General features: G+C 65.5%; 54 protein-coding genes and 1 riboswitch (2 of these 55 only partly in view). Of the genes, 8 read left to right on the top strand and 46 right to left on the bottom strand.

The annotated features are described in order from the left end of the window. The 6 genes in view from QP996_RS00820 to lspA are tightly spaced (at most 51 nt apart) and all read right to left on the bottom strand, a layout consistent with a single transcriptional unit that may run on beyond the window. A protein-coding gene (locus tag QP996_RS00820) for an ABC transporter permease (RefSeq protein WP_284870717.1) crosses the window boundary here: on the bottom strand, positions 1–415 show its start. 854 nt of this gene lie to the left of the window's left edge; 415 of the gene's 1269 nt are visible here — the first part of the coding sequence; it begins with the start codon at positions 413–415; its stop codon lies beyond the left edge, outside the window. Then, positions 416–1153: an ABC transporter ATP-binding protein gene (locus tag QP996_RS00815; RefSeq protein WP_502870086.1), complete on the bottom strand. Its 738-nt coding sequence runs from the start codon at positions 1151–1153 to the stop codon at positions 416–418. Continuing rightward, on the bottom strand, positions 1154–2866 hold the full coding sequence (locus QP996_RS00810; RefSeq protein ID WP_284870715.1) for an efflux RND transporter periplasmic adaptor subunit: 1713 nt from the start codon (positions 2864–2866) through the stop codon (positions 1154–1156). Between the two features lie 51 nt (positions 2867–2917). Next, positions 2918–3412, bottom strand: coding sequence for a hypothetical protein (locus QP996_RS00805; protein ID WP_284870713.1), 495 nt, complete (start codon positions 3410–3412; stop codon positions 2918–2920). Further along, positions 3413–4342 (bottom strand): RluA family pseudouridine synthase, encoded by a 930-nt coding sequence (locus QP996_RS00800; protein WP_284870711.1) that lies wholly within the window; start codon positions 4340–4342, stop codon positions 3413–3415. After that, complete coding sequence (gene lspA, locus QP996_RS00795; protein WP_284870710.1) at positions 4332–4841, bottom strand: signal peptidase II; 510 nt, start codon at positions 4839–4841, stop codon at positions 4332–4334. The genes QP996_RS00800 and lspA overlap by 11 nt, the downstream gene beginning before the upstream one ends. Positions 4842–4913: 72 nt before the next feature. Here lspA and QP996_RS00790 point away from each other — a divergent pair, with 72 nt between their 5' ends. Further along, positions 4914–5852, top strand: coding sequence for a DUF6263 family protein (locus QP996_RS00790; protein ID WP_284870709.1), 939 nt, complete (start codon positions 4914–4916; stop codon positions 5850–5852). Here the strand turns inward: QP996_RS00790 and QP996_RS00785 are convergent. Next, positions 5849–6427 (bottom strand): WKL family lipoprotein, encoded by a 579-nt coding sequence (locus QP996_RS00785; RefSeq protein ID WP_284870708.1) that lies wholly within the window; start codon positions 6425–6427, stop codon positions 5849–5851. The genes QP996_RS00790 and QP996_RS00785 overlap by 4 nt on opposite strands. 74 nt (positions 6428–6501) lie before the next feature. On the opposite strand from QP996_RS00785, the gene QP996_RS00780 reads away from it, so the two are divergent. Further along, the gene (locus QP996_RS00780) at positions 6502–7392 is read left to right on the top strand and encodes an asparaginase (RefSeq protein ID WP_284870707.1); all 891 of its coding nucleotides are present in this window, start codon (positions 6502–6504) and stop codon (positions 7390–7392) included. On the opposite strand, the gene QP996_RS00775 is transcribed toward QP996_RS00780, so the two are convergent. The 23 genes from QP996_RS00775 to QP996_RS00665 form a co-directional block, all read right to left on the bottom strand. Then, positions 7381–8763, bottom strand: coding sequence for a DNA polymerase IV (locus QP996_RS00775; RefSeq protein WP_284870706.1), 1383 nt, complete (start codon positions 8761–8763; stop codon positions 7381–7383). The two genes, QP996_RS00780 and QP996_RS00775, sit on opposite strands and share 12 nt — an antisense overlap. A 43-nt stretch (positions 8764–8806) precedes the next feature. After that, positions 8807–10105 carry an HNH endonuclease signature motif containing protein gene (locus QP996_RS00770; RefSeq protein ID WP_284870705.1) on the bottom strand — a complete coding sequence of 433 codons (1299 nt, stop codon included), beginning with the start codon at positions 10103–10105 and terminating at the stop codon, positions 8807–8809. A 513-nt stretch (positions 10106–10618) separates the two neighbouring features. Then, a complete protein-coding gene (ileS, locus tag QP996_RS00765; protein WP_284870704.1) occupies positions 10619–13795 on the bottom strand; it encodes an isoleucine--tRNA ligase in 3177 nt (1058 codons plus the stop codon). 241 nt (positions 13796–14036) lie between these two features. Beyond that, complete coding sequence (locus QP996_RS00760; protein WP_284870703.1) at positions 14037–14993, bottom strand: DivIVA domain-containing protein; 957 nt, start codon at positions 14991–14993, stop codon at positions 14037–14039. 126 nt (positions 14994–15119) lie between these two features. Beyond that, complete coding sequence (locus QP996_RS00755; RefSeq protein ID WP_284870702.1) at positions 15120–15431, bottom strand: YggT family protein; 312 nt, start codon at positions 15429–15431, stop codon at positions 15120–15122. Positions 15432–15449: 18 nt separating this feature from the next. After that, positions 15450–15977 carry a cell division protein SepF gene (locus tag QP996_RS00750; protein ID WP_284870701.1) on the bottom strand — a complete coding sequence of 176 codons (528 nt, stop codon included), beginning with the start codon at positions 15975–15977 and terminating at the stop codon, positions 15450–15452. A 38-nt stretch (positions 15978–16015) separates the two neighbouring features. Continuing rightward, positions 16016–16714: a YggS family pyridoxal phosphate-dependent enzyme gene (locus QP996_RS00745; RefSeq protein WP_284870700.1), complete on the bottom strand. Its 699-nt coding sequence runs from the start codon at positions 16712–16714 to the stop codon at positions 16016–16018. Next, positions 16707–17432 (bottom strand): peptidoglycan editing factor PgeF, encoded by a 726-nt coding sequence (pgeF, locus tag QP996_RS00740; RefSeq protein ID WP_284870699.1) that lies wholly within the window; start codon positions 17430–17432, stop codon positions 16707–16709. The genes QP996_RS00745 and pgeF overlap by 8 nt, the downstream gene beginning before the upstream one ends. A gap of 14 nt (positions 17433–17446) precedes the next feature. After that, positions 17447–18610, bottom strand: coding sequence for a cell division protein FtsZ (gene ftsZ / locus QP996_RS00735; protein ID WP_284870698.1), 1164 nt, complete (start codon positions 18608–18610; stop codon positions 17447–17449). Positions 18611–18743: 133 nt separating this feature from the next. Continuing rightward, positions 18744–19391, bottom strand: a complete 648-nt coding sequence (locus QP996_RS00730; RefSeq protein ID WP_284870697.1) for a cell division protein FtsQ/DivIB — start codon at positions 19389–19391, stop codon at positions 18744–18746. Between the two features lies 1 nt (position 19392). After that, on the bottom strand, positions 19393–20814 hold the full coding sequence (murC, locus tag QP996_RS00725) for a UDP-N-acetylmuramate--L-alanine ligase (protein ID WP_284870696.1): 1422 nt from the start codon (positions 20812–20814) through the stop codon (positions 19393–19395). Continuing rightward, the gene (murG, locus tag QP996_RS00720; protein WP_284870695.1) at positions 20815–21894 is read right to left on the bottom strand and encodes an undecaprenyldiphospho-muramoylpentapeptide beta-N-acetylglucosaminyltransferase; all 1080 of its coding nucleotides are present in this window, start codon (positions 21892–21894) and stop codon (positions 20815–20817) included. It lies immediately after the preceding gene. Positions 21895–21901: 7 nt separating this feature from the next. Continuing rightward, entirely contained in the window at positions 21902–23302 is a 1401-nt protein-coding gene (locus tag QP996_RS00715; RefSeq protein WP_284870694.1) for an FtsW/RodA/SpoVE family cell cycle protein, read from the bottom strand. Positions 23303–23353: 51 nt separating this feature from the next. Next, a complete protein-coding gene (gene murD / locus QP996_RS00710; RefSeq protein WP_284870693.1) occupies positions 23354–24757 on the bottom strand; it encodes a UDP-N-acetylmuramoyl-L-alanine--D-glutamate ligase in 1404 nt (467 codons plus the stop codon). Beyond that, the gene (gene mraY / locus QP996_RS00705; protein ID WP_284870692.1) at positions 24754–25854 is read right to left on the bottom strand and encodes a phospho-N-acetylmuramoyl-pentapeptide-transferase; all 1101 of its coding nucleotides are present in this window, start codon (positions 25852–25854) and stop codon (positions 24754–24756) included. The genes murD and mraY overlap by 4 nt, the downstream gene beginning before the upstream one ends. Positions 25855–25891: 37 nt before the next feature. Continuing rightward, on the bottom strand, positions 25892–27412 hold the full coding sequence (locus tag QP996_RS00700) for a UDP-N-acetylmuramoyl-tripeptide--D-alanyl-D-alanine ligase (protein WP_284870691.1): 1521 nt from the start codon (positions 27410–27412) through the stop codon (positions 25892–25894). Continuing rightward, on the bottom strand, positions 27409–28893 hold the full coding sequence (locus QP996_RS00695; protein WP_284870690.1) for a UDP-N-acetylmuramoyl-L-alanyl-D-glutamate--2,6-diaminopimelate ligase: 1485 nt from the start codon (positions 28891–28893) through the stop codon (positions 27409–27411). Before QP996_RS00695 ends, QP996_RS00700 begins: the two co-directional genes overlap by 4 nt. Before the next feature lie 21 nt (positions 28894–28914). Continuing rightward, the gene (locus tag QP996_RS00690; protein ID WP_284870689.1) at positions 28915–30885 is read right to left on the bottom strand and encodes a peptidoglycan D,D-transpeptidase FtsI family protein; all 1971 of its coding nucleotides are present in this window, start codon (positions 30883–30885) and stop codon (positions 28915–28917) included. A 97-nt stretch (positions 30886–30982) separates the two neighbouring features. After that, positions 30983–31660 (bottom strand): cell division protein FtsL, encoded by a 678-nt coding sequence (ftsL, locus tag QP996_RS00685; protein ID WP_284870688.1) that lies wholly within the window; start codon positions 31658–31660, stop codon positions 30983–30985. 22 nt (positions 31661–31682) lie between these two features. Beyond that, on the bottom strand, positions 31683–32696 hold the full coding sequence (gene rsmH / locus QP996_RS00680; RefSeq protein WP_284870687.1) for a 16S rRNA (cytosine(1402)-N(4))-methyltransferase RsmH: 1014 nt from the start codon (positions 32694–32696) through the stop codon (positions 31683–31685). Between the two features lie 193 nt (positions 32697–32889). Beyond that, positions 32890–33324 (bottom strand): division/cell wall cluster transcriptional repressor MraZ, encoded by a 435-nt coding sequence (gene mraZ / locus QP996_RS00675; protein WP_171192781.1) that lies wholly within the window; start codon positions 33322–33324, stop codon positions 32890–32892. A gap of 415 nt (positions 33325–33739) precedes the next feature. After that, positions 33740–34132: a DUF3040 domain-containing protein gene (locus tag QP996_RS00670; protein ID WP_284870686.1), complete on the bottom strand. Its 393-nt coding sequence runs from the start codon at positions 34130–34132 to the stop codon at positions 33740–33742. Between the two features lie 90 nt (positions 34133–34222). Then, positions 34223–34582, bottom strand: a complete 360-nt coding sequence (locus QP996_RS00665) for an SAV_6107 family HEPN domain-containing protein (protein WP_284870685.1) — start codon at positions 34580–34582, stop codon at positions 34223–34225. 231 nt (positions 34583–34813) lie between these two features. Between QP996_RS00665 and QP996_RS00660 the strand changes: the two genes are divergently transcribed. From QP996_RS00660 to QP996_RS00650, 3 genes are read left to right on the top strand one after another with little or no spacing between them, the layout of a single operon-like run. After that, entirely contained in the window at positions 34814–35377 is a 564-nt protein-coding gene (locus QP996_RS00660; RefSeq protein WP_284870684.1) for a GNAT family N-acetyltransferase, read from the top strand. 43 nt (positions 35378–35420) lie between these two features. After that, positions 35421–36503, top strand: coding sequence for a polyprenyl synthetase family protein (locus QP996_RS00655; protein WP_284870683.1), 1083 nt, complete (start codon positions 35421–35423; stop codon positions 36501–36503). After that, positions 36503–38008, top strand: coding sequence for an alpha-(1->6)-mannopyranosyltransferase A (locus QP996_RS00650; RefSeq protein ID WP_284870682.1), 1506 nt, complete (start codon positions 36503–36505; stop codon positions 38006–38008). Before QP996_RS00655 ends, QP996_RS00650 begins: the two co-directional genes overlap by 1 nt. Here the strand turns inward: QP996_RS00650 and QP996_RS00645 are convergent. Beyond that, positions 37911–38300, bottom strand: coding sequence for an Rv2175c family DNA-binding protein (locus QP996_RS00645; protein ID WP_284870681.1), 390 nt, complete (start codon positions 38298–38300; stop codon positions 37911–37913). The two genes, QP996_RS00650 and QP996_RS00645, sit on opposite strands and share 98 nt — an antisense overlap. Here QP996_RS00645 and QP996_RS00640 point away from each other — a divergent pair. Further along, a complete protein-coding gene (locus tag QP996_RS00640) occupies positions 38299–39639 on the top strand; it encodes a protein kinase domain-containing protein (RefSeq protein ID WP_284870680.1) in 1341 nt (446 codons plus the stop codon). The genes QP996_RS00645 and QP996_RS00640 overlap by 2 nt on opposite strands. A 247-nt stretch (positions 39640–39886) precedes the next feature. Here the strand turns inward: QP996_RS00640 and QP996_RS00635 are convergent, their stop codons facing one another. The 15 genes from QP996_RS00635 to ctaC form a co-directional block, all read right to left on the bottom strand. Beyond that, positions 39887–40180, bottom strand: a complete 294-nt coding sequence (locus tag QP996_RS00635; RefSeq protein WP_284870679.1) for a hypothetical protein — start codon at positions 40178–40180, stop codon at positions 39887–39889. A 581-nt stretch (positions 40181–40761) separates the two neighbouring features. Beyond that, entirely contained in the window at positions 40762–42150 is a 1389-nt protein-coding gene (locus QP996_RS00630; protein ID WP_284870678.1) for a class II 3-deoxy-7-phosphoheptulonate synthase, read from the bottom strand. A gap of 80 nt (positions 42151–42230) precedes the next feature. Beyond that, complete coding sequence (locus QP996_RS00625) at positions 42231–42740, bottom strand: polyadenylate-specific 3'-exoribonuclease AS (RefSeq protein WP_284870677.1); 510 nt, start codon at positions 42738–42740, stop codon at positions 42231–42233. Further along, positions 42741–42956 carry a hypothetical protein gene (locus QP996_RS00620; RefSeq protein WP_034998511.1) on the bottom strand — a complete coding sequence of 72 codons (216 nt, stop codon included), beginning with the start codon at positions 42954–42956 and terminating at the stop codon, positions 42741–42743. Continuing rightward, positions 42953–43681, bottom strand: coding sequence for a lysophospholipid acyltransferase family protein (locus tag QP996_RS00615; protein WP_284870676.1), 729 nt, complete (start codon positions 43679–43681; stop codon positions 42953–42955). The genes QP996_RS00620 and QP996_RS00615 overlap by 4 nt, the downstream gene beginning before the upstream one ends. A gap of 14 nt (positions 43682–43695) precedes the next feature. Further along, positions 43696–44649: an ROK family protein gene (locus tag QP996_RS00610; protein WP_284870675.1), complete on the bottom strand. Its 954-nt coding sequence runs from the start codon at positions 44647–44649 to the stop codon at positions 43696–43698. Positions 44650–44660: 11 nt separating this feature from the next. Further along, positions 44661–45785, bottom strand: a complete 1125-nt coding sequence (locus tag QP996_RS00605) for a glycosyltransferase family 4 protein (protein ID WP_284870674.1) — start codon at positions 45783–45785, stop codon at positions 44661–44663. Positions 45786–45792: 7 nt separating this feature from the next. After that, on the bottom strand, positions 45793–46821 hold the full coding sequence (locus QP996_RS00600) for a C40 family peptidase (protein ID WP_284870673.1): 1029 nt from the start codon (positions 46819–46821) through the stop codon (positions 45793–45795). 158 nt (positions 46822–46979) lie between these two features. Then, positions 46980–47729, bottom strand: a complete 750-nt coding sequence (locus QP996_RS00595) for a C40 family peptidase (RefSeq protein WP_284870905.1) — start codon at positions 47727–47729, stop codon at positions 46980–46982. Between the two features lie 13 nt (positions 47730–47742). Beyond that, a riboswitch (cyclic di-AMP (ydaO/yuaA leader) is annotated at positions 47743–47871 on the bottom strand. Positions 47872–48268: 397 nt separating this feature from the next. Beyond that, positions 48269–49900: a cytochrome bc1 complex cytochrome b subunit gene (gene qcrB, locus QP996_RS00590; RefSeq protein ID WP_284870672.1), complete on the bottom strand. Its 1632-nt coding sequence runs from the start codon at positions 49898–49900 to the stop codon at positions 48269–48271. Continuing rightward, positions 49900–51120: a cytochrome bc1 complex Rieske iron-sulfur subunit gene (qcrA, locus tag QP996_RS00585; RefSeq protein ID WP_284870671.1), complete on the bottom strand. Its 1221-nt coding sequence runs from the start codon at positions 51118–51120 to the stop codon at positions 49900–49902. Before qcrA ends, qcrB begins: the two co-directional genes overlap by 1 nt. Beyond that, positions 51117–51965 carry a cytochrome bc1 complex diheme cytochrome c subunit gene (qcrC, locus tag QP996_RS00580; RefSeq protein WP_284870670.1) on the bottom strand — a complete coding sequence of 283 codons (849 nt, stop codon included), beginning with the start codon at positions 51963–51965 and terminating at the stop codon, positions 51117–51119. Before qcrC ends, qcrA begins: the two co-directional genes overlap by 4 nt. Positions 51966–52028: 63 nt before the next feature. Next, the gene (gene ctaE, locus QP996_RS00575; RefSeq protein ID WP_284870669.1) at positions 52029–52649 is read right to left on the bottom strand and encodes an aa3-type cytochrome oxidase subunit III; all 621 of its coding nucleotides are present in this window, start codon (positions 52647–52649) and stop codon (positions 52029–52031) included. Positions 52650–53055: 406 nt separating this feature from the next. Then, on the bottom strand, positions 53056–53487 hold the full coding sequence (ctaF, locus tag QP996_RS00570; RefSeq protein ID WP_284870668.1) for an aa3-type cytochrome oxidase subunit IV: 432 nt from the start codon (positions 53485–53487) through the stop codon (positions 53056–53058). Between the two features lie 18 nt (positions 53488–53505). Continuing rightward, positions 53506–54600: an aa3-type cytochrome oxidase subunit II gene (gene ctaC / locus QP996_RS00565; RefSeq protein ID WP_284870667.1), complete on the bottom strand. Its 1095-nt coding sequence runs from the start codon at positions 54598–54600 to the stop codon at positions 53506–53508. Between the two features lie 345 nt (positions 54601–54945). Between ctaC and asnB the strand changes: the two genes are divergently transcribed. Both asnB and QP996_RS11830 read left to right on the top strand, forming a co-directional pair. Beyond that, complete coding sequence (asnB, locus tag QP996_RS00560; protein ID WP_284870666.1) at positions 54946–56868, top strand: asparagine synthase (glutamine-hydrolyzing); 1923 nt, start codon at positions 54946–54948, stop codon at positions 56866–56868. A gap of 6 nt (positions 56869–56874) precedes the next feature. Next, on the top strand, positions 56875–56952 hold the 5' portion of the coding sequence (locus QP996_RS11830) for a S41 family peptidase (protein WP_350309498.1). It continues 873 nt past the right edge of the window; 78 of the gene's 951 nt are visible here — the first part of the coding sequence; it begins with the start codon at positions 56875–56877; the stop codon falls past the right edge of the window.

Here is a 56952-nt window from a genome sequence, read left to right as displayed (position 1 = left end):
TTAGTGCGGGGTTGATGCCGACGGAGACGGAGTTGTCCCCGGCACTAGCCTCGCCCTGCCCGGAGATGTCGATGTCCACGCCGCGGACACGGTCGCCGAATGTGGCGGTTAAGTCGTCGAGGTCGTCCAGGGTCATGCCGTCGCGCTCGTCCGACGGCGGGGCCATGCCGAAGCCCGCGAACGGGTCGTCGCTGCCCTCGCCCTCCTCGGGGCGCTCGTGCACCATGACCGGGTAGGTGGTGGTGCCGGCGTCTTCGAGGCCGCCCATCACGTCGTTTTCCAGGGCGCGGCCGAGCGTCATAATGATGATCACGGCCATGATGCCGATGATGATGCCCAACAACGTCAGCAGGGAGCGCAATTTGTTGGTGTTCAGGCTGGACACGGCCAGCCGCATGGATTCGCGGATGTTCATCTAGCTCGCCCCTCCCGGTTGGCGCATGCCGGCAATGCGGCCGTCCATCATTTCCACCACGCGCCCGGTCTCCTCGGCGAGTTCCGGGTTGTGGGTAATAAACACGATGGCCTTGCCCAGGTCCTGGTTCAGCTCGTGGAACAGATCCATGACCATACGTCCGGTCTTGGAATCCAGCGCGCCAGTGGGCTCATCCGCGAGCAGCAGATCCGGGTCGTTGGCCAGACTGCGCGCGATAGCCACGCGTTGCTTTTGGCCGCCGGAAAGCTCATTCGGGTTATGGTGCAGGCGGTCGCCCATGCCCATCCGGTCCAGCAGTTCGGCGGCGCGCTCGTCGCGCTCTTTGCGCTCCACACCCGCGTACATCATCGGCATGGCCACGTTCTGCAACGCGTCCATGCGGCCGATCAGGTTGAAGTTTTGGAAGATAAAGCCGATGTTTTTGCTGCGGTAGGAGGCGAGCTCTTTGTCTTCCTTGGCGTAGACCGGCTCACCGTTGAAGGCGTACGCGCCCTCGGTGGGCCTATCCAGCATGCCGATCAAGTTCATCAGCGTGGACTTGCCGCAACCGGACGGGCCTACGATGGAGACGAACTCGCCCTGGTCGGCGTAGAAGTCCACCCCGTGCAGCACCGTCAGCTCGCTGGGTTCGCCCTCGTTGTAGGTTTTGACCACATTGCGCATGTCGATGAGCAGGCCGGAATCGGCCATGCCGCCGTGCTTGGGAGCCTCCGTCATCTACTGCTGCCCCTCGGCGGCACGACGGGTGCTGGTGACCGTCACTGTGGCCGTGGTGCGTTCTTTCTTCTCCCGCGCCTGACGCACTTGGTCCGCGTCGAAGTTCGGGTCCGTGATCTCGACGGTCTCGCCGACGCGGCCCTCGTACTCCTCCGGCCAGTTAATCACGATGTCGCCCGGCTTGAGCTCGCCGCCGGTGACTGCGACGTCCACGTCGTTGGAGGCGCCGGTTGTCACCGAGCGCTCCTCGACGGTGCCGGACTTCGCCTCGTCGCCGTCCGTGGCGAGCACGAGCACCTTCTGGTCGTTGTCCTCGCCATAGACCGCGTCGAGCGGCACGTTGAGCGCATCCTTCGCCTCGGCGGTGATGATCTCCGCGCGGGCGGAACCGCCGAGCAGCAGGCCTTCCTTGTCACCGGTGACCTCGATCTCCACCGGGAAAGTCACCTCGTTGGATTTGTTGTTGCCCTGCTGCGGCATACCTTGCATCGGGTTCTGGTTGCCGCTGGCAACGGAATCCGACGCCGGGGCGATGCGGGTGACGCGGCCCTTGAACGTCTTCTTGCCGGTCGCGGTGGTGGTGAACTCCACCCGGTCGCCTTCCTTGACGTTGGGGACGTCCGATTCACGCACGTCGGTGCGGATGACCAAGCGGGAGTCGTCCGCGATGGTGAGTAGCTTGCCCTGCGGAATGTCGCCCTCGCGCACGTCCACGCTGGTGACCAGGCCCGCCATCGGGGCGTAGATGGTGGATTCGCGCACCTGGTACTCCAGGGTGCCGTCACCGTCGCCGAGCTGTGCGGTCTCCGCCTGGCGTATTGCGGAATCCAGCTGCGCCTGCAGCTGGTTGCCCTCCTGCGCCGCCGCCGACCGCGCCGCAGCCAGCCCCGCTTGCGCATCCTGCAGCGCGGCCCTGGCCTCTTCGACGCTCATACCCGAGCCCACGGCAGCGGCGCCGCCGCCAGCACCACCGCCAACGTTCTCTCCCGTCAGCTGCGCGAGCTGCTCGGGGCTCAGCCCGCCCGGCTGGCCCGGCTGCTCCGGCGCAACAGGAGCCGGCGCGGCCGGCGCTGCCGGTGGTTGCGGCGCGGCCGGGGGCGCTGTCCTAATGCCCAGGTTCGAAGAGATGTCGCCGGCGGCACGCTCAACAGCCGCGATGCCGCGGTTGATCATGCGGGGCCCGCCGTTGGCGGCCACGGCTGCGTCGTACGCCGCCTGCGCCTGGTTGACCTGCGCCTGGGCTGCGCGGATGGCCTCGTTAGTGCCGTTGTTCACGCTTTCCTGGTGGGCGTTGAGCGCCGCGCGTGCCTGATCCACCTGCGCCTGGGCGTCCGCTTGCGCGTTCGCCTGCTGCTTCTGCTGGATCTCCAGCTGGCGCTCCAGCTGCTCGGAGTTCATGGAGGCCAAGAATTGCTGCGACTGCACGCGGTCGCCCGCCTTGACGGCCACCTTTTCCACCTCGGACTGCACCGGGGTGGAGATGTTCACGGAGCGGATCGGCTCGATCGTGCCGTTGACCACCACACTGTCGGACACGCCCTCGTTGGTGGCGACGGTGTAGTCGCCGGGGTTCAGGCCCGCCCCCTCAGCACTGTCGTCCCCGCCGCCGCCGAAACCGCAGGCACCGAGGAAGAGCGCGGAGGTTGTCGCCAACGCAAGCCCCGCGCGGGTAAGACGCTTGTGTCCGGTTGAGTTTTCGGTAGAGGAAGTCAAGAGCTCTCCTTGCCTAACGGTGCAAAACGGGCCTGCGTACAACTCCGCAAACTATACACCCCCACGTGTCGCAGAAGGAGTGATGGAAAACGCTCCCCACACCGCGTCCGCTGGCAGCATTTCCACAGCAAGGACTGTGTCCGTGGCGTTAATCCGATCCAGTTGCGTGCGCGGGGCAAACACCACAGCTCCGGTCATGGGGGAGGTTGTGGCGGACCGGAGGACGTCGATACGCATTGTGCCTATCGACGCCTCCGGGACCACCACCGGAGCCACCCCCGGCACCACGAGCGCACTCACGCGCGGGGCGGGCTCGAGTGCCGCGGCAGCCTCGTCGGGTCCGAGCGGCCGGGCGAAGGTGACCAGGGCGAAGGACGCCTCCTCATGGTCGAGGGTCGCGGCGGCGCGCTGGGCGTACTGCTGAGCGGTCTCACCGTCCTCCGGGCCGAGCTGGTCGCCCTGCAGCACCGGCGGGGCGGGCGGGTTGGTCTCGCCGACGAGCCAGAACCCGGCCACCAGCGCGAGCACCACGGCGAGTTCGCGCATCTAGCCGTTCCGCACTTTATCCAGCGCGGCGCGCAGGTCCGCCGGGTACTCGGAGGCAACCTCCATGTACTCGCCGGTGCGCGGGTGGGTAAAGCCCAGCTTGGTGGCGTGCAGCCACTGGCGCTTCAGGCCCAGCTCCTTGGCCAGGTTCGGGTCCGAGCCGTACATGGGGTCGCCCACACACGGGTGCCCCATGGAGGACATGTGCACGCGGATCTGGTGGGTGCGCCCGGTTTCCAGGTGGATGTCCAGAAGGCTCGCGCGGCGGAACGCCTCGATGACGCTGTAATGGGTCACGCTCGGGCGGCCGTCCTGGGTGACGGCAAACTTCCAGCCTGCCGACGGGTGACGCGCGATCGGCGCATCGATGGTGCCCTCGATCGGATCCGGCAGGCCTTGAACCAGCGCATGGTAGGTCTTGTCCACCGTGCGCTCCTTGAAGGCGCGCTTGAGCACGGAGTAGGCGGGCACGCTCGCCGCCACGATCATCACCCCGGAGGTGCCCACGTCTAAGCGCTGCACGATGCCTTGGCGCTCCGGAGGCCCCGCATCCGGCAGGGTAAAGCCCATTGCCTGCAGCCCGCCGACCACGTCCGGGCCCTCCCAGCCCAGCGTCGGGTGCGCCGCCACGCCCACCGGCTTGTCCACGGCGATGACATCCGCGTCCTGGTAAAGGATCTCCAGGCCCTCCACCAGCTCGGTCACCGGCTGCGGCGCGCGCTTCGGCTCAGGCAGGGTGACTTCCAGCATCGCGCCGGTGGTGACGCGGTCGGATTTTTGGGCGGCAGCTCCGTCGACAAGCACATCGCCCTCCGCCGCCATCTCGGAGGCGACGGAGCGGGAGACGCCGAAGAGTTTGGCGATCGCCGCGTCCACCCGCATGCCCTCAAGCCCTTCGGGCACGGGCAGGGCCCTGAACTCACCGCCCATTGTCGCCTCCCTTCATCTCCACCGCGATCGTGCCCAGGATGAACACCACCACCCCGACGGTGATTGCTGCATCGGCCAAGTTGAACACCGCGAAATTCCCTACGGAGATGTAATCCACCACGTGGCCGAACCAGAATCCAGGGTCCCGGAATAGCCGGTCAATCAGGTTGCCCAGCGCGCCCCCGGCCACAAGCGCCAGGCCCAGCGCCTCCCACTTCGAGGTCATACGCGGCCCGAACCACAGCGCGCCCAGCACGAACGCCAGCTGAATCGCGGTGAACAACCAGGTCAGGTTCTCCCCCATGGAAAACGCCGCGCCGGAGTTGAACAGCAGGTAGAAGCGGAACCAATCCCCGATCACCGGCTGCGGCACGCCGGGCTCCAACCAATTCAGCATCAGCTGCTTGATCCCCTGGTCCGCCGCGCCAACCGCGAGCATGACTGCCACCACCAGTCCGAGGTAGCGCGGGGTGCGTTGTGCTGTCGTGTCCTGCTTCATCGCCGAACCACTCTAGCCGGTCGTACACGGCCTGCCTGTATTCCGCTGCGCGGGCCAGGTAGCTTTTGAAGAATGTTCCGCACCCTCCGCAGTATCACCGCCGCCGCCACGCTCACCCTCGCGCTCACCGCCTGCTCCTCCGCCGAGGACGATCCGGTGGCTGGGGTGCCGGCATTTCCTATCGACGCCCCGTCGGTCACCCTGGTGAACCCCGGCGAGAACCCGGAAGAAGTGCGCTACTCTCCTGATGCTGAGTGGGACACCGCTGTCGCCGTGTCCGCCGGCGTGGACCAGCACGTCGCCGCCCCGGGCGAAGCCGAGGTCGCGGATGCGCCCGCCGGCGGCAACGTGAACAAAACCACCCTGCCGCTGACAGTGACCGCTGATGAGGCCCCGGCCCCGGAGGGCGACGAGGAGGACGCCGATTCCCGCATCGACTTCGTGGTCGGCTCCGGCAAGCACTCCGACCTGGATATCGGCCAGGACGTCGCCGCTTCCGAGGGGTTCCGCATGAGCTGGCGCGCCGACGACACCGGCCGCATCTCCACCCTGAAACTGCTCGCCCCCGCCGACGCGCCGCAGCGCGGCCTCCAGCTTGTAGAGCCCACCCTCATCGCGCTTATCAACAACTCCGTCGTCTTCCCCGACGAACCCATCGGCCCCGGCGCGACCTGGACCGTGGAAAGCCGCGTCGCGGGCGATACCGCGATGACGCGCACCACCACATACACCCTGGTCTCCCGCGACGGCGACACGTTGACGCTGGACACGAAGGTTGAGGAGCGCCCGCAGAACAACAACGTCACGATCGACGGCCCCGGCGAGCTCGAGGGCGAAAGCGTGCAGGTGGATTCCTCCCGCACAACCTCCGAGGGGCAGATCGTGGTGGACTTGTCGCGCCCGCTGCCGGTGTCCGGCCAGACCGCCTGGACCACCCGCCTGATCTACGGCGGAGACGACAAAGCGCGGGTGGTCCAAGACATCACCCGCGCTGTGCAGTACGGCGCTTAGAGCGCCGGCGCTTCGGCCGGTGGCTCGGCCGGCGGCTGCTCTGCCGGCGCCTCAGGTGCAGCCGGCGCACCGGTGTTGCACATGTCCGGCACCTGCTCCGGGGCAAGGGTGTTGCTGACCAGGAAGCAGGCCCAGCTCTTGGAGATCTTCCAGTTGCCTTCCTCGTTGATGAACTCCACGTCCTCCGCCAGCTGGGACTCAGCGTCCGGGCGGGTGAAGTTCACGGTGGCGAGCACGGAGTTGGCGGTGTAGCCCGGAAGCACCGGGTTGACCACCTGGAAGTTCGCGCCGGATTCCTGCTGCGACTGCGTCATCAGGTCGAACAGCTCCGGCGTGGTTTCGCCGCCCTGCACGGTGTTCGCGCGTTCGGCGATGGGCAGGTTCGGGTCGGCGGCGCGCTGCAGCACAGCGTTGAGCTCTTCCGCCGTCGGCATTTCCGCCACCGGGGCAGCCTCGGAGGAGGCAGCCTGGGTTTCGGCGGTGGTTTCGGTCGTGTCCGAATCCTCGGAGCAGGCCGTCAGGCTCAGGGCCAGGCCCGCGACAGCTGCGGCTGCGACAAGTTTCGGTGCTTTCACGTGTTCTCCTTGCGTAGCGTAAATCTCTCGTTTCACGTTACTGCACACCCGCAACTTTCTGGCACTCTGTGTGCATGAACGTGTTAGTCATCTCAACCGGCGGCACGATCGCCTCCACCGCAAACGACCGTGGCGCGCTCGTGCCCACGCTCACCGGGGAGGAACTCGTCGCCCGCAGCGGCACCACCCGCCAAGTCCGCGCGATCGACGTGGCCAGCCTCGATTCCTCGTCCATGGGCTTGGCAGAGATCGACATGTTGCGCGAAACCGTGCGCACTTCGCTTCTCGACGACTCCGCCTCCCTCGTCATCACCCACGGCACCGACTCCATGGCCGAGACCGCCCTCGCGCTGGACCTCGTCCACGCCGACCCTCGCCCCGTAGTGCTCACCGGCGCGATGCGCCCCGCCGACCACGCGCACCCCGACGGCCCCGCCAACCTGCGCGGCGCGATCGAGGTGGCCGCCACCCGGCGCGACACCGGCGTCCTCGTCCACTTCGCGGGCGAGACCCTCCCTGCGCGCGGGCTGATGAAGACACAGACCACCGCCGAGCACGCTTTCACCCTGACCAGCGGCACGCCCCTGCCCCGCCCCATGGCGGTGCCGGCCGCGCCTCTGGACGGGTTGAACATCCCCATCATCCGCGCCTGGGCCGGTGCCGACGACGCCCTCATCCGCGCACTCGGGCCTATCGACGGGCTCGTCCTCGAAGCCCTCGGCTCCGGCAATGTGTCGGCGGGCATGGGCGGAGCCGTCGCAAAGCTGCTGCGCCGCGGGGTACCGGTAGTTGTTGCGACGTCGGTGCCCTACGGCGAGGTGTCGTTCGCGTACGGCGGCGCCGGCGGCGGCTCCACCCTCGGCGACCTGGGTGCGCTACCCGCCGGCTACCTCAGCGCCGGACAGGCCCGCATCGCGCTGGCCACCGCGCTGGCCACCGGCGTGGATCCGCGCTCACTGCTGTGAGAACCAGTCCTGCCACGCCAGCGAATCCAGCGGGTCCGCCTGCTGGAGCTGCGGGTCGTCCGCGCGCAGGCTTTTGATCCGGCCCGGACCCGTCGCCCGCGTTTCAAACCGCACCGTCACCCAGCCCTTACCGGCACCTTGGACCCAGCCGTGGCCGTACTCCGGGTGGTAGACGTCCTGCGTCGCGCGCCACGCCCCGCGCTCCGGTGCGGTCTCCTGGTGCACTTCCGTGTCGAACTGCGTTTCGTGATCGCTCACCCCGGTTTCATAATCCGCCGACACCGGCGCCGGCTTCACAATCGCCTGGTCCAACTCCGGAAACAGCACGTCCTGCAGCGTGTCCTCCAGCCCCGAGTACGACACTCCTACCAGCCGGATCGGGCCCACCTCGTCCGGGTAGCGCACGATCCTAAACGCGGTGGCCAGCAGCGTCTCCGCGTCATCGGTGGCGTACGGCAGCGTCGCCGAGCGCGACTCGATGCGGAAGTCCGCCATCCGCAGCTTCACCGTCACCGTTCGCGCCCCGCGACCGTCCTTGCGCAGCCTGCGGTGCGACTCCGCAGCCGCCCGCTCCAGCGCCGCGTCCACCTCCGCCGGGGTGGTCAAATCCTGCGGGTAGGTGTGCTCCGAAGAGATCTGCTTCGACTCCGCCCTCGGCGCCACCGGCCGCTCATCCACGCCTCGCGCCAGCCACCACAACTGCTTGCCCACCGCGCCACCGATGGCGATATCCAACTCCTTCTCGCTGAGATTAGCTAGGTCTCCAATCGTTTCGATCCCGGCGGCGAGCAACTTCGACTCAGTTACTGGTCCCACGCCCCACAACTCGCTGACCGGCATCGGGTGCAGGATCTCCAGCTGCCGGTCGTGCGGGATGACAAACACCCCGTCCGGCTTCGCCCGACCCGAGCCAATTTTGGCGTACTGCTTTCCCGGACCCGCCCCGATCGAGCTGGGCAAACCTGTCTCTTCCTTGATCGCCGCGCGCAGCTCGTTCGCCCATTGCTCCACGCCTTCCGGGCTCACCCCGACCAAGCCCTCCGGCTCCATGAACGCCTCGTCGATGGACAGCTGCTCCACCACGTCCACATACCTGCCGATGACCTCGAACACTCGCCGCGACGCCGCCGCGTAGACCGGCCTGCGCGGGGCCACCAATACCGCTTTCGATCCCACCAGGCGCGCCGCCCGGTGCGTCGGCATCGCCGAGTGCGCCCCATACTTGCGCGCCTCGTAGCTCGCGCCGGCGACCACTCCTCGGCCGGACACTCCTGCCACCAACACTGGGCGCCCCTTGAGCGTGGGCCGGGTCAGCTGCTCGCAGGACGCGTAGAACGCATCCATGTCGATGTGCAGCACCCAGCGGTTCATGTCCACCACTGTGCACCACCGGGACCACCTTGTTCCAATCCCCTCACCCGGCGAACGAATCTCCGGCGACGTACTCCATTCGCCTCGGCTGCTTTCGGTTGCGCGAGACGAACCGGGCACCGTTTTTGAACGTGAAGAACAGATCACTCCCCTGGCGCTCTATGGTGATCACCCCGTGACTCACCTGGGAGTGGCAACTCGAGCACAGCGGGATCAGGTTGTCCAAATCCGTCATACCTCCGTGTTCCCACTCTTTTATGTGGTGCATCTCTATGAAGCGCCTATGCGAACATCCAGGCATGGCGCATTGATACCCCCAGATCGCCAGCAGAGCCTGCACTTGGCCGTCTGTCGCGAACCGCCGCGAACGGCCGACGTGGATAGTCAGTCCCGTCTCATCCAGCAAGTGCAAACGCACCATCGCGTTGGCGAGGTAACTGCGCACATCCTCAGAAGAGGCCGAGCGGTTTTCCGGCATCCAGCACTGACCTTGCTGATTCACCATGAGGTTAACCTGCACACCAGGGCTACGAAGCGGACTCTTCGGGTTTGCACGGACCATGTCGATCATGGACAACAAGGCCCCGTACACATCCTGTTTTTCTGGGGGCCCGTAACGCGACACCGAACGCACGATGTCGTCCATCGTGATCTTCGTGCGTTTGCGCGGGGCGCGGTCCTGCTCTGACGGGACGGCGTCTTCGGCGGCAGCTGCGTCGTCGATAAGCTTCTGCACCTTCTCCGGATCCTGCAGATCATCCGGGTCCACATCCTCGAGACCGAAACTGGCCAACTGCGCCACCTTCAGCGCAGTCAGGAGTTTTTGGCCAGCTACCGCCGGAAGCCTCGCCTCGAAGGCGAGCATGCCGTCCTCGCACTCGCGGGCGCGAGCGAAAGGTTCAGTCGGGTCCTCTTCTTTGGGTCTTGCCCCGGCGAGCAAAAGCTGGAGATCAGCAAACGACATACTCAGCGCAAGCTCGACATATTGCTCCTCGTTGCGCTCATCCACATACTGGAGTAGGTAGCGAACCGTCGAGTACGGCATCACGCCAGATTCGAAGGCGTCGTACAAACTCCTGAACTTCCTCAGCCCCCGCGCCACACGCACATACTCGAACGCCGTGGCCTGCGGAAGGTTGAGCTCGCTGCGCAACCACGTTGCCGTCGACTTCTCCCCGTATTGCTCCGCGAGCCCCTGCTCGTCGAACTGCCCCACAGCATCGAGCATTAGCGCCCGGTGATAGTTCGCCGACAATTGATTGCATTTGATCTGGTCCTCGAGCACCTCTGCCGGCAGGCCACCCGTTCGACCGTCTGTCCGTTCTTCCACCGCAACTGTCATGGTTAATCCCCTTACTCATGAACATTGACACCTTTATAGAACGCTCATGTGTTCGGGTCAAGGGTTTTACGTAAAATGTCCACTGAAGTGGACAATGCATGTCGTTTTACTAAGCAAAGAAGTCGAACATAAAAGCCGTTCACTATGCAGCTGCATAGTGAATACCCCGCCCCACACACCCCGAGAAACTATGCCGCTGCATAGTGGGTGGCCCCCCAAAGTTGGAAGGAAAAACTATGCAGCTGCATAGTCAGCGCCCCGCCCCAAGCGCCCCGCACACCCCGAAAAACTATGCCGCTGCATAGTGGGTGACTTCCCAAAGTTGAAAGGAGAAACTATGCAGCTGCGTAGTCGCCTCCCCCTCGGGCGTCCCACACGACCACCCCCAAGACCACGCCAGAGACTATGCAGCTGCATAGTGCCCACAAACGAACGCCGGTGCGCCGCCCCCGCCCAGCGTGAAGAAAGGGGCCCACCCTGCACGGGTGAGGCCCCAGCTTCTCCCAGCAGAACTTAGCCGTTCTTCCGCACGGAGGCGGTCACACCGTCGAGCACGTCGTGGCCCTCGACCGGCTCGGTGACCACGTCGAAGGATGTCGCCAGGGTCTCGGCGGCGATGTGGTCGGCGTGGGTGCGGGCCCACGCCTCCTTCTCTGCGGGCACGGCCAGCACCACGGCGATGCGGTCGGAGACCTCGAAGCCCTCGCGCTTGCGGGCGTCCTGCAGGCCGCGGATCACGTCGGCAGCCCAGCCCTCGGCCTCGAGTTCCTCGGTGACCTCGGTGTCCAGGACGACTAGGCCGACGGTGCCGTCGGCGTCGACACGCGCGGTGCTGTCCGGGTTCTCCGCCACCAGTCGCTCGGTGTAGAGCTCCGGGGTGAGCACGATGTCGCCGTCGACCACCACGTCGTCGCCGCGACGCTCGTAGTTTCCGGCCTTGACGTTCTTGATGGCGCGCTGCACGTCCTTGCCAAGCGACGGACCGGCCACCTTCGCGTTGACCACGACTTCGAAGGATCCGGCGGAGTCGACGTCGTCAGTCAACACGACGTCTTTCACGTTCACCTCATCGCGGATGGTGGAGCGGAACGCCTCGAGCTTGGCCGACTCCGGCAGCGCGACGGTGAGCTTCGGCAGCGGCAGGCGGTTGCGCAGCTTGTTCGCCTTGCGCACTGACGATGCCGCGGAGCACACTGCACGGGTGGCGTCCATGGCGGCGACCAGATCGGCGTCGGCCGGCAGTTCGGTGGCCTGCGGGTAGTCCCTCAGGTGCACCGAACGGCCGCCGGTGAGGCCGCGCCAGATCACCTCGGAGACGTACGGTAGCAGCGGCGCCACAGCGCGGGAGACGACCTCGAGCACCGTGTAGAGCGTGTTGAACGCCTCCGGGTGCGCCTCCTGGCCCTCCCAGAAACGGTCGCGGGAGCGGCGCACGTACCAGTTGGTCAGCGTGTCGGCGTAGCGGCGCACCTCGTCGCAGGCGTCGGCGATGCGGGTATCGTCGAGAGCCTCGCCCACAGCTGCCACCAGGTCGTGCGTCTTGGCCAGGATGTAGCGGTCGAGCACGTTATCCGAGTCCACGGACCACTGCGCATCTTCCGATGAGTACAGCTGCAGGAACGTGTACGCGTTCCAGATCGGCAGCAGCGCCTGGCGCACGCCCTCGCGGATGCCCTGCTCGGTGACGATCAGGTTGCCGCCGCGCAGGATCGGCGAGGACATGAGGAACCAACGCATGGCGTCGGAGCCGTCGCGGTCGAATACCTCCATCACGTTCGGGTAGTTGCCCTTGGACTTGGACATCTTCTGCCCGTCCGAGCCCAGCACGATGCCGTGCGCGACGACCTTCTTGTACGCCACGCGGTCGAACAGCGCGGTGGACAGCACGTGCTGCACGTAGAACCAGCCGCGGGTCTGCCCGGAGTACTCCACAATGAAGTCCGCCGGTTGACGGGTATCAAACTCCTCCCGGTTTTCAAACGGGTAGTGGTACTGCGCGAACGGCATGGAGCCAGATTCGAACCAGCAGTCCAACACGTCCGGCACGCGGCGCATCATGGACTTGCCGGTCGGGTCGTCCGGATTCGGGCGGACCAGCTCGTCGATGTGCGGACGGTGCAGGGACTTGGGGCGGGTGCCGAAGTCGCGCTCCAGCTCGTCCAGGGAGCCGTAGACGTCCACGCGCGGGTAGTCCGGGTTGTCGGACACCCACGCCGGCACCGGCGAGCCCCAGTAGCGGGTGCGCGAGATGTTCCAGTCGCGCGCACCTTCGAGCCACTTGCCAAACTGGCCGTCGCGGATGTGCGACGGGATCCACTCGATCTCCTGGTTCAGCTCAACCATGCGGTCGCGGATGTCGGTGACCTTCACAAACCACGCCGGCAGCGCCATGTAGATCAGCGGCTCGCCCGAGCGCCAGGAGTGCGGGTAGGAGTGCACGATGGTCTGGTCGCGCAGCACGCGGCCCTTGGCGCGCAGGTCACGGATGATGTCGCGGTTGGCGTCGAAGACGAGCTTGCCCTCGTACTCCGGCACGAGCGAGGTGAACTTGCCGTCGGCGTCGACGGGGATGACCAGGTCGATGCCGTACTCCTGGCAGGTGAGCATGTCGTCCTCACCGAAGGCGGGCGCCTGGTGGACCACGCCGGTGCCGTCCTCAGTGGTCACGTAGCCCGCGTTGAGGATCATGAACGCGTTGTCGTGGTCGCGGAAGTAATCGAAGACCGGCTCGTACTCCAGGCCTTCCAGCTGCGCACCCTCGTAGGTGGCGACAACCTCGTACTCGCCGAGCTCCTTCGCGTAGGCGTCGAGCAGGCTCGTGGCAAGGAGCAATTGCTTATCGACGAACCCTTCGGCCCCGTCCGCACCGACCTTGACCAACGAGTACTCCACCTCTGGGTGGACCGCGAGGGCCAGGTTGGACGGCAGGGTCCACGGGGTCGTGGTCCAGGCGATCGCGGAGGCGTCGTGAAGCTCAGGATGCTCGGCCCAGGTCTTCTCCGCGGCGTAGCCTGCGCGCCCGCCGGTGAACGGCAGGGTCACAGTGACGGTAGGATCCTGGCGGTCGCGGTAGGAGTCGTCCAGGCGGGTCTCCTGGTTGGACAGCGGGGTGTGCTCGGCCCAGGAGTACGGCAGGACGCGGAAGCCCTGGTAGATCAGGCCCTTGTCGTAGAGCTCCTTGAACGCCCACATGACGGACTCCATGTACTCCGGGTCCATGGTCTTGTAGCCGTTTTCGAAGTCCACCCAGCGGGCCTGGCGGGTGACGTAATCCTCCCACTCGCCCGCGTAGTGCATGACGGACTTGGCACAGTACTCGTTGAACTTCTCCAGGCCCATGTCCTCGATCTGGGCCTTGTCGGTGATGCCGAGCTGTTTTTCCGCCTCCAGCTCAGCGGGCAGGCCGTGGCAGTCCCAGCCAAAGACACGCGGGACGTGGTAGCCGGACATGGTGCGGAAACGCGGCACGATGTCCTTGACGTAGCCGGTGAGCAGGTGGCCGTAGTGCGGCATGCCGTTCGCAAACGGCGGCCCGTCGTTGAACACGTACTCATCGCAGCCCTCGCGCTGCTCCAGGGAAGCCTTGAACGTGCCGTCCGTGTTCCAGTAGTCCAGGACAACGCGCTCCATCTCTGGGAAGCGGTCGCTGCCGCCTGTCATATCCACCTTGGGGTAGACGTTGCCAACCATGACATCACTCCTTCAGCCGTGCAGGGACGCATTGCTGCGCGGTACCACCCTGCTTGGGGCGCTAGGTACGCCCCCACTTCGTTGCGGTGAAGGAAGTTACGTCTTCCGTGTGTGACGTCCGGGTCTAGTAAGCACAAGCCGTTCTTCCGGAAACGCTCCCCGGTGATAGCCGGATCAAAGCGTGTTACGAGTAACGCCCAGCATCCTACAACGATGCTGGGCGTTTGTGAAGAGTCAGGTACTACTTCTCGTTCGGCGCGGTGGTGGAGCGCGACTCGAGCTCCTCCAGCTGGGACTCCAGCAGCGTCTTCAGACGAGTGCGGTACTCGCGCTCGAAGGTGCGCAGCTCCGCGATGCGGTTCTCCAGCGCGGTCTGCTGCTGCTTCACCGTGTTCATGATCTCGGTGTGCTTGCGCTCGGCGTCAGCCTTGAGCTTGTTCGCCTGCTCCTCGGCCTGGCGGATCTGCGCCTCGGCGCGGGAGTTCGCCTCGTTGGTGGTCTCCTCAGCCTTCTTCTGGGCGTCGGTCACCAGCTGCTTGGAGCGGGATTCCGCGTCCTGCAGCTGGGTGCGGGAACGAGTCTGCGCGTCCTCGAGCTGCTTCTTGGACTTGGACTCGGCCTCGGCGATCTCGCGCTCTGCGGCGGCGCGGGCATCAGCCAGCATGGAGGAAGCCTCCGCCTGTGCGTCGCTGGTCAGGCGGTCCGCCATCTCCTGGGCAAGGCCGAGCACCTTGGCTGCCTGCACGTGAGTGTCGGCGGAAACGTCGCTGCGTGCCGGCTGGGATGCGGCAGCGGCCGGGGCGGTTGCCTGCTTCGGCGCCTTCGAGGCCTCCTCAGCCTGCTTGCGGGCCTTCGCGGCTTCGTCCTTAGCGGAGCGTGCCTCGGCCTCAGCCTTCTCCTGCGCCTGCTTCGCGGAGCGCAGCTGCTCCTCGAAGTCTGCGCGGACCTTCTGCTCCACCTCGCGACGGATAGCGACCTCGTCCACATCCTCGGAACGCTGCGCCGGCGCTGCGGCAACTGCACCCTGGCCGCCCTCCTCGAGGCGGGAACGCAGCTCGTCATTCTCATCCTGCAGCTGTGCAAGCGTGTCCTCGACGAGGTCGAGGAACTGGTCCACCTCGTCCTCGTTGTAGCCTCGCTTGCCAATCGGCGGCTTGCTGAAAGCGACATTGTGCACGTCAGCTGGTGTCAGCGGCATTTGCGTTCCCTTCGATAATCGTGTGAGTACTCGCTCGCGCGAAGCATTATCTGCTGAATTGTAACGGTTTCGTTCGACGAGTGTAGCCCAGCCTAGCCATAAAGCCGGGTTAAAGCTCAAGTAAAGCTACCGCAGCGCCGGATTTATCAGCACGCCGCCGATAAGCATCTGGATGAGCATGAGGATGAAAAACAGAACAATGACGCTCACGTCCAACCCCACGCCACTGCCGCCGAGCTTCAACGGCGGGATAAGTTTGCGCAGCGCATTCACCGGCGGGTCGGTGACCCGGAAGATGGGCTCGGCCACCATGATGAACCAGTGCGGCGGGTCGAACTGCTTGGAAAACGCCTGCACCATCTCAATGATGATGCGCACGATAACCAGCAGCGAATACAGCCCCACTAGGGCGTAGATGATTGCTCCGAAAAGTGCCACGCCGAACCACCCTACCGGCTAACGCAAACCGGCAGCACGCTTGAGGTCGTCCTTCTCTAAATTGGCGTTCTCGGGCACGATGGCGAACACACGCTTGCGGGTCTCAACGCCCCGAGAGAGGTTGTGCATGCTGCCTCGCAGGGCGAAGCACAGGCCGGCGGCGAAGTCGACGATGCGCTTCGCGTCGGCGGTGTCCAGGTCGGTCAAGTCCATAACCACAGCGTCGCCGTCGCGGAACGGCTCGCCGATCTCCTTGGCGTCGTTGTAGTTGCGCGGCGCCGCAGTGACGATGTGCGGCGTGGAACGGTAGCTGGGGCGGACGGCATCGCGGCTGTAGTCGCGGGCAGCAGGGCGGTCCATGCGCGACGGGCGCTCAGCGCGTTCGGGGCGCTCGGGGCGGGCCGAACGGTCGTACGCGGTAGAACCGACGGCGGCTACACCAGCGGCGCCTGCAGCGTACTGCGGGTCGTCGTAATATGCGTCGTCCTCGCCGTTATCCACGGGGCCGAGGCCGAAAAAGTCTTTAGCACTGTCAAAGAAGGACATGCGGGCGGCTCCTTTTATGGGGTGATTCGCGGTGGAGTTCAGACTACGGGCCGGGGCCCGAGGAGGGCTGTTCCGACACGCACGATATCGGATCCGCAGGCTATCGCGTCGGCGAAATCACCGCTCATACCTGCGGAAAGTCTCAAGTTGCGGTTGAGCTTGGTGGCGTAGTCATCCGTCAACGAACGCGCCTGAGCAAACACTTCGCGTGGCTGCGAATCCAGCGGTGGAACGACCATGAACCCGGCCAGCTCGAGGTGCTCGGATTCTTCCACCGCTTCCACGATCGCGGGCACATCGTCGAGCTGGGCGCCGCCGCGGGCAGTGTCGCCGTCGTAAGACAGCTGCACCATGCACGGCAGGGTCTCGCTTTCACGGTCGCCGCGCCCGAGCGCCAACGCCATGCCGCGGTTGAGTCCGTGGACCAGTTTCAGCGAGTCCAACGAGTGAACCTCTGAGGCCCAGCGCGCGACCGAATTGGCCTTCTTGGACTGGATCTGGCCGATCATGGCGATGCCGCAGCGGCCTGCGAGCGCAGCCGCCTTGTCGCGGGCCTCCTGCTCGCGGTTCTCCCCCACCAGCGTAATACCGAGCGAAGCCAGCTCGACAATGCGCTCCACCGGGTGGAACTTCGTTACCGGCAAAAGGGCGACGCTGCCTTCTTCACGGCCGGCGGTGCGCTCCGCGTCGCGGATCTGCTGGCGGACGGTGTCAAGGTTTCGTGCGAGATCAGACATTAGGCATCCAAATTACGCCAGCTTGCCGTCCGGTCACACCTTCGCGGCGGTGGGAGAAGAAATCGGTGTCGGTGATGGTGTCGCGCGGGTCCGCGTCGATGTGGGTCACGCCCAGGCTCATCAGCTGGCGCACCAGCCCCGCGCGCACGTCGATGCCAGGCGTGCCCTTCGTTGTGCGTGTGCGGGAGCCGGGCAAATGCTTCTCGACGTCTAAAGCCATCCCCTCCGGGACCTCATACGAATTCCCGGCCGCGGCAGGGCCCAACAGCACCTGGATGCGCGACGGCTCGGCGCCGAGGCCCACCATCGCCTCGACGGTGTTTTTCACGATCTCGTTGCGCGCACCCATGCGGCCGGCGTGGGCCGCACCGATGACGCCGGCGGTGTGGTCCGACAGCAGCACCGGGGTGCAATCCGCCACGAGCACGCACAGGGCCAGGTTCTTTTCTTTGGTGACCAGTGCGTCGGTGGCTTCCACGGGGGTGGCCGAAGGTCCGTCGACAAGCGTGACTGTGTTGGTGTGCAGCTGCTCCATCCACACAAAGCGCTCCTCGGGCAGGCCAAGTATTTGCGCAAGCCGGGCGCGGTTGGCGGCGACGTCGGTGGCGTCGTCGCCGACGTGGGTTCCCAGGTTGAAGGAGTCGTAGGGGGCAGCAGAAACCCCGCCCGCACGGGAGGTGAACACCATGCGGACGGGGCGAGTGGAAAGATCTGGCATGCCTGCCAGCTTAACTAGCGCATGAAGTCCGGCACATCGACGTCATCGAAACCGCCGTCAAAGCCGCCGTCGCGAGGCTCGCGCTCGGTGAACAGGCCGCTGCGGGTGGACGGCTCGTAGCGGTGGCGCGGCTGGTACTCCTCCTTGGCCGGCTCAGCCTCCACGACCTTGGTGGAGGTCTGCTCCGGCTGCGGCGCTTCCTGCTCAGCAACCTCGGCCGGGCGGGCGTTGGCCTTCTCGTCGAAGCCGGTGGCGATGATGGTCACGCGGACCTCGTCGCCCAGGTTGTCGTCGATGATCGTGCCGAAGATGATGTTGGCGTCCTCGTCGGCCTTCTCCTCGACGATGGAGGCCGCGTTGTTGACCTCCATCAGGCCCAGGTCGGAGCCGCCGGCAACCGAGATGAGCACGCCCTTTGCGCCCTCCATCGTGGTCTCCAAAAGCGGGGAGTTGATGGCCTGCTCGGTGGCCGTCATCACGCGGTTGTCGCCGCGGGCGGAGCCGACGCCCATCAGCGCGGAGCCGGCGTCGGCCATGACGGAGCGCACGTCCGCGAAGTCGACGTTGATCATGCCCGGGATGGTGATGAGGTTGGTGATGCCCTGGACACCGTTGTAGAGCACCTCGTCCGCCGCCCGGAAGGCCTCCATCATGGAAAGCTCGGCATCGCCCAGCTGCAGCAGACGGTCGTTCGGAATGACGATGACGGTGTCGCAGACTTCCTTGAGGTTCTCAATGCCCTCAAGAGCCTGACGGGTGCGACGCTTGCCCTCGAAAGTGAACGGACGGGTGACCACACCGATGGTCAGCGCGCCCATCTTCTTGGCGATGCCGGCGACCACCGGGGCGGCGCCGGTGCCGGTGCCGCCACCCTCGCCGGCGGTGACGAAGACCATGTCGGAACCCTTCAGGGACTCCTCGATCTCCTGCTTGTGGTCCTCGGCGGAGGTGCGGCCAACCTCGGGATTCGCACCTGCGCCGAGGCCACGGGTGGCCTCGCGCCCAATGTCGAGCTTCGTGTCGGCATCCGTAAACAGCAGCGCCTGGGAGTCGGTGTTGATGGCAACGAACTCGACGCCCTTGAGGCCTTCCTCGATCATGCGGTTGACGGCGTTCACGCCGCCGCCGCCGACACCGACGACGCGGATCATGGCGAGGTAGTTGGCGGGAGAGGTCATGGTGATTGTCTCGCCTTTCACAAGTTGGTTTTTGCAGTTGCTACCCATCTTGTGTGAAAGCTGCCCGTTTTTTGTTTTCTGGGTCGGCGTGTCACAACCCTCAACCACTACTTTAGGGTTGTGACCTGCGGTTTTAGCGCGAAGTGACCAACTCCGGGTTGGAAATATTGAATGTTTTTCCGGGCAGCTGCAGCACCGTCTCAAGCGCGAGCGCTTTATTCTGGTTGTCTTCCGCCGCACCCCACGTGACAGTCCTGTCGCCATCCAGCTTGAGCACGAAACTATGGTCCCCGTCGCGGGTCAGCTCGCGGACCTGCGGGCGGGCCGGGTCGGTAATCGCGGAGGCGACCTCCACCGCCTTGGGCAGTTGCTCTTCGTTCATGTCGACGAGCTGCACCGCCCCCACCGGCGGCTGGGCAACAACGAAATCCTTGCCCTCGCTGTTAATCAGGTGAGGCTCGCCGCCCTGGTCGATCCAGGCCACCGGGGTGTGCTCCACCACCGTGACATCCACTGCATTCGGCCAATTGCGCTTCACCGTCACCGAACTGACCCACGGGTTGGCAGCCACGTTCTGGGCGGCCCCATGCACGTCCACGCGCCCCATCGGGGTGCCTACCTCCACGCCGGAAAGCGACTTCACTTCCTCGGCGGGCAGATTCACAGCACCTTCGACGTTGACATCGTCGACAGGCATGGCCGGGGTAAACGGCAGTGCCGCCACGACCGCGAGCACAAGGGCTACGCAGCCGGCGACAATCGCGATCGCGCGGCGGGACACGTTATGCCTCCCGCAACGCGGCGAGAATCTCGTCCGCCAGCATGGTCACGCTGCCCGCACCCATGGTGAGCACGAGGTCTCCGGGTTTGGCTACCGCCGCCACGGTCGCGGGCGCCGCGGAGAAGTCCGACTCCAAACGCACGGGCGCGGTCATCTTCTCGGCGATGATCCGGGAGGTCACGCCCTCCACCGGTGTTTCACGGGCGCCGAAGATATCCAGCAGCACGCATTCGTCGCTAAGCGAAAGTGCTTCGGCGAACTCAGTCGCGAACTCCTGGGTGCGCGAGTACAGGTGGGGTTGGAAACAGACCACGACGCGGGCGCCATTACCCTCAGCTGCAACTTTGTCCCGGGCGGCGGTGAGCACGGCAGCGACCTCCGTCGGGTGGTGGGCGTAATCGTCGTAGACACGGGTCCCGTTCGCCTCGCCTTTGAACTCGAAGCGGCGGCGCACACCGCTGAACTCGCTCAATCCCTGGGCGAGTTTTGCCGGGTCGGCGCCCACGAGCACGCCGCCGAGCAGTGCGGCGGCGGAGTTGAGCACCATGTGGCGGCCCGGAATCGCCAGCGTGTACATCACGTCTCCGGAGATGCGGCCGGTGCGCAGCTGCGCCTCCACCACGGTGTGCTCGCCGTCCTGGCGCTCGCCGGTGATCACAGCCCCAGCGGGGATCTTCGGGTGGCGGGCGGCAGCCTCCGCGGTGCCGTAGCCGGAAACCGTCAGGCCGCGCTCGAGGGCGCGCTCGCCGCAGGCGGCGGCGTTGTCGTCGTCGAGGCAAACCACCACATGCTTTGCCAAGTCCGCGAAATCGTCGAAAACCTGGAAGTACTTCTCGCTAGTGCCGTAGAAGTCCAGGTGGTCCGGCTCGATGTTCGTGATCACCGCGACATCCGGCGAGTAGCGCAAAAGCGAAGCGTCGGACTCGTCGGCCTCCGCCACGAACACGTCGCCGTGGCCGTGGTGGGCGTTGGTGCCGGCGCGGTTGAGCTGGCCGCCGATGGCGAACGAGGGGTCCTCCCCCGCCGCCTGCAGCGCCACCACCGCCATTGAGGTCGTGGACGTCTTGCCGTGTGTGCCGGCGAGCAGCAGCTGGGTCGAGCCCTCCATCAGCTCCGCGAGCAGGTCGGAGCGGCGCAGCAGCGGAATGCCCTCTCGCTTGGCGCGCACCAGCTCAGGGTTGTCCTGCGGGATGGCGGCGAAGCTGGTCACCACGGCGGTGGGCAGCTCGCCGGACAGCTCCAGGTTGGCCTCGTCGTGCCCAAGAGCGACCTTGGCGCCCTTGGCTTTCAGCGCGCGCACGGGGCGGGAATCCTTGGCGTCGGAGCCGGTCACGGTCGCGCCGCGGTCCAGCAGGATGTGCGCCACGCCGGACATGCCGGACCCGCCGATGCCGATGAGGTGGACGCGAGAGAGATCTGTCATTTATGTGTCCTTTCCAGCAGCCGCGACGATGCGCGCGGCAAGGTCCTCGGCAACGCTGCCAGCGCCGGTGTCCTCGAGTGCTGCGCGCATCGTCGCGCGTGCGTCGGGGTCCTTCAGGGGTAGCAGCTTCTCGACGAGCACGTCGCCGCTCAGTGCCGCATCGTCGATACGCAGGGCCGCTCCGGCGTCGACGAGGTGGGAGGAGTTGAGCCCCTGCTCGCCGTTGCCGTGCGGCAGGGGGATGTAGATGGCAGGGATGCCAGCGGCAGAGTTCTCGGCGACCGTCATGGCGCCGGAGCGGCACACCACCACGTCGGCGACGGCGTATGCGGCTTCCATGTCGTCGATATAGGGCACGGCCGTGTAGTGGTCGTAGGCCGCCGGCGCGTCGTTCTTGCGGCCGTAGGCGTGCAGGATCTGGTACCCCGCGCCGGTGAGGCGCTCCACCGCGTCGGCCAAGGCCGCGTTGATGCTCACCGCGCCCTGGGAGCCGCCAGTGACCAGGATGGTCGGGCGGTCTTCCTGCAGGTTCCACATGCGCAGGCCGCGCTCACGCTTCGCGCCGTCCGGGTCCACCCCCACGCCGGGGCGCACTGGCACGCCGACAACCTCGCCTGCCATGCCGGAATTGGGCACCGCGTTCAACCCGGTGCCGCCGATTTTCACGCCCAGCTTGTTGGCCATGCCGGCCAGCGCGTTGGTCTCCAGCACGAAAAACGGCAGGCCCAGCTGCTTCGCGGCCAGATACGCTGGGCCGGAGACGTAGCCGCCGGTGCCGAAGACGGCGATCGCACCGCTGCGCTTCATGGCCTGCTTGGCCTGGCGCACGCTGCGCGCCAGCTTGAACGGCACGGAGGCGAGCTTCCACGGTTTCTTGCGCGGGATGGGCACCGGGTCGATCAGGGAAAGCTCGAACCCGCGGGCGGGCACGATGGTCGTTTCCAGTCCGCGTTCGGTGCCGAGGGCGACGACGTTTGCCCCGTACGCGTCGCGAAGCACCTCCGCGACTGCAAGTGCGGGCTCGATGTGGCCCGCGGTGCCGCCACCTGCGATGACGACGCTGAAGTTCTCGGTGGTCATAGATCTCCTAACGGCGCTGGGTCCGGCGGTGCGGCTGCCTATGGTAGGCCGCGGCGACCGGCTGGGTCACCGGCGTGCCGTAGCGCTCGCGGCGCGGCGCGGCGGCTGGCGCCGGGCGGCGCTGCTTCAGCGCACGGGGCTCGGCGATAAAGAAGATGCGGTCGAATACAGGGCGACCGTAGTTCTGCATCGACGAGATCGCGTCCGGCTCGTGGCGCGCCACGGACGCCAGCACGCCCATCGCGCCGAGGGTGAACACCGCCGAGGACCCGCCGGCGGACAGCATCGGCAGCTGGATGCCCGTCACCGGCAGCAGCCCCACGACATAGGCCATGTTGATGAAGGCCTGGGAGACCACCGCCGCGGTCAGAGATGCGGCCATCAGCGTCTGATACTGCGTCTGCGCCCGCAGCGCGGTGCGCATGCCGAAGAAGCCCAGCAGCGCGAACAGTGTAATCACCAGCGCGCCGCCCCACAGGCCGAGCTCCTCGCCGATGACGGCGAAGATGAAGTCGTTGCGGGCCTCCGGCAGGTAGAACCACTTCGCGCGGGACTGGCCCAGGCCCACGCCGAAGATGTGGCCATCCGCCAACGACAAGAAGCCCTGGTGGGATTGGAACGCGATGCCCTGCGTGTCGTCGAAGTGGCCGCGCAGCGCGTCGAAATAGACGTGGAAGCGGTCGGAGCGGAAGCTGCCGGAGAGGAAGATCACCACCAACGCCACAACGCCCGAGGCGGCCACCACGCCGACGGCCTTCAGGGACACACCTGCAAACAGCAGGATGAACGCCACCACGACAGCGAAAGACAGCGCCATGCCCATGTCGCCCTGCATGGCGATCAGCAGCACGCAGAGCAGGGAAACAGAGATAAACGCGGCAAACCCGTTATCTGGGACGAACAGGCGGCGCGGATCCTTGTTGGCCAGGATCTTCGCGCCCCACATGGCGATGGCCACGCGGGCGAACTCGGAGGGCTGCAGTCGCAGCGGGCCGGCCACCAGCCAGGACTGCGACCCCACCTCGGCGCGGCCGGTGCCCAGCGGCGTGAGCACGGCGATCAGCAGCAACACGGCGATGACCATCAGCCAATTGCTCAGGCCCCGGAGCCGCTCCGGCGGGGTCTTCAGCGCCGCCCAGAACGCGATGAGGCCGAGCATGACCATCACGAACTGGCGCACAGCTAGGGACCATACGCTCGCACTGGCGGCGAACGAGGTCGCCATGGACGAGCTCATCACCATGACCACGCCGAGGCCGGCGAGGAAGAGCACGATGCTGCGGATCATGGTGTAGTCGATCAGCGGCCGGGAGTCGAGCGCCTCCTGGATGCGCCTGACCCCTGCACTGAGCTTCGATGGGGCGTCCGGCCGTGGTGCGCGTTGCCGGGGTGCGCGTTGAACCGTCATGCTGCCCTTTCGATTGGAACCGCGGAAGAAAACCTCAACCTTTAGTTGAGCTTACTTGTTGTGCGGGTTCCAGTGTCGCATTGCGGCGGCCGCGAATGCGTCGCCACGCGCAGACATGCCGGAAAACATGTCCAAGCTCGCCGCGGCGGGCGCCAATAGCACCGTGTCTCCCGGCTGCGCCTGCGTCGCGGCCCACGCGACGACCTCGTCCATCGCCTGCTCCGGGTCCTGCGCGTCGGAAACGAAGACGGGCACCTCCGGCACCACCTGCTCGAGCGAGGTGCGGATCAGTTCCCGGTCCACGCCCAGAAGCGCCACCGCGCGGAACTGCTTGGCGTGCGCTTTGACCACGGCGTCCACGGACGCGCCCTTGAGCTGCCCGCCGGCGACCCACACCACGGTGCCAGCGCCGGTGAGCGCCGAATCCGCCGCGTGCGGGTTGGTGGCCTTGGAATTGTCCACCCAGTCCACCCCGCCACCGGAGTGCACGACCGCGCCGCGGTGGCCCTCTACCTGGTACGCGTCGAGCGCGCGTTGGATGTGCTTCGGACTGGCACCTTGGGTCAGCGCCACCGCGGTGGCGGCCAGCGCGTCCAGCACGCCTGCGGCACCGGCGGGCTCGATGCCGTCGGCCGATGCGACATCTACAGTTTTGCCGCCCAGCTTTGCGACGATGCGTCCGCCCACCACACCAACCTGGCCGTCCGACGGCTCGCTGAGCGTGAACCCGACGATGTCGTCACGCCCTGTGCCGGCGGCGATCCGCGCGACCTCGGTGTCGTCGATGCCCGCGACCGCCACCGGTGCCGCGAGCACTTTCGCCTTGGCCGCGGCGTACTCGGCAAAACTGCCGTGCCAGTCGATGTGGTCGTCCGCCAGGTTCAGCAGTACGCCAGCCTCGGGCACGAGCTGGGAGGACCAGTGCAGCTGGAAACTGGAAAGCTCAGCCACCAGCACGTCCAAACGCTCGGGTGCGAGCATCGCCTCCCCCACCGCGACGCCGATGTTGCCGCACGCGCCGGCGCGCAGGCCGGTGTCCTTGCCGGCCTCAATCATCATCTGCGCGAGCATGCCGGTGGTGGTGGTTTTGCCGTTCGTTCCGGTGACCACGAGCCAAGTGCGCGGTTCTCCGAAGACTCCCGCGCGGTCTAGCCGGAAGCACAGCTCGACGTCGCCGATGACGTCGATGCCGGCGGATGCGGCGTCGACAAGCAAGGGCGTATCCGGCCGCCATCCGGGCGAGGTGACCACAAGGCCGACCTCGCCGAAGCGGGCGCGGGCCTCGTCGCCGGTGCAGGTGTCGTAGCCGGCCGCCGCGGCACGGGTGCGGCCGGCCTCGTTGTCGTCCACGACGGTGAAGCGGGCGCCGGCGCGCTGAAGCAGCTGTGCCGCACCGAAGCCAGACACGCCGGCGCCGGCGACCAGGGTGTAGCCCGGCAGAATCGACTGCGTCACAGGTTCGCCCCGTTCAGCCACTCGCCGTAGAACACGGCCAGGCCGAGCATGAACGCCATGGCGGAGATGATCCAGAACCGCACCACGACGGTGGTCTCGTGCCACCCGCCGTTTTCAAAGTGGTGGTGGAACGGCGCCATGCGGAACACGCGCTTGCCGGTGGACTTGAACGAAGCCACCTGGATGACCACGGAAAGCGCTTCGAGCACGAACAGCGCGCCGATGATGATCATCAAAAGCTCCGTGCGCGAACCCACGGACAGGCCCGCCACCAAGCCGCCGAGTGCGAGCGAGCCGGTGTCGCCCATGAAGATCTTCGCCGGGGCGGCGTTCCACCAGAGGAACCCCACACACGCGCCGAATCCTCCGGAGGCCAAAATGGCCAAGTCCAGCGGGTCGCGCACGCTGTAGCAGCCCGCGGCTGCCTCTGCCGCGCAGGAATTGCGGAACTGCCAGAAGGTAATGCCCACGTACGCGGCCATCACCAGTGCGGTGGTGCCGGATGCGAGCCCGTCCAGGCCGTCGGTGAGGTTCACCGCGTTCGACCAGGCGGCCAGCAGGATGTAGATGAAGACGAGGAAAAAGATCGTGCCGATTGTCCCGCCGCCGAAGGTCAGGTCGATCGTTTCAATGTCGCGCACAAAGCTTAAGAACTGCGAGCCCGGGGTCAGCCCGTTTTCGTCCGGGAAGCGCAGGATGAGCACGCCGAAGATCAGTGAGATGGCCAGCTGCGCCACCAGCTTCGCGGTTTTGTTCAGGCCCAGGTTGCGGTGCATGAACAGCTTGATGCCGTCATCGGCGAAGCCGACCAGCCCCAGGGACAGGGTGAGAAACAGCACGATCAGGCCCGTGGCCGTAAACGCCGAATGCCCCGTGAGCAGGGCGACGAAGCTGCCGCCGAGATAGCCCATGGTGATGCCGGCGAGGATGGCAAGGCCACCCATCGTCGGGGTGCCGCGTTTGCGGGCGTGGGACGCCGGGCCGTCCTCGCGGATCTCCTGCCCCATGGCCCGCCGGTTGAAGTACCGGATGAGCGCAGGGGTGAAAAAGATCGAAACCAAAAAGCTGATGATTCCGGCGCAGATAACTTGAACCATGGAAGTTGTACCTTGCTATTTCTCTACGTCGCTTGATCTACCTAAGCGTATGCCCTTGCAAGAGCGCTTCCGCCACCACCCACAGCCGGGCGGCGTTGGAGGCCTTGACCAGCACAACATCCCGGTCTGTGCGCTCGCGCCAATTGTCCTCCCCCGTAGGCGCGGACGCCAACAGCTCACGCACCGTCTCCGCGGCCTCGCCGGTGTCGGCGACGGCGGTGGTGCGGATGCCCTGGTCCTCGGCGCGGCGGGTCAGCGCTGCCATTGCATCGGACTTGCCGACGGCCACCAGGTGCGTCACCCGGTAGCGCGCCAACTCGTCCGCGAGCAGCGCGTGCTCCTGCTCGGTGCCGGTGCCGAGCTCGCTCATCTCTCCAAGCACGGCCACCGAGCGCACACCCGGGCGGGCGGCGGCGGTGTAGCCCAGCGCAGCAATCGCCGCGCGCATGGATTCAGGGTTGGCGTTGTAGGCGTCGTTGATCACGGTGACGCCGTCGGCGCGCGTGTTCACGTCCATGCGGTTGACGGACACCGAGCTCGCCGCGGACAGTGCCTCGGCAACGGTGGTCGCGTCCATGCCCAGCTCCGTGCCCACGGCCGCCGCGGCGAGCGCGTTGCCCACCTGGTGCGCTCCGAACACGCCGAGTGTGACGCGCTGCGGATCACCACTTGGGGTGTGCAGCGTAAAGGATGCGCGCGCGACCGCGTCGAGCTCAACATCTGTGGCGTAGTAGTCCGCAACCGTGTTGCCGGATTCGGAGAACGTGACCACACGCCCGTTGGTGCGCGGCGCCATGCTGGCGACGAGCTCGTCGTCCGCGTTGAGCACGGCGACACCGTCGCTAGGCAGCGCCTCCACCAACTCGCCCTTGGCCTCCGCGATGTTTTCGCGGGAGCCGAACTCCCCGATGTGCGCGGAGCCGACGTTGAGCACCACGCCGATTTTCGGCGGCGCGATGGTGGCCAGGTGCGCGATGTGGCCGATGCCGCGGGCAGACATCTCCGCGACCAAAAAGTCTGTGTCCTCGGTGCAGCGCAGCACCGTGTACGGGTGGCCGATCTCGTTGTTGAAGCTGCCCGGCGGCGCTACCGTCTCGCCAGCGCGCGAGAGCACTGCGGCGATCAGGTCCTTCGTGGAAGTTTTTCCAGCAGAGCCTGTCACACCGACGATGGTCAGCCCGTGCGCGTCCGTCAGCTCGCGCGCGACAGCGGAGGCGAGCTTGGACATGCCGTCCACCACGCCCGCCGCGGACCCATCCGGGTCGTTTGCGGCGAGGTCCGAGTTGTCGCCTTCGCGGGGCGGCAGCTTCTCGACGATCACCGCAGGCCGTCCCACCTCACGCGTGGTCAGCGACGCGGCTGCGCCGGCCTCGGCGGCCTTGTCCACGAAGTCGTGCCCGTCCACGCGCGCGCCCGGGAAGGCGACGAAGAGCCCGCCGGGGCCGATCTTGCGGGAGTCGAACTCCACGAACCCGGTCACGCGCGTGTCCGGGTCGGCTTCCGGGCTTAGGCGCCCGCCGGTGGTCTCGGCGATGCGCGCCAGCGTCATGTCAATCATGCTCGAGATTGCCTTTCTGTGATTGCTCTGCGCATCTCTTCGCGGTCGTCGAAGTGCAGTTTCTCCGTGCCGACGAGCTGTCCCACCTCGTGGCCCTTGCCCACCACGATCACGGCGTCGCCGGGTTGCGCCCACTCGACGAGCGCGTCGATGGCCTTGCCGCGGGAGCCGACCTCGACGATCTCCGCGCCCGTGCCGGCCTCGCGCGCGCCCGCGAGCACTGCGGCGCGGATGGTGGTGGGGTTCTCGGTGCGCGGGTTGTCGTCGGTGACCACCACGAAGTCCGCACCCTTGGCCGCCTCAGCGCCCATGAGCGGGCGCTTGGATGAATCGCGGTCGCCGCCCGCGCCCACGGCCACACCGATGCGCCCTTCCACCTGGCCGCGCAGCGTGGCCAGCACCGCGCCGATGGCGGCCGGCTTGTGGGCGTAGTCCACGACGGCGACAAACGGCTGGCCTTCGTCGATACGCTCCATGCGCCCAGGCACCGCCGCCTGCTCCAGGCCGTGCAAAAACGGCTGCAGCTCCACGCCCGCGGTCTGTGCGATGGCCGCGGCGAGGGCCGCGTTGGCCACGTTGAACGCGCCTGGCATGGGCAGGGTGAACTCATAAGATTCGCCGGCGGTGAGCTGGATGCGTTGGCGGCCTTGGTCGTCGATACGCACAAGCTGCGCGGCCACATCGGCGCCCTTGGTGGTGGCGACGGTGACCGGCGCCTCGGCAAGCTCGGCCATGCGCTGGCCCCACTCGTCGTCGACGCAGATGACGCTGCGGTTGGCGTGCAGCTCGCTCGCCGGGTCGAAGAACAGCGCCTTCGCCTGGAAGTAATCTTCCATGGTCGGGTGGAAATCCAGGTGATCCTGCGACAGGTTGGTAAACGCGGCGACGTCGAAGTCCGAGCCGGTGACGCGCCCCAGCATCAGCGCGTGCGAGGAAACCTCCATGACCACATGCGTAACGCCCTCGTCGCGCATCTGCGCGAACAGCCGCTGCAGCATCGGCGCCTCCGGCGTGGTCAGTTCCGTGGCTACGTCGCGGCCCATGATCTTCGTGCCGGTGGTGCCGATCAGCCCCACCTTGCAGCCGGCAGCGGTCAGCCCCTTCTCCAGCATGTAGGTGGTGGTTGTTTTGCCGGAGGTGCCGGTGACGCCGAGGAGCGTGAAGCTTTGCGACGGGTGCCCGTACACCTCAGCCGCCACATAGCCCAAGATTGCCCGCACGTCCTCCACCACCAGCACCGGGCGACGGTCGGCTGTCTGCTGGATAATCGCCAGGCCGGCTTCGTCCGTAAGTATGGCGCCCGCGGCGGAATCGAACGCGTAGGTCGCGCCGTGAACCCGGGTACCGGGCAGCGCGGCGAACAGGCCACCGGGCTCGACGTTTTGCGAATCCAGGCCGACGAAGGTCACCGGCGCATCCGCGCTCGGCGGGTTGACGATGCGCGCGCCAGCGATGTCGGCGAGCTGCTGCAAGCTTGTCATTGGTCAGACCTCCATCTGTATCTACTGGCCCTGCAACGGGTATGGCTCTGCCGGCGGGCTCAGCGGCACGTTCTCACGGTTGAGCAGCCAACCGGAAATCTGCTTGAAAATCGGGGCCGCGGACTGGCCGCCGTTGCCACCCTCAAGGACGCCGCGCTGCGGCTCGTCCAGCATGACGGCAACGACGAAGCGCGGGTCATCCGCGGGTGCGACACCGGCGAAGGTGATCCAGTACGCGCTGTTGGAGTAGGCACCGGTGTCAGGGTTGACCTTCTGCGCCGTGCCGGTCTTGCCGGAAAACTGGTAGCCCTCCAGGTTGTTTCCCTGGGCGGTGCCGTTGTTGATCCCGGCCGGGTCCTCCTGGAACGCGGCTCGGAACATGTCCAGCGTGGTGCGCGCGGCCTCCTCGCTGATCACGCGGGTGCGCTGCGGTTCCTCCTGTGCGATCTCTTCCCCGTCCGGGCCGGTGATCTTGTGGATGATACGCGGCTGGATTCGCTCGCCCTCGTTGGCGATCGCCTGGAACACGCCCGCCATCTGCAGCGTGGTCCAGCTCATGCCCTGCCCGATGGGCAGGTTGGCGAAGGTGCCGCCGGACCACTGCTCCAGCACCGGCAGCAGGCCAGCGGACTCGTTGGGCAGCTCGATGCCGGTGCCCTGGCCGATGCCGAAGCGGTTCAGGTAGTCCCAGTACCGCTCCTCCCCCAGTCGCTGGGCGAGCTGCAGTGTGCCCACATTGGAGGACTTACCGAAGATGCCGGCGGTGGTGTATGGCATTACGCCGTGCTCCCACGCGTCGCGCACCGTAATGCCCGCCATGTCGATGGATCCGGGCACCTGGTGCACCTCGAACGGGTCGGTCAGCCCCTGGTCGATCGCCGCGGCAGCAGTAATCACCTTCGCCACCGAGCCCGGCTCGAAGGGGTGCGACACGCTCGGGTTCTCAAAATCCTTGCCCTGCTTGATCTGCTGCTCGACGTTGCCGTTCGGGTTGATCGTGTCGGTGTTCGCCATGGCAAGAACTTCGCCCGTGTGGGCGTCCAGCACCACAGCCTGGGCTTCCTTTGCCAGGGAGTTGGCCTTAGCTTGCTCGAGGGTCTGCTGGACGTAGGTCTGCAGATCCAAGTCGATGGTGAGCTCGATCTGTGCCCCGCCGACGGCCGGAACGACGTCGCGAAGCGAACCCGGAATCGACTGCCCGTTCGCGGACACGTCCTCCGTGGAGCGACCGTCGATGCCTGTGAGATCTGCGTCGCGCGAGGCCTCCATGCCGAACTGGCCCTGGCCGTCCATAGAGACCTTGCCGATGATGTTCTCGCCCACCGCGCCGTTCGGGTACTGGCGGATGTCCTGGTGGTCTGCCGCAACGCCGTGGAACGCCTCCGCGACGGTCGCGGCAACGTCCGGGTCGACGTTGCGCACCAAAACCTCGTAGCTGGTGTCGGCGTGCAGCTTGTCCAGGATCTCCTTGGCGCTCACCTGGCCGACTTTGGTGGTCGGTTCGCCAGTGGCGGTGTTTGCGGGCGCGTCGCTCACCACTTCCCCGTCGCCAATCATGCCCGGGATCTCGTTGGCCATTGTGCGCAGCACGTCTTCAACGCGAGCATCCACCTGGGCGGCGATCTCCTCGGCCGACAGCCCGTCCACACGCATCTCAAGCTCCTGCTGCTCCTTAAGCTCCTTGCGCAGCTGCACCGGAGACACTGTCAGGGAGCGGGCCTGCATGGTGTAAGCCATCTTGTTGCCGTCGCGGTCCACAATCTCGCCACGGCGCGCGCGGTCCACGTAGGTGCGGCTGCGTTGCTCGTTGGCCTGCTCGCGCAGTTCGTCTCCGATGATCACCTGCACCCAAAACAGGCGCCCAATGAGCAAGGCCGCCACCGCCAAGAAGGCGATACCGAGCCAGTACACGCGCTTTCCAGTGATCTGCTTCTGGGAAGCCGGCGCAGGCTTCTCTGGTCTTTCCTGCGCGTTCGCGCTAGTGCGTGGCACTACTCACCTCCCATATCCACTGGCTGGTACCCGCCGTTGTGTCGTCAACCATCATGCCCCGCCCCCGGGCAGATACCTAGGTGCGCCACGCCAGCCACTACGGCTGGGCCGAAACGTTGGCCTGGTACGGCGCGAGATTGTCAATGCGTGGCGCGTTCGCGGCGCGGCCCGGACGCTGCGTCAACGCATCCTCGAGCTCCTTCGTCGCGCGATCGTCAGAGGATGCGCGGGACGCGGGGCCGCCCTCGCCGTTGACATCCACCAACTTGGAAGCTGACTCCGGATTGTACGGACGCTGCTCCTCGGCGTGTCCCTCCTCGTTGACTGCAACCACACCCGGCTCGCCGGCGAGCACCATTCCCATAGAGTCCGCCCGCTGCGCAAGCGCCGCGGAGGAACGACGGTCCTCCAGGTCGCGGTTGAGGGACTCGACCTCGTTCGCCAGCTCCTGCTCCTTCGCCTGCAGCTTCTGGATTGCAAAGGTCTGCGTGGTAGCGATGCCGGACAGGATCATGGCTGCCGCAATGCCGACGACCAGCAACGGCAGCGCAATCTGGGAAAGCGAAGAAAACTTCGAGCGCACCTTGGTGGTGGCCACGCGACGTCCGCGGACAGACACCACCTGGTTGGACCCCAACCGGCCACGAGACCGTGGGTGTTCCACGTGCGGTTTCACGCCCGGCATGGCACGGCCGTGAGTGCGGCCCTGCGTGGGGCCGGGTGTGCGGCTCTGATTGCGGGTCAGCGTCGCCGATCGCGTTGCTCGTGCGGCCATGGTGTCCGTCCTTTTGTCGGGCTTAGAGGGTGGGCTGGGGTGGGCTGAGTTTTTCAATGCAACGCACCCTCACGGGCGCGGCGCGTGGATTGCGTTCGATTTCGTCTGCGGGTGCCTTCTCCGCGCCGCGGGTGACGGTGCGGAACTCCGGCTCGGTGCCCGGTAGGTCCATCGGCAAGCCAGCCGGGGTCTTGGAGGTGGTGAGCGTGTTGAACGCGGCTTTGACGATCTTGTCTTCCAGCGACTGGTAGCTCATAAACACTGCGCGCCCGCCCACACCGAGCAGGCCGGTGATCACGGGCACGACATTTTCCACCGCTTCGAGCTCGCGGTTGACCTCGATGCGCAGCGCCTGGAAGGTGCGCTTGGCGGGGTGGCCGCCGGTGCGCCGTGTCGCCGCCGGGATGGTCGCGTAGAGCAGCTCCACCAAGCGCGCGGCGCGGTCGAAGGGCTCGCGTTCGCGCTCCGCGATCACGGCGGAGGCGATCTTCCCGGCGAAGCGCTCGTCGCCGTACGTCTTCAGAATGCGGGCCAGGTCGCCGTGACTGTAGGTGTTAAGCACCTCAGCGGCAGTGATGCCCTGCGTTTGGTCCATGCGCATGTCCAGCGGAGCGTCACCGCGGTAAGAGAATCCGCGCTCCTGCTGGTCCAGCTGCATGGAGGACACGCCCAGGTCGAACAGTGCGCCCGCGATGCCGTGCTCGCGGGTGGTGTCGAAGATTGCGCCCTCGTTGTTCGCCACCGCGTCATCAACGTGGTCGAAGCGGCACTGCACTGCAACGAAACGCTCGCCGAAGGGCGCCAAGCGCTGCGACGCCTGACGCAGCGCGTTCGGGTCCCGGTCCACGCCGATCACGCAGGCGTTGGGAAACACGTCGAGGAAGTGCTCTGTGTGGCCGCCGGCGCCGAGCGTGCCGTCGATAAGCACCGCATTTGCGCCGAACTTCTCGACGCTGGGCGCGAGCAGTTCAGCCATGCGGTCGCGCATGACGGGGACGTGACCGTGCGGGTCGTCAGCGAGCGTGAAGTTCGCCATGCCGTGCCCTCCGTGTCTTTCGGTGTCCCTAGCTCGTGCGGTGGTTGTGTCAGCGGTATCAGCGCGGGGAGCGCATAGAGCCCTGCCCGGGGCGGCTGTTCTGATGTCGGGGAAGTACACCAGAACGCTTCACGCCCCGGACAGAGTCCGTACACGCTCTCCGTAGTCGATGCCTACTGCCGGGTAGTCAGCCCTACAGCAGACCGGAGAGAATGTCGTCGTCATCCGCCGCGGAGAACGCGGCTTCAGTCTCTTCTTGATACTTATTCCAGGACTCAAGGTCCCAGATCTCGAGAAAATCCACCGAACCGATGACCACGCACTCCTTAGAAAGGTTTGCGTACTCCCGGTGCGCCGGGGACAGGGTGATCCGCCCAGACCCGTCGAGCGTTTGCTCATCCGCGCTGGCAGCCAGGTTGCGGATAAACGCGCGCGCCTTGGGGTTTGTTCGGGATGCCGCTGCGGCCTTGCGGGCGCGGGCGGCGAACTCGTCGCGCGGATACACCGCGAGCGAGTGGTCCTGCCCCTTGGTCACCATCAACCCGTCCGCAAGATCCTCACGGAACTTCGCGGGGAGCGTCAGGCGACCTTTGTCGTCGAGCTTGGGAGTGTAGGTTCCCAGAAACATCCGGCGACCTACCTTCCTTCACTTTCTGACGTTGGCTGTGAAATTTTCTCGGCTTCGTTCCGTACCGCGCACGTAGTCAAGATGCGCGCCACGTCACTCCGCTGGGCCCCACTTTAACCCACTTTCCCCCACAAACGCCACACCTCTGCAATTTTTTGTTCTCGCGTGTCATGTTCTTGCAGCTCACTGGCATGTTTCATCCGTGGGGAGTTTCCCCGCGAAGTTCGAAAACAAGCCCCACATGCGCTACTTTCAACCTCTTTAACCCCACTGCTTACACCTCGAGTGGAGCGCCAACGCCGGGCTTCCGACAGTTATGGGGCTCCGGTGGGGAGAAGTGGGGGATGTGGGGCAGGCACGAAAAAGCGCCTCCCCGTCATGCCGGGAAGGCGCTTTCTACGCGTGCAGCGAGGTGCTACTGACGGTCCTCAAAACGCCGGCGGAAGCTCTCCTCCATGCTGGCGCTGCGCTGGGTGCGCGGCTTGGTCTGCCGTGACGCGCGTGCGGACGCAGACGACTGGTTCGACGGAGTGCGCAGGGCCATAATGCCGCCGAATAGCATGACGGCGAAGCCAATGATGCTCAGCACAATGGTCCAAATGCTCAAGCTCGCCAGCGCCACGCCACCGAGCAACAGCACGAGACCCAGGACGATCAGCGCGACGCTACGCATGGTCAACTGACCGGTCTTGGGTGCGGAACCGAAGCCAGATTCAGTCACGACACTGCTGCCGAATTTCGGGTCGTCCGCGAAGAGGGACTGCTCAATTTCGCGCAACGCCCGCATTTCCTGCTCAGATAGAGACACTGCTCACTCTCCAGATACCGAAGGCGGACTGACATTATCCGTATAACGGCCATGGTACGCAGATTGTTCCCGTGCCCCACTTTCCTCCCACTACGCAGCCATTGGCGCCTCCCCCGCCCTGGTGGACAGGTAAAACTCTTCCGCGTCCGAGAGCAGCCGGTGCACCACGGCCGCGCCCGGATCCGTTTCAATGCCGGACGCCACCCTGCCGCGTTGCGCCGAGTAGCGCTTGAATACGGTGGCCCAGTGCGCCCCGTCGTCGCCCGTGAGCGCGAGTTTGTCCCACGCGCTTGTGGGCAGACGCTTGCGCTTGCGCACGATTGGCGATGCCACGTTTCGCGCTCCGGCGACCCGCAGCGCCGCACGATAGGCGTTTTCCATTGCCATGTCGTGGCGGCCAGCCTCGAAATCATCGTGCGCTAGACCGATCAGCTCCTCGGCGGCTGCCAAGAATTGATCGGCCCTACTTACACGCGCGCCCCGCCCGTACACCGCGCCGGTTGTTGCTGAAACTACACTTCCAATCATCGCTTCCTCCTGGGCAAACATTGCTTTTGTTCAAGTAGTGGGCTCACCCTAAAACACCCGTTCGACACCACTTCGGCCCAATGGGAACGTTTGTTCGATTAAATCGATTGGGTTCTTGCCACGCACAGCGCCCGCAAGTGATTCCATAGAGGGGTGACTGCAACCATTCAGCGCCTAACGTCCGCCGAGTTCCTGATGCTCGCCCCAACGCTCGTAGACATCTATATAGAGGCCATGGGGTACCCGAGGACCATGCGCCGCCAACGTATCCAAGTGTGGAAGGGCGAGGTGCGCTTCCCCGGCTTCACCGCGGTGGCGGCGATCGAAGGCGGCCAAGTAGACGGCATCGCCTACGGTTTCATCGGCACCCGTGATCGCTGGTGGGACCGCCAACTTGTGCGCGCAATGGACGCGAATGGCGGGATCACGGACCAGGACCGGGACATGCTGCGCAGCTACTTCGAGGTCGCGGAAGTGCATGTCTCCCCCGCTCGGCAAAGCAAAGGCCTGGGCTCCCGCCTGCTCACGGAGCTGCTCAGGGAAGCCCCGACGCGCTGGGCGCTGCTGTCCACACCGGAAGTTGCGGGCGAGGCAAACAACGCGTTCGGCCTGTACCGCAAGTTCGGATTTACGGACGTGGCGCGCAATTTTTACTACGAGGGGGATAAACGCCCCTTTGCCATCCTCGCCCTCGATCTGCAAAACCGCACTGGGTAGGGTTGCGGGGAGATCATCAACTTCAGGCACAAGGAGCGTAGGCGTGACAGATCTTGGGCTCAAAGACGTACCGGCACAGGTAGAGCAGCATCTTGAAGCGTTTTTCAACGAGCGCGCGAAAGCTGTCGAGGCCATTGGCGAGCCTGTCGCCCAGGCAGTGAGCCACTTGCGGCGCTTCGTCCTCGGCGGCGGCAAGCGCGTGCGCCCCACGTACGGCTGGGCAGGCTTCGTCGGCGCGGGCGGCCTGCAAAGTGCGGAGGACCCTGAGGCCGTGCTCCGCGCGGTGAGCGCCCTGGAGCTGATCCAGGCCTGCGCGCTGGTGCACGACGACATCATCGACGCCTCCGACACCCGGCGCGGCAGCCCCACGGTGCACCGCGCGATCGAGACGGAGCACCGCAGCCAGGGGCTGCTCGGCTCCGCGGAGGAGTACGGCACTAACGCAGCGATTCTGCTCGGCGACCTCGCGCTCGCCTGGGCTGAGGACTTGTGGCGCTACTCCGGTGTTTCCCAGGACGCTCTCGCTCGTGCCGCGGAGCCGTGGGTGGGCATGCGCACCGAGGTCATCGGAGGCCAGTTGCTGGACATCATGCTGGAAAGCCTGGGCAGCGAGTCGGTGGAGATGGCCAACCGCGTCAACCGGTTCAAGACAGCGGCCTACACCATCGAGCGTCCCCTGCACTTGGGTGCGGCGCTTGCGGGCGCGAGCGAGTCGCTCATCGACGCGTTCCGTGGCTACGGTCGCGACATCGGCATCGCATTCCAGCTTCGCGACGACCTGCTTGGCGTGTTCGGCGACCCAGCAGTCACCGGCAAGCCGGCCGGCGACGACATCCGCGAGGGCAAGCGCACGGAACTATTCGCCACGGCCCTCGAGCTGCTGGACCAGGCGGACCCGGCAGCCGCGCAAGAGCTGCGCGACGGGATTGGTACGACGGAGGATGAGGCGGAGCTGCGTCGATTAGCAGGGCTCATCCGCTCCAGCGGCGCGGAAGACGCAGTGGAGGCGCGCATCGAAGAACTCACCGCCTCCGGCCTGGGCTTCCTGGACGGCGCCGGCATCGACGACGCAGCCGCGGAAGCACTCACCGTGCTCGCGCACAAGGCCACCGACCGGCGAATGTGATGCGCCCGCAGAGTCTGGGTGTCGCCGCCTGCGCACTGATTGCCGTGGGCTCATTCGGCGCCGGCGCAACCCGCTACCGCGGCGGCCTGCTGCGCGCAGTAGACCTGGAGCACCTCTCCTACGGTCACGGCCGGGCGCTAATGGACGTGCTGCTCACCGCCGGCATCATCGGCCTGGTGGCGGCGTGGGTGCTGCTGTGGAAAGCCAAGCCCGGTCTAGCCCAGGTGCGCCGCAGCGTGTGCTGGTGGTCCGGCGTCCTCGCGCTGTCCGCGCCGATCCTGTCGCGCGACGTGTACTCCTACCTCATGCAGGGCGCGATGCTTCGCGACGGCTTCGACCCCTATTCCGAAGGCGCCGCCGTCAACCCAGGGCCGTACCTGTGGGAGGTCTCCCACGACTGGCGCAACACCACCACGCCCTACGGGCCATTGCACCTCGGCGTAGGCAAGGCGGTGACGTGGCTGGTCGGCGAGAACGTCACGGCCGGCCTGGTGGTCTACCGGCTGATCTCCCTGGCCGGATTCGCGCTGATCGTGTGGGCGGTGCCGCGGATTGCAAAGCAGATCGGCGGCGACCCCGCCCTTGCGCTGTGGCTAGGCACAGCAAACCCGGTGATGCTGCTGCACCTCATCGGCGGCATGCACAACGAGGCCGTCATGGTCGGCCTGGTCAGCGTGGGCCTTCTGTGGTGCCTGCGCAGCCGCTGGTGCACCCCCGGCATCGCGCTGATCGCGCTGGCGGTGTCGCTGAAAGCCACCGCGGCGGTGGCGCTGCCGTTCTTGGTGTGGCTGATGGTCAAGCGCCGCAGCACCACCGCCCTCGGCGCCGCCGGCATGCTCGTGGCCTGCGGGGCGTGGGCGCTCGCGGTCAATGCCGCAGTAATCCAGCTGGTCACATGGGTATCCGGCACCACCTGGGGGTGGCTCGCCGAAATCACCGGCAACTCGAAGGTGATCAACCCGCTCGCCGGCCCCACCCTCGCCGCCGAACTCATCACGCCGGTGTTCCAGCTTGTCGACGACACGTTCCGCTACAACACCGCCCTCAGCTGGACCCGCACCATCTTCTCCGTGCTCATGCTGGTCGGCTTGGCGGTGGTGTGGTGGATCTTCCGCCCCCGACGAGGCGAGGCCTACGAACGCCGCGCCGTCGCCGGCACCACCGCCGCCTACGCGGTTGCCTTTGCCACCAACGCGGTGACGCTGCCCTGGTACTACGCATCGGTCATTTCGCTGGCAGGCACGTTTAAGCCGCCGGCTTGGGTGGTGCGGGTAACCGTTGGTGCGTCGATAGTCGTCGCCCTCGCATTCCAGGGCAGCGGCAACCACCGCCTCTACGACGCGTGGTTCCTCGCGCTTGCGGCAATCGCCGCCGTCGTGGCGGTGGAATGGCTGTTCCGGGACTCGCCTAAAACGCCATCGCCTGCGCGCGGCGGATCACTTCGCGCGCCTTTTGGCCGTGCAGCGCGTCCACAGGACGCCCCGGCAGAGACTCATCCGGCGTAAACAGGAACGCCAGGATCTCGTCGGCGTCGTAGCCGCCGTCGGAAAGCACCGTGATCGCGCCGGAGACGAACTTGCTCAAGCCGTCCTCGCCGAGCAGGCTCGCCGGCACAACCTTCTTGCCGTCCTTGACGTAGTGCACCAGCTTCTTCGCGCCGATGTAGTCGTGCACCTTGGTCACCGGCACGCCCAGCTTCTCGGCAACATCCGGGAACGGCAGCAGGGTTTCGTCGATAAGCAATTGCTCAAAATTCGTTTGTGCGCTCACGGTCCGCGATTCTACTCTTGTGCACATGGCAACCTTGCGCGCAGGCACGACACTGGACGGGCGTTACGTTGTCGACCGCCCAATCGCACGCGGCGGCATGGCCACCGTCTACCGCTGCGTCGACGCACGCCTCGGGCGCGAAGTCGCCGCGAAAGTCATGCACGAGCAATACGTGCACGACGAGGTCTTCCGCGAACGCTTCCGCCGCGAAGCCCGCGCAATGGCGCAGCTCAGCCACCCGAACCTGGTCAACGTGTACGACTTCTCCGCGTCCGGCGGCGAGGTGTTTTTGATCATGGAACTGATCACCGGCGGCACCCTGCGCGAGCTGCTCGCCGAGCGCGGCCCCATGCCCCCGCACGCCGCCGCGGCCGTGATGCGCGGCATGCTCACCGGGCTTTCGGTCGCGCACGCGAAAGGCATGGTGCACCGCGACATCAAGCCCGACAACGTACTCATCGACACCTCCAGCCGCGTCAAACTCTCCGACTTCGGCCTCGTGCGCGCCGCCGCCGAAACCACCCAATCCACCGACCAAATCGTCGGCACCGTCGCCTATCTCTCGCCGGAACAGGTCGACGGCGGCGCACTGACCGCAGCCTCCGACGTCTACTCCGCCGGCATCGTGCTCTTCGAGCTGCTCACCGGCCGCACCCCCTTCGGCGGCGAGACTCCCCTGGCCCACGCGTACGCCCGGTTGCGTTCCGATGTGCCCGCGCCGTCGTCGCTGATTGCCGGGGTGCCCAAGCTTTTCGACGAGCTCGTGGCCACCGCCACCGCCCGCAACCCGCACGACAGGTTCCACGACGCCGCAGAATTTTTGGCGGCATTGGACGACGTGGCCAACGAGCTGCGGCTTCCGTCCTACACCGTGCCGGCGCCGCGCAACTCCGCCGCGCACCGAGCCGCCGAGCACCCGACCAATTTTGGGCTGGCCGCCGAGGTTGGCGGTGCTGCCCCGAGTGCTCAGGGCGCTCAGAGCGCCGCCCACCAGCGCCTTTTCCCCGGCGACGACGCACCCACCCGCGTCTCCCCCTCCCCCGCCAGGCCGGCCCAGCCAACACCCGGCCCGGCGCGCGGCCAGTGGCCCGCGGCTGGTGCGGCAGCTGGTCCGGCAGTAAGTCCCGCACCTGTTCAGAGACCTGACCCGAGACAGCTCTCCCCTAACAGCCCGGAAATTCCTCCCACTCGCGAGCCCGCTTCCCAGCGTCCCGCCGTTAAACCCGTGTCGAACCGTTCCCCATTCGCCGTGGCTCTTTACACCGTGTTCGTGGTAATCGCGATCGTCGCCGTGGCACTGGGGGCTTGGTGGTTCGGATCCGGCATGTACGGCGAAATCCCCGAGGTCATCGTGCCCCAAGCCTAGCCGGGCGACTTCCACTATGCAGCTGCATAGTGTTACTGGGTGCGGACCAACTATTGATGCCAGCTGATGGTCCGCAAAGCGAAGTCCGCAAGCGCCCCTTCGGCCCGGGACCGGGCCCGAACCCCGGAAAGTGGACACGGGGATTTAATCACGATGCGATAGTACGTGTAGCTAACCCGACGGCTTCGAAGGCGAAATCTAGAGGGGCTAACCGTAATTGGCCTTACAGCGGTTCCACATCTATAGGTTATGCGAAGTTTCCATAGCCAGAAATGGTGCTCACCCATAAGAACGCTGGTACGACGAAAGCCGCGGCGAATGTGAAAACAAAAGCACGCCATGATCGGTCGCTAAGCCGATCCTTTTTCAACATGTAGACAGACATGGCTAATACACCCAGCACCACCAATGAAGGTAGAGGTAGCCCATAGAAGACGAAAGGTGTTGGAAGCCATGTGGACAGGAGCACTCCGCCGTAAAGGGTTGCGACGCCCAAGACAATTCCGAAAAGTATTCCCGGAATGATCGTTCTTTCTTTCACAACAAATTCCTTAGGTGTAGACCAACTATTGGCACCGGCCGAATTGTCCGCAATGCGGAGACCGCAACCAACACCCCCCACTATGCAGCTGCATAGTGCTACTGGATGCGGGCCAATTATTGGCACCCACCAATCAGTCCGCAATGCGGACCCCGCGACAAGCACCCAACCACTATGCAGCTGCATAGTGCTACTGGATGCGGGCCAATTATTGGCACCCACCAATCAGTCCGCAATGCGGACCCCGCGACAAGCACCCAACCACTATGCAGCTGCATAGTGCTACTGGATGCGGGCCAATTATTGGTGCCGGCTGAGTTGTCCGCAACGTGGACTCCGCAACTGACGCCCCACCGCTATGCAGCTGCATAGTGGGTGCCGACCAACCATTGGTGCCGGCCGAGTTGTCCGCAATGCGGAGTCCGCAACCGGCGCCCATTTTGTACGAATCGACGCCCCGGGTCCCCACTCTCTCACCTGGGGAAGTGCCGGAGCGTTGTCGATCGTACAAAACCTGCCGGCCTCGAAGACCCCGGAGAGCCCGGAGACCGGTGGAGTCCGCAAGCGGGCCCGGCGGAAAACTAGTAGCGCAGCATCTCGGCGACAAGGAAAGACAGCTCGAGGGCCTGCTCGGTGTTGAGTCGGGGGTCGCAGGCGGACTCGTAGCGGCCGGGCAGGTCGACGTCGGTGATGTCCTGGGCGCCGCCGAGACACTCGGTGACGTTCTCGCCGGTGAGCTCGATGTGGATGCCGCCCGGGTGGGTGCCAAGCTCGCGGTGGACCTCGAAGAAGCCCTGTACCTCGTCGAGGATTTTGTCGAAGTGGCGGGTCTTGTAGCCGTTCGAGGAGGTGAAGGTGTTGCCGTGCATCGGGTCGGACTGCCAGACCACCTTGTGGCCGGACGCCTCGACGGCCTTGACAATGCCGGGGAGGACCTCGCGGACCTTGTCCTGGCCCATGCGGATGACCATGGTCAACCGGCCCGGCACGTAGTCCGGGTCCAGCTTGTCGGCGTAAGCGACGGCCTCCTCCGGGGTGGTGGTGGGGCCGAGCTTGATGCCGATCGGGTTGGAGATCAAAGCGGCGAAGTTGACGTGGAAATCTTCGATGCCGCGGGTGCGCTCGCCGATCCAGAGTTGGTGGGCGGACAGGTCGTAGAGCCTGGTGTCGCCGTTGGAGTCGGTGGCCAAGCGCAGCATCGCACGCTCGTAATCCACGAGCAGCGCCTCGTGAGAGGCGTAGACGTTGGAGGTGCGCAGGTTGTCGTCGCGCACGCCGCAGGCGTCCATGAAGGCCAGGGACCGGGAGATCTCGCGTCCCAAAGCTTCGTAGCGCGCACCCGCCGGGGAGTTGGTGACGAACTCGCGGTTCCAGTCGTTGATGTGGTGCAGGTCGGCGGTGCCGGAAGCGGTCAGGGCGCGGACCAGGTTCATCGCTGCGGACGAGTTCGCGTAGGCGCGGACCATGCGGGCCGGGTCGTGGCGGCGGGATTCTTCGGTGGGCTCGACGCCGTTGACGATGTCGCCGCGGTAGTTGGGCAGGCCGTTCGCGTCCAGGTCGGACGAGCGCGGTTTTGCGTACTGGCCGGCGATGCGGGCCAGCTTGACCACGGGCATGGACGCGCCGTAGGTCAGCACTGCGGCCATCTGCAGCAGGGTGCGGACGTTGGCGCGGATGTGGGGTTCGGTGTTGGACTCGAAGGTCTCGGCGCAGTCGCCGCCCTGCAGCATGAACGCCTTGCCGTTGGCGACGTCCGCTAGTTGGGTCTTCAGCTCCTCTACCTCAGGGGCGAGCACGACCGGCGGCACGGACTCGAGGATCTTGCGCACATACTGTGCCTGGGTGGGATCCCAGGAGGGTTGCTGCTTCGCGTCGCGGGAGATTGCGTCCTGGAACTGTTCGTTCAGGTCGCCCGGCAGCGGGGGCAGGTCCGGCAGTACGTCTTTGGGGATATCTATAGTCCAACTCACCCATTCAGTAGTAGCACGAATCCCCCCGCACTACAACCCTTTTCACCTGCATTTTCCCAAAATGCGGCGGGTGAATCTCACTATTTGGACACGGAGCCTGAGGCGTCGATAGGCAATGCCTCCATGCACACCCGGAATTTGCGCAGGTTGTGGCGCGCGTCCACGAGCGCGTCGTGGTTGCCGTCCGGCACCTTGGGCAGGCGCGGGCGCCCCGCCATCTGCCAGTACTGCTTCAGCTCGCGCGTGTAGCGCGGCAAGTCCTTGGGCAGGCCGGCCATGTCGCCCCAGAGCTGGGCGAACACCACGTGGTCGTAGGCACCGACCCACGCCCACAGTTCCGGTGTGCCACGGCCGGCGGTGAGGAACTCGTGGGCCTCGTCCCGGATCTGCTGCAGCGGTTTCCACGCCGGGTGCGAGGCGCGCGGCAGCTTGCTCAGCACGTTCTCGCGCACCCATTCGTTGGCGTTGGAAGCGTCGAACTCTGTGCTCACGGCGTAGAACTCGCGGCCGTCCTCGGCGACAATGCCGATGGAGACGAGCTCGATGGTCGAGCCGTCCTCAATAAACTCTGTGTCGTAGAAATACCGCATCTACTTGCGCTGCTCCGACCGGATGTCGTCGAGAAGCTCGCGTCTCGACGGCCCCTTCGGCCCCCCGCCGCGGCGGGGCCAGAACATCACCGCGGCCACCGCCAGTACTGCGAGTGGCCCGGCCAACTTGGGGTACCAGCCTGCCTCGGAGGCGACCAGGTAGATCGCCACAACGACGGCAACCAGCGCAAAACGGATAATCAGCGGTTTGTTCATGGGCGTGCCTCCTCCGGGTACTCCCCCGTCTCCGCCAGGGACTTCTTCACGTCCGAGGCGTAGACATCCACGTAGTCCTCCCCCACCATCTCCGCGAGGCGGCGCATGCAGTAGTCCGTGAACGGGCGCATGACCTCGCGCGATGCGGGGTCGAATCCGTTCTCGGCAGCCCACGCGTGCGGGTGGATCTGTTCGGAAACTTTGATGCGCACCTTCACCGGGCGCGGGATTTTCGTGCCAATCGGGTTCGCTTTACCGGAGCCGATCATCCCGATGAGCACGACAGGTGCGCCGGTAGCCATGGCCACGCGCGCCATGCCGGTGCGGCCCTTGTACACGCGCCCGTCCGGGGAGCGGGTGCCCTCCGGGTAAATGCCGAACAGGTCGCCTTTATCCAGCACGCTTTCCGCCGCATTCTGCAGCGCGTCACCGGCGTCCTTGGAAGCGCGGTCCACAGGGATCTGGCCCACCGAAGAGAAGAAGAACTTCTGGATGCGCCCAGACAGGCCCGGCGACGTGAAGTATTCCTTCTTGGCGGGAAAGGTGATTTGGCGCCGCACCATGAGCGGCAGGTAGAACGAATCCAGCACGGCCTGGTGGTTGGACACCAAAATCGCGGCGCCTTCTTCGGGGATGTGCTCCGCGCCGTCGATGGTGGGTCGGTTCCACACAAGCAGCGGCGGCCCGAGAATGACCTTGAACAGGGAATACCACTTGTTGTTCATCGTTTACTCGCCTTCTACAGCAGTTCACGGGCCAGATCAGCGACCCCGATCATACCCGCCCGGGACCCCAGCTCAGCGCACAGGATCTCCGGCTGCGGGCGGTATCCGGCGCCGACGATGTTGGCTGCCATGGAGGAGCGGGCATCGTCCAGGTACAGGTCCGCGTCTTCGCTCACGCCGCCGCCGAGGACTATCTGCGCGGGGTCCAGCACGTCGGCGACGATTGCCAGGCCGCGGCCGAGCCAGGTGGAGAAGCTGTCCAGGGCGGCTTGGCCCAGCGGGTCGCCGGCACGGGCTGCGGCCATGATGTCGTGCCCACTCGCCCGCTTCTCGACGACCGCCCGGTACACCACCGAATCCCGAAAGCTGCCCTTGGTGGCGATTTCAATCGCGCAGTCCACAAGCGACGTGCCGGAGGCGTAGCGCTCCAAGCACCCCTGCTTGCCGCACGAGCACACGCGCCCGCCGGGCACGACCGTGATGTGGCCGAATTCGGGTGCGGTGCCGAACGCTCCGCGGTAAATCTCGCCGTGGTGCATCAGCGTCGCGCCGATGCCGGTGCCGACAGCGAAGAATACCCAGGTGTCCAGCTCGCGCCCCGCGCCGTAGCGGTACTCACCCCAGGCGGCAGAGTTCGCGTCGTGCTCCAGGCGAACCGGCAGGCCCAGCGCCTCTTCCAGGTCGCGCCGCACGGGTTGGTCGTCGCGCCAGGCAAGGTGCGGCGCGAAACGCACGATCTCGCAGTCCGGATCCAAAAAGCCCGCTAATGCGACGCCCACCGCGCCAATGGCGTGCTTCGTGCGCAGCTCACCGACCATCTCCACGATCGTGCGGGTGAGCCCCTCCGCGTCGTGCGGCGTGTCAGTGCCGAGCGAATCGACGATCACACCGTCAGCGTCCACCACGGCGGCGCGTGCGTTCGTGCCGCCGATGTCGAATCCGACGGTCATCGGTGAGTGAGCAACCATGGAATGGCAGTCTAGTCCCGCCGTTTGCCAGCGCCGCATAGCGCAGCCAACCGCGCCCCAAGCACGTCCCAGGAGAAGTGCTCAGTCACATGCGTGCGTCCGGCGCGGCCCATCAGGGTGCGCCTTTGGTCGTCGAGAAGCAGCTGCGCAATCGCCTTGGCGACGGCACCCGTGTCCCGGCCGTCCACCACCACCCCTGTCTCCGTGGTGACCGTCTCGGGTGCGCCGCCGGAGTCGCCCGCGACAACGGGCACGCCGCACGCCTGCGCCTCCAGGTAGACGATGCCGAGGCCCTCGACGTCGAGCCCGCCGAGGCGCGTGCGCGCGGGCATGGCGAACACGTCCGCGGCCGCCACGATGTCGCGCAGCCACTGCCCCGGCACCGCCCCCGTGAACACGACGCCCTCGCCCGCCATCGCCTTCAGCTTCCGCTCGTACGGCCCGGAGCCCACGATGACAAGGCGCGCGCCTTGTGCTTGTCGACGAACCTCCGGCCACGCCCGAATCAGCACATCTTGCCCCTTCCTGGCCACCAGACGCGACGAACACACCACCAACGGTGCGTCGCCGACGCCGAGGTGCTCGCGGGTGGCGGCGCGCTGGGACGCGGTGGCGGGGCGGAAGAACTCGGTGTCCACGCCAGACGGGAGCGCCACGAACCGGGGGCGGGTGCCGAACGCGGTGAGCCGCTGTCGGGTGTAGTCCGAGATGTAGGTGACGGTGTCGGCGCTGCGGCCGATTGCGGTTAAGGCCTGGCGGGCGACGGGCAGCATGCCCCAGCCGACCTCGTGGCCGTGGGTGGTGACGATGACGTTGGTGGCGCCCGCGCGTTTCGCGGCAGCGCCCATCAGCGCGAGCGGTACCGCGGCACCGAACCACACGGTGCCGATGCCGTGGGCGCGGATGAGGCGCTGCATCGCGCGGGCCGTCTCCGGGGTGGGCAGCATAACGCGGCGCGGCCAGCGCACCACCGTGTACGGCACGGAGGCGTCCCAATCGCGGGCGGCGTCGGCGTCCTGAGTGGAGGCGAACACCACGAGGTTGTCCGGGCCTACGCGGCGTGCAAGCTCGGCGGCGAAGTCCCGCAAATACGACTGAATCCCGCCCACGGTGGGCGGGAAGTCGTTGGTGACCATCAGCGTCTTAATAACGCACGGCCCCCTGAACCGGCATGGAGTTCAGCGGCACCACCTGGACCGGGATGCCGTAGTCCGAGGAGTGGACCACCATGCCGTCGCCGATGTACATGCCCACGTGGGTCACGCCCGGGTAGTAGCCGATGATGTCGCCCGGCTGCAGAGCGTCCATGGACACCGGGGTGCCACCGGCGAGCTGCGCCTGCGAGGTACGCGGGATGCCGATGCCGTTCTGGGCGTACGCCCACACCATCAGGCCCGAGCAGTCGAACGCGTCCGGGCCGGCAGAACCCCAGCCGTACGGCTTGCCCAGCTGCGCCATGGCCGCACCCACAATCCCGGAATCCACGCCCGGAAGCGATGCGGAATCCACAGGGTTGTCCTTGTTCACCCAACGCTGGCGGTCCGCCTCGTTCAGGCTGTCCACGCGGCGCTCGATGTCGGCAACGCGCAGGTCCAGCTCCTCGCGCTCCTCTTCCAGCTTCTTGCGCTTGCCGTCCAGCTCGTTACGGGCGTGCTGCGCCTCAGCCACCGCGATGCTGGCCACGCTCGCGCGCTCTCCGGCGGCACGGTTGGCGTCCTCCAGCTCCGTCAGCGCGCGCTGCGAGTTGCGCCCGAGGGCGGCCAAGTACGCGGACCGGTCGATCGCCTCTTGCGGGTTGCCGGAATCCAGGGTGGTCAAAATCGCGTCGGATTTTGGGATGCGGTAGCGCGAGTGCGCGATGTCGCCGACGTTCTTGCGCTGCGCCTCGGAGACGCCCCGGAGGGACTCCAGCTGGGACTTCGCCTCAGCCGCGCGGGCGTTCGCGGAGCGCAGCTTCGCCTCGGACTCGGCGATCTCGTCCTCCAGCTCCTTGATCTCCTCCGCCTTCGCTGTGGCCTCGTGGGAGACGGACTCCATCTCCTCGATCAACGCGTCCACGTCGTCCGCGTGTGCGGGGGTCGCGGGAAACACCGCGGTGGCGATGACGCTGCCTGCGACGGTTGCCGCAACGGCGGCACGGGAGCGGTTGGAGCGGAGCGAGTGTTTACCCACTTTGGACACCTCTTCAGATTTCGGCGCGAACGAACAAACTATAGCTGGTCCAGAGGCCGCGGCCAAGCAAAATGCTCAACGTGTGATTTGAGTGATTACTGAGGTAAAAAAGAGAATGCCCCGTCCGCGCGATGCGGGACGGGGCGAAAACTCTGCCGCTAGAAGCGGACCACAGAGTGAATCGGCATCATGTGCAGATCGCGGTAGCTGACGGGGCTACCGGAGTTCAGCGCGTCGATGATCTGGCCGTTGCCGGCGTAGATAGCGACGTGGGACGCGCCACCATAGTAGGCAACGATGTCACCCGGCTGAATGTCGCTCAAAGCGACCTGCTGGCCGGCGGAAGCCTGAGCCTGGGAGGTACGCGGGATGGACTTGCCGGCCTGCGCGTACACCCAGGAGGTGAAGCCGGAGCAGTCGAAGGCGTTCGGGCCGGCAGCGCCGTAGACGTACGGGGAGCCGATCTTGGACTGCGCGATGGAAACGATGCGCTCGCCAGTCGACGGCTGCGGTGCCGGCGCCGGAGCTGCAACCGGCGCGGAGTAGGTCTGCTTCACCGGAGCCGGGGCTGCCGGACGGACCTGCTGCTCGACGTTTGCGAGGAACTGGCTGAAGCCCGGGACGTTAGCGACGCCCGGCATTGCCTTCACGGAAGCGATAGCGTTCTGGGCGTTGCCGCTCGCAGGTGCGCCTGCGAGCGACGGGATCCAGGCGTCGATGCCCGGGATGGAAGCGATACCCGGGACAGTCTCAATGCCCGGAACTTGGACGGAAACCGGAGTGTTGGGAACACGGACCTCTGCTGCGGAGGCTGCGGCCGGCGCGACCAGTGCAGCGCCTGCTGCGACGGCTGCGGTAGCCGCTGCTGCGCGTGCTGCGGTGTTGTTCTGGCGACGGTGCTTTGCCACGATAATTTTCTCCATATCTTCTCTTCGCCAACCGGGTTAGCTGTCGGGCGGGGTGCTGAGAAATGGCCCTGCGCCCCTCGGGAGCATGTCGCTCCACTCTGGTTCCCCGGTCCCCATGGCGTGCGTTCCGCGGGTGCGGTCCGCCGCTTCGGGTTACGGCTCATATGTTGTTTTCGGTACATGCTGCCAACGGCTGTTGTCGCAATGTCTCGAACAGGTTACGAAACGGCAACAACGGTGTCCACCCGCCACGCCGTTACAGTTCCGTTACCAAGAAAAAATGCGTGTGACGCGTCCGCATCCTAGCTTCTTTCACCTGACGCTCAGGCAGCCAGAAAGACCCTATTTACCCCAGTTACCCTGCATGGTTAACCCACCACGACGCCGGCCATACTAGTGCGCAAAACTTGCACGCTGACACAACCTAAGAATCTCTGTGGTCTTTGTCACATGGCCGTGTTTACGGGTTTGTAACCAAGAAAAAGCCCCTTTCCCGGAGCCGGGAAAGGGGCTAAATCGCGACCGCTAATACGGTACATCTACTCCGCGTTCTCGTTCGTGGCGTCGCGGTCGGAGCGGTCCTTCGTGGCCTCGAGCGCACGCAGCGTCTCGACGGCCTCGTGGTGCTTCTGCTCCTCTGCGTCGCGCACACGCTCGGTGACGCCGAGCTCTGCCGGGGAGAACTTGCCGATGGTGTCGGAGTCTGCGAAGCCGAGCTGGTTCATCTGCTTCGGCACGCGTGCACCCGCGTACTCCAGCGGCACCGGGTGGCCGTTCTCGTCCACCGGGCCCAGCGGCTGGTGGATCTCTACGAACGCACCGTTCGGCAGACGCTTGATCACGCCGGTCTCGATGCCGTGCTCCAGAACCTCACGGTCGGAGCGCTGCAGGCCGATGCACAGTCGGTAGGTGATGAAGAAGGCCAGCGGCGGCAGCACGATAAGGCCGATACGGCCGACCCAGGTCATCGCGTTCAGAGAGATCTGGAAGAAGTGCGCCACGTGGTCGTTACCGCCGGAGATGGTCAGCAGCAGGAAGAAGGTCAGGCCCATGACGCCGACACCGGTGCGCACTGGAACGTCGCGCGGACGCTGCAGCAGGTTGTGGTGGGCGGTGTCGCCGGTGACCTTCTGCTCGATGAACGGGTAGGTGATCAGCAGGACAACCATCAGGCCACAGAGCAGGGCCACCCAGAATGCACCCGGGATGGTGTAGTTGCCCAGGTAGAGCTCCCACGCCGGCATGACACGGGCAGCGCCGTCAGTCCACAGCATGTAGATGTCCGGCTGGGAACCTGCAGAGACCTGCGACGGGTTGTACGGACCAATGTTCCAGATGCCGTTGATGGTGGTCAGACCAGCCATTGCGGCCAGGACTGCGAACACGACCATCATGTAGCCGATTGCCTCGGTGGCGAACACCGGCATGATGCGCACGCCGACAACGTTGTTCTCGGTACGACCCGGGCCAGGGAACTGGGTGTGCTTCTGGAACCAGACAAGTGCGAGGTGAGCCGCAACCAGGGCGAGAATGATGCCCGGCAGGATCAGCACGTGGAGGATGTAGAAGCGGTCCAGCATCAGGTCCGACGGGAAGTCGCCGCCGAAGATCGCCCAGTGAATCCAGGTGCCGATGATCGGCAGGCCCAGGATGATGGCGGACATGATTCGCAGGCCGACGCCGGAGAGCAGGTCGTCCGGCAGGGAGTAGCCCATGAAGCCCTCGATCATGCCCAGCAGCACGAGGGTGACACCGATGAGCCAGTTGGCCTCACGCGGGCGACGGAACGCGCCGGTGAAGAACACGCGCATCATGTGGGCGAACATCGCCATCATGAACATCAGCGCGGCCCAGTGGTGCATCTGGCGGACAAACAGACCGCCGCGGACGTCGAATGAAATATCCAGCGCGGTTGCGTACGCGCGGGACATCTCGACGCCGTTGAGCGGCAGGTACGCACCGTCGTAAATGACCTTGGTGATAGACGGGTCAAAGAACAGTGCCAGGTAGATACCGGTCAGCAGCAGGATGATGAAGCTGTACAGCGCCATCTCGCCGAGCATGAAAGACCAGTGAGTCGGGAAGACCTTGTTCAGCTGCGGGCGCAGCACGCCCGAGATTGTGTAGCGCGAATCAACGTTGTCCGCGGCTTGCTCAAGTTTGGTGCTCATTAGGACTGACGCTCCCAGAATGCCGGGCCGACGGGCTCGATAAAGTTCCCGTTGGCGATGAGGTAACCGTCTTCGTCAACAGTCACAGGCAGCTGCGGCAGTGCGCGGGCGGCCGGGCCGAAGACCGGCTTGCCGTACTGCAGCGCGTCGAACTGCGACTGGTGGCACGGGCACAGAATGCGGTTGGTCTGAGCCTCGTACAGCGAGGTCGGGCAACCGATGTGCGTGCAGATCTTGGAGTAGGCGTAGTAGTCGCCGTAGTGGAAGTCCTCCTGGCCTTCGCGCTCGACCGCCTTCTTCGCGTCCTGAGAACGCAGACGGATGAGCATGACCGGGTTACGCGGACCGTGGATAGAGTGCATGTGGTGCTCGTAGACGTCGCGGGCCGGATCATAGTCGTCGCCGTCGTTGACGTCCTCCGGGTAGAGCGGGAACACCGTCTCCATTGCGGCGGCTGCAAGGTCCTCCGGACGCATACGCACCAGACGGGAAACACCCGCCGTGGTGTAGTTCGAGCCGGTCTCACCCTCGTGCAGCTCGGCGATAGCGCCGGTATCGCGACCGAGGTAGACCTTCACGCCCTTGTCCTGAATGGTCCAGCCGTGGGTCCACAGGGTGCCGTCGCCGTGGTAGTCCAGCTCGTGGCGGACCTTCCACGGGTTCTTAATCATGCCGCCGAGTGGGGCGATGACCATCAGGCCAGCGAGGACACCGGCGGTGCCCAGCAGGCCCTTCAGTGCCGAGCGACGGCCCAGGGTCGAAGTCTCCCACGCGTCGTTCAGCAGCGCGGTGGTGGTGCGGCGGTCAAGCTCGCTGGAGCGGCCGTCGTGGCGGCGCTGGACCGCGATCTCTTCCGGCACGAACTTCTTCACGTACTGAATGATCGCGACGCCGAGACCGCAGAATGCCAGAGCGGCGGTCAGGCCGAGCAGCGGAGTGTAGAGGGTGTAGACAAACAGGCCCTCATCGCCGTGGAACTTCGGCTCCCACGGCCAGAACAGGTAAACGCCGAGGAAGGCCAACGCGGAGATGATCGAGATGGTCAGCCAGATACCAATGCCGGTGGCAGCGGACTTCTCGCGCGGGTCGCCCTCGACCGGGAAGCGCTCCTTGCGGTACGCCACCGTGACGTCGTCGAGCTCGGTGCCCAGGGCTGCCAGCTCCGCATTGCTCATGCGGTCCAGCTCTTCCTTCGTGTAATTCTTCTTCACATCACTCATGAGCGAGATCCAATCCACATAGCAGCGGCAGCGACCAGGGTCACGCCGATGATCCACATCGCCATACCTTCAGAAACCGGGCCGAGGCCGCCGAGTGCGTAGCCGCCCGGGGACGGGGTTTCCTTGGTGGACTTGATGAAGGCGATGATGTCCTTCTTCTCGTCGGCGGAAAGCTGACGGTCAGAGAACTTCGGCATGTTCTGCGGGCCGGTGAGCATGGCCTGGTAGATCTCCTGCTCGTTGGCCGGATCCAGCACCGGTGCGTACTTACCGGAGGACAGTGCGCCGCCGCGGCCGGTGAAGCTGTGGCAGGACGCGCAGTTCAGGCGGAACAGCTCGCCGCCACGGGCGACGTCTGCTTCCTGGATCTTGCCGTCGTAGTCCTTGCCGCGCAGCTCTTCCATGGCCAGCGAGCCGTCCTCGTTGTACACCAGCTCCGGGCCGCCGCCGTTCGCCGCGACGTAAGCGGCGAGGGCGAGAGCCTGCTCCTCGGTGTAGCGCGGACGCTTGCGCTCGGCCTGAGCGTCGTTGGACATCATCGGCATACGGCCGGAGTTGACCTGGAAGTACACGGCGCCTTCGCCGGTACCGATGAGCGACGGACCGCGGTCCTCGACGCCCTGCAGGTTCGCGCCGTGGCAGGTGATGCAGGCGACGTCGTAGAGGTCCTTGCCCTCCTGGATCATCGCCTGGTCGTCACGGGCCGCCGTTGCCACCTGTGCCTTCGGGGTGAGCGCGGATGCGAGCAGACCCGCACCGGTCAACCCCAGCGTCAGGGCCGCTGCGCCAGCGAGCGTGCGCTGCGTCTTGCGTCCCTGACGCTTCTTCTTGGGTGTGTTTTCCATTGTGTTCCCTTTATCGACTTTTCAGAACTTTTCCGCTCCCCCAGGCAACCGCCTGGAAGAGAACTACTGAACGAGGTAGATGGTGATGAACACGCCGATCCAGATGGCATCGACGAAGTGCCAGTAGTAGGAAACTGCCATTGCGGCGGTTGCCTGAGCCGGGGTGAACTTCGACTTGGCCACGCGCAGCAGCACCACGATGAACGCGATGATGCCGGCGGTCACGTGGGCCATGTGGAAGCCGGTGATGATGTACACCACCGAACCGAAGACGGAGGACTGCGGCGTTACGCCGGCCAGCACCAACTCGGTCCACTCGTAGGCCACCAGGCCGAGGAAGATGACGCCCAGCACAACGGTCACAGTGAACCACTTGCGCAGGCCGAACACGTCACCCCTCTCGGCGGCGAAAACGCCGAACTGGGAGGTGAAGGAGGACGCGATCAGCACAGCGGTGATGATGCCGCCGAACAAAACGTTGATGTGATCGGTCTGGGTGCTCCAGTCACCATTAGCGAGGCCGTTTGCACGCGACGTGAAGTACATCGCGAACAAACCGGCGAAGAACATGAGCTCTTGGGCGAGGAACGCGATCGTGCCCACGCTGACCATGTTCGGACGGTTCAGCGCTGGGACGCGATTCTGCGGCGTCGCCATATCTTGGTTTGTCATTGCGGTCGTCACGGGTGAGATTATCCCCTATCTCGTCCTGATATTCATCTCACTCACCCCCGAAATTTCCCTGTGAACCTGTGCGCAACCAGCACGTTTTAACAGCACCGGTATTGCGGAAAAGCTTTTTTCTTTTACCCGGGAACTTTTTCGCTTCATATCCGACTAGATCAGTGCTGGTCATCGCGTCAGGCCCCCAGCCCCCTTCCCCGCCGAGGCTTTTCGGCCCAAAGATTTTCGCCAGCTTTCGGTGGCCAAAGAAGTTCCCAAGTGTGCCTGATCTCACACTCGTCGAGACCCTCCCAAACGCGCTAAACGGGGGACAAACTTTCGGATGACCACACCAAAAACCGCACCTTAACAACAGAAAAATCCCCCGTCGCGACTACTCGCGGCGGGGGAATTTTCGCTTCAGCGTTTAGTGCTTCTCGCGCGGAATGCCGTACTGCAGGCTCAGCATCGTGGTGGCCCAGATCAGGAATACCGCACCGAGGGCGAGCAACCACAGCTGCCAGAATGCAATGCCCAGGCCGAGTACGCAGATGGCCATGGCCATCGTGAACGGCCAGATGGAGCTCGGGGAGAAGAAGCCGAGCACGCCGGCGCCGTCCTCAATCTCCGCCTCCTCCCAGTCCTCCGGGACAATGTCCATGCGGCGTTCGGTGATGTCGAGGTAGCCGCCGAGCATGAAGGACATGACAGCAGCCAGCACGAGGCCGACAGCGCCGACCCACTCCACGCCGAAGAGGTACGCGTCCTCACCGATCCAAGCGGTGGCGAGGATGTAGAACACGGCCATCAAAGCAAGGAAGGTGCCGATGGCGTAGAAAACCTTTGATCCAGTTCCCATGGCTTCGCTCTCTCTTTCTTAAACGTTCGCGTTCGGGTCGACAGTGTTGTTGCCGTCGCGGGTAGCAGTGCGGCCCGAGACGAACGGACGGGTGGAGGTCGCGTACGGGTCCTCGCCGATGGACTGCAGTGCCTCGGAGTTCGGTGCACCCGGGTTGTCGCGGCGGAACTGGATGTACTGCTCGAACTTCTCCGGGCTCACGGCACGGACCTCGAAGTTCATCATTGCGTGGTAGGTACCGCACATCTCGGCACAGCGGCCAACGAAGGCGCCCTCTTCCTCAATGCGCTCGATCTGGAACGCGCGCTGCTGCTGGTTGTTCTCCGGGTGCGCGTAGACGTCGCGCTTGAACAGGAACTCCGGAACCCAGAACGCGTGGCTCACGTCGCCGGAAGCGAGGCGGAACTCAATCGCGGTGTCGGTCGGCAGCACCAGCACCGGAACCTCTTCCGTGGAGCCGATGGTCTCGATCTCGTTGAAGTTGAGGTAGGACTGGTCGCCCATGGAGGTGCCGTGAATCGGGTTCGCGTTGTGCATGTCCTCCGGGTCGAACTTGGTCTCCTCTGCGAGCGCCTGACGCTCGGCGTCCAGGCCGTCGTAGTCCTGGCCGTCCGCGGTCAGGTCGCCGGCGACGTTGGCGTAGCCGAACTTCCAGTTCCACTGGTAGCCGGTGACGTCCACGGTCACCTTCGGATCCTTGTCCAGGGCGGTGGTCTTGGTCTGCGCCTGGACGGTGAAGAAGAACAGCACCATCACGATGATGATCGGCACGACGGTCAGCCCCAGCTCGAGGCCGATGTTGTACTGCGTCTGGCGCGGGAACTCGCCGGCACCGCTCTTCGCGCGGGCCTTGGAGTTCCAGCGGACGATGGCCATGATGAACAGCCCCCACATGATGATGCCGATAATCCAGGCGGCAACCCAGGTCCAGACCCAGAAGTTGTACATCTGGGTGCCCTCCGGGGTGACCGGGTCCGGCCAGCCCATGTCGAGGATGTTTGCGACCGCCTCCGGCGCAGCGACGTCACAGCCAGCGAGCCCGAAGCTGCCAAGCAGGAGCGCTGCCGCGACGCCGGCCTTCTTGGCGAAACCGCGGTTTACTTCCTTATCCACGTGTGTCTGCCTTCCTGTCCACACTAAAAACACTGAATGCCCATGTTCGTGACAGAACATTCCTACGGGGTCAGAATAGTTCATCCGGCATAGCCCGTCGGAATCTAGAAAGTGGGGGTTGCGGTGGGCGCCGAAGGAACGTCGATAAGCAAGTGCTTAGCGACGATAAAGCTTCGCCCGGCAGACGAAGCCGTGAAAAAGTTCATCCTTAAGTTGGCCCCCTTATGGGGCACGGCGAAAGTTGGGCGGTTCCGGTTCACGAAAACCGGGTGCCAAACCTTATTGTTGAGGGGACTTCCCGCCGCGTGAAAACGGCGCACCTTATATATACGGAGAGGTTTGAGTATGTGTGGCCTTCTTGCCCTGCTTACCGCGGACGCAAACGCAGCCAAGTTCGTTGATTCTGTCGAGCGCGCCCTGCCGTGCATGTACCACCGCGGCCCAGACGCCGCCGGCACCTGGAACGACGACAGCGCAGTGTTCGGGTTTAATCGCCTGGCCATCATCGACATCGAGCACTCCCACCAGCCGCTGCGCTGGGGCCCCGAGGACAACCCGGAGCGCTACGCGCTGACGTTCAACGGTGAGATCTACAACTACATCGAGCTGCGCGAGGAACTGCAGGCCGCCGGCTACACCTTCAACACTTCTGGCGACGGCGAGCCGATCGTGGTGGGCTTCCATCACTGGGGCGCGAACGTGGTCGAGCACCTGCGCGGCATGTTCGCCTTCGTCATCTGGGACACCGAAACGCAGACGATGTTCGCGGCGCGCGACCAGTTCGGCATCAAGCCGCTGTTCTACGCAACCACGGACAAGGGCACGGTCTTCGCCTCCGAGAAGAAGTCCATTCTGGAGATGGCGCCGGAGCTCGGTCTAGGCCTCGACCTTGACCGCCGCGCCATCGAGCACTACGTGGACCTGCAGTACGTGCCCGAGCCGGAGAGCCTGCACAAGGAGATCCGCCGCGTCGAGTCCGGCTGCACCGTCACCTTGAAGCCGGGCGGCAAGGTGCACTCGGACCGCTACTTCAAGCCGCACTTTAAGTCCCAGCCGGTGCCGAAGGGCAAGGAGCAAGACCTCTACGACCGCATCGCGCGTGCGTTGGAGAACTCCGTGGAAAAGCACATGCGTGCCGACGTCACCGTGGGCTCCTTCCTCTCCGGCGGCATCGACTCCACCGCGGTTGCCACCCTGGCCAAGCGCCACAACCCGAACCTGCTCACCTTCACCACCGGCTTCGAGCGCGAGGGCTACTCCGAGGTGGACGTGGCCGCAGAGTCCGCCGAGGCGATCGGCGTGGAGCACATCGTGAAAATCGTCTCCCCAGAGGAGTACGCGGACGCCATCCCGAAGATCATGTGGTACTTGGACGACCCGGTGGCGGACCCGTCGCTGGTGCCGCTGTTCTTCGTGGCGCAGGAGGCGCGCAAGCACGTGAAGGTCGTGCTCTCCGGCGAAGGCGCCGACGAGTTGTTCGGCGGCTACACCATCTACAAGGAGCCGCTGTCGCTCGCGCCGTTTGAGAAGCTGCCGGGCGCGCTGAACAAGGGCCTGAACCGTTTGAGCCGCGTGCTGCCGGAGGGGATGAAGGGCAAGAGCCTGCTCGAGCGCGGCACCACCCCCATCGAGGACCGCTACTACGGCAACGCCCGCTCCTTCAACTTCGACCAGCTCCAGCGGGTGCTGCCGTGGGCAAAGCGCGAGTGGGACCACCGCGAGGTCACCGCCCCGATCTACGCGGCGTCCACCGAGATGGACCCGGTGGCGCGTATGCAGAATTTGGACCTGTTCACCTGGATGCGCGGCGACATCCTGGTCAAGGCCGACAAGATGAACATGGCCAACTCCCTCGAGCTGCGCGTGCCGTTCTTGGACAAGGAAGTCTTCGAGGTCGCCCAGACCATCCCGTTTGACCAGAAGATCGCCAACGGCACCACCAAGTACGCCCTGCGTAAGGCAATGGAGCAGATCGTGCCCCCGCACGTGCTGCACCGCAAGAAGCTGGGCTTCCCGGTGCCGATGCGCCACTGGTTGGCGGGCGACGAGCTCTTCGGCTGGGCGCAGGACACCATCCGCGAGTCCCAGACCGACGACATCTTCGCCAAGGACCAGGTGCTGGAGATGCTCAAGGAGCACCGCGACGGTGTCTCCGACCACTCCCGCCGCCTGTGGACGGTGCTGGCGTTCATGGTCTGGCACGGCATCTTTGTCGAGCACCGCATCGACCCGCAGATCGAGCACAAGGACTACCCGGTCCAGCTCTAAATCATCATGCGGAAGATCCTCGGGGCGGTCACGGCGGTGGTGCTCATCGCCGTCCTTGCTGTGGCGTACGTCTGGGGCCCGACG

Source organism: Corynebacterium sp. MSK008 (assembly GCF_030232585.1).
In the GTDB taxonomy this organism is placed as follows: domain Bacteria; phylum Actinomycetota; class Actinomycetes; order Mycobacteriales; family Mycobacteriaceae; genus Corynebacterium.
Note: the sequence above shows the minus strand (reverse complement) of the source record. Positions and strands in the feature narration are given on the sequence as shown.

What these genes read in the sequence shown, in the direction of transcription:
- ftsL (WP_284870688.1), bottom strand. Translation starts at nt 31,660, where the DNA reads ATGGCCGCACGAGCAACGCGATCGGCGACGCTGACCCGCAATCAGAGC.
- QP996_RS00790 (WP_284870709.1), top strand. Translation starts at nt 4,914, where the DNA reads ATGTTCCGCACCCTCCGCAGTATCACCGCCGCCGCCACGCTCACCCTC.
- qcrC (WP_284870670.1), bottom strand. Translation starts at nt 51,965, where the DNA reads ATGGAAAACACACCCAAGAAGAAGCGTCAGGGACGCAAGACGCAGCGC.
- QP996_RS00650 (WP_284870682.1), top strand. Translation starts at nt 36,503, where the DNA reads ATGCGCCCGCAGAGTCTGGGTGTCGCCGCCTGCGCACTGATTGCCGTG.
- mraY (WP_284870692.1), bottom strand. Translation starts at nt 25,854, where the DNA reads ATGGTTCAAGTTATCTGCGCCGGAATCATCAGCTTTTTGGTTTCGATC.
- qcrA (WP_284870671.1), bottom strand. Translation starts at nt 51,120, where the DNA reads ATGAGTGATGTGAAGAAGAATTACACGAAGGAAGAGCTGGACCGCATG.
- lspA (WP_284870710.1), bottom strand. Translation starts at nt 4,841, where the DNA reads ATGAAGCAGGACACGACAGCACAACGCACCCCGCGCTACCTCGGACTG.
- QP996_RS00715 (WP_284870694.1), bottom strand. Translation starts at nt 23,302, where the DNA reads ATGACGGTTCAACGCGCACCCCGGCAACGCGCACCACGGCCGGACGCC.
- mraZ (WP_171192781.1), bottom strand. Translation starts at nt 33,324, where the DNA reads ATGTTTCTGGGAACCTACACTCCCAAGCTCGACGACAAAGGTCGCCTG.
- ftsZ (WP_284870698.1), bottom strand. Translation starts at nt 18,610, where the DNA reads ATGACCTCTCCCGCCAACTACCTCGCCATGATCCGCGTCGTCGGTGTC.
- murG (WP_284870695.1), bottom strand. Translation starts at nt 21,894, where the DNA reads ATGACCACCGAGAACTTCAGCGTCGTCATCGCAGGTGGCGGCACCGCG.
- QP996_RS00625 (WP_284870677.1), bottom strand. Translation starts at nt 42,740, where the DNA reads ATGCGGTATTTCTACGACACAGAGTTTATTGAGGACGGCTCGACCATC.
- QP996_RS00640 (WP_284870680.1), top strand. Translation starts at nt 38,299, where the DNA reads ATGGCAACCTTGCGCGCAGGCACGACACTGGACGGGCGTTACGTTGTC.
- QP996_RS00610 (WP_284870675.1), bottom strand. Translation starts at nt 44,649, where the DNA reads ATGGTTGCTCACTCACCGATGACCGTCGGATTCGACATCGGCGGCACG.
- QP996_RS00745 (WP_284870700.1), bottom strand. Translation starts at nt 16,714, where the DNA reads ATGTCTGATCTCGCACGAAACCTTGACACCGTCCGCCAGCAGATCCGC.
- QP996_RS00695 (WP_284870690.1), bottom strand. Translation starts at nt 28,893, where the DNA reads ATGACAAGCTTGCAGCAGCTCGCCGACATCGCTGGCGCGCGCATCGTC.
- QP996_RS00605 (WP_284870674.1), bottom strand. Translation starts at nt 45,785, where the DNA reads ATGGTCACCAACGACTTCCCGCCCACCGTGGGCGGGATTCAGTCGTAT.
- murC (WP_284870696.1), bottom strand. Translation starts at nt 20,814, where the DNA reads ATGACAGATCTCTCTCGCGTCCACCTCATCGGCATCGGCGGGTCCGGC.
- rsmH (WP_284870687.1), bottom strand. Translation starts at nt 32,696, where the DNA reads ATGGCGAACTTCACGCTCGCTGACGACCCGCACGGTCACGTCCCCGTC.
- QP996_RS00780 (WP_284870707.1), top strand. Translation starts at nt 6,502, where the DNA reads ATGAACGTGTTAGTCATCTCAACCGGCGGCACGATCGCCTCCACCGCA.
- QP996_RS00770 (WP_284870705.1), bottom strand. Translation starts at nt 10,105, where the DNA reads ATGACAGTTGCGGTGGAAGAACGGACAGACGGTCGAACGGGTGGCCTG.
- QP996_RS00800 (WP_284870711.1), bottom strand. Translation starts at nt 4,342, where the DNA reads ATGGGCGGTGAGTTCAGGGCCCTGCCCGTGCCCGAAGGGCTTGAGGGC.
- pgeF (WP_284870699.1), bottom strand. Translation starts at nt 17,432, where the DNA reads ATGCCAGATCTTTCCACTCGCCCCGTCCGCATGGTGTTCACCTCCCGT.
- ctaF (WP_284870668.1), bottom strand. Translation starts at nt 53,487, where the DNA reads ATGGGAACTGGATCAAAGGTTTTCTACGCCATCGGCACCTTCCTTGCT.
- QP996_RS00750 (WP_284870701.1), bottom strand. Translation starts at nt 15,977, where the DNA reads ATGTCCTTCTTTGACAGTGCTAAAGACTTTTTCGGCCTCGGCCCCGTG.
- qcrB (WP_284870672.1), bottom strand. Translation starts at nt 49,900, where the DNA reads ATGAGCACCAAACTTGAGCAAGCCGCGGACAACGTTGATTCGCGCTAC.
- QP996_RS00760 (WP_284870703.1), bottom strand. Translation starts at nt 14,993, where the DNA reads ATGCCGCTGACACCAGCTGACGTGCACAATGTCGCTTTCAGCAAGCCG.
- QP996_RS00805 (WP_284870713.1), bottom strand. Translation starts at nt 3,412, where the DNA reads ATGCGCGAACTCGCCGTGGTGCTCGCGCTGGTGGCCGGGTTCTGGCTC.
- QP996_RS00700 (WP_284870691.1), bottom strand. Translation starts at nt 27,412, where the DNA reads ATGATTGACATGACGCTGGCGCGCATCGCCGAGACCACCGGCGGGCGC.
- ileS (WP_284870704.1), bottom strand. Translation starts at nt 13,795, where the DNA reads ATGGTTGGCAACGTCTACCCCAAGGTGGATATGACAGGCGGCAGCGAC.
- QP996_RS00620 (WP_034998511.1), bottom strand. Translation starts at nt 42,956, where the DNA reads ATGAACAAACCGCTGATTATCCGTTTTGCGCTGGTTGCCGTCGTTGTG.
- QP996_RS00615 (WP_284870676.1), bottom strand. Translation starts at nt 43,681, where the DNA reads ATGAACAACAAGTGGTATTCCCTGTTCAAGGTCATTCTCGGGCCGCCG.
- QP996_RS00645 (WP_284870681.1), bottom strand. Translation starts at nt 38,300, where the DNA reads ATGTGCACAAGAGTAGAATCGCGGACCGTGAGCGCACAAACGAATTTT.
- QP996_RS00775 (WP_284870706.1), bottom strand. Translation starts at nt 8,763, where the DNA reads ATGAACCGCTGGGTGCTGCACATCGACATGGATGCGTTCTACGCGTCC.
- asnB (WP_284870666.1), top strand. Translation starts at nt 54,946, where the DNA reads ATGTGTGGCCTTCTTGCCCTGCTTACCGCGGACGCAAACGCAGCCAAG.
- QP996_RS00815 (WP_502870086.1), bottom strand. Translation starts at nt 1,153, where the DNA reads ATGACGGAGGCTCCCAAGCACGGCGGCATGGCCGATTCCGGCCTGCTC.